The organism is Calothrix sp. UHCC 0171, from assembly GCF_034931845.1.
In the GTDB taxonomy this organism is placed as follows: domain Bacteria; phylum Cyanobacteriota; class Cyanobacteriia; order Cyanobacteriales; family Nostocaceae; genus Brunnivagina.
Genome location: NZ_JAYGHN010000008.1, coordinates 74,419 through 132,089 on the forward strand (window position 1 = coordinate 74,419; position 57,671 = coordinate 132,089).

Sequence of the window (57,671 nt, forward strand, 5' to 3'; positions counted from 1 at the left end):
GCTAAAACGGTTGAAGGTGAAGATGTGAAAATTGACGCTTCTCATGGTGTAAAGGTAAATGATGCCACAGTCACAACACCTGATGTTGCTGCTGATAACGGTGTCATCCACATCATTGATACAGTGTTGATGCCTGCATAATTTCCTGTATAGATGGCAAATCTGATATTGCTATTACTAAGTAGTTAAAACAAAATTACTTACACGAGCATTTAGTTAGTAAAAGTGCCATTGTTCCAATCAATATGTTTATGGGGTGACAACTACTTATAGTTGCTGCCCCATAATTTTCTAGATGTTCCAAAGGGATTACGAGTATTTCTAATATCATTATTTGATTTATTTCGCAATAAACATTGCAGTTTTGTCATAAAAATGTTAAGTTTGATCTATACAAGATCACAAAAACAAACAACAGAACTGGTAAAAACGGTTTAGTGATTGAATAATTCGGTAGGCTGAATAACTACGCCATCAAATCTTTGAAAGTACATGATGGATAAGCCTTGGTTTTGCTTTCTCAGTATCCAGAATAACGAGTGGAATTTTCGTTCTTGTTATTAGCAAACCTAGTCGTAATTGCTATTTTGACTAGTCTTTAGGAATTTGCACCTCACCATATAAATATAGCCTGAATACCTTTGTAGAATCTTAATTAATAAGGATAAAAACAATGACAACGAATGTTAGCTTAAATAATCCCTCTCTGCTCAGTCCTATTGTCTTCAGAGCCGATTTCAATCACTTTGAGAAAATCAACGCAACTCAAGCCTGGTCAATATTTTTCACTAGAGGTAGAGAAGATAAAGCACTGGGACGGAACCTGACAGTAGGTCGTTTTTTCAACCTCAGCTTAATGGCGATCGCGATTGCAAGTATCCTCTGGACTTTCATGTTCCAACCTTTCTAAACGCAGATGTTGATGTTGGAGGTGAATCAGTTTTACCTCCATAGTTAGTCTGGCTGCTCACAGAAATTAAAAATCAAAAATTTAGATTCAAGTCACATCAATTCAATTGGAGAATTATGATGTCAAAAGAGAGAAAAGGTAATAGAGAAGCGAAAAAAGCTAAAAAGCAATCTGATGGCACTAAAAAACAAAAGAAAGACCCTAACAGACATGATAGTCCTATAGTAGAGATAGTGAATAAACAACGAAAAACTGAATCATAAAAGTTTAGAGAATTGGATTTTTCTCGACTTAATATAAAATTCAGGATTCGGTTTCTCATCAAAAAGTTCAGATGATGCTCGCGATATTTAAATCCAAGAAACCGGATTTCTTTAGTCTGAAGATTTACTTTATAGATAACCTCTGAGAGGCAAAAGAATTTGTAAAGTGGTTCCCTGTTTGAATACACTTGTAATTCTAATTTGACCTCGATGAGATTGAATGATTTGTTGAGCAATAGCTAGTCCCAAACCAAATCCTCCGGTTTTGCGAGAGCGTTTTTTATCCACTCGATAAAATCTCTCAAAATATGTGGTAAATCAGCTTCAGGAATACCAATACCATTATCGACAACTTGAATTACAGCCCAATGTGACTGGGTAAATAATTGTAATTGAATTTGACCACCAGCAGGAGTATATTTACAAGCATTATTAAGTAAATTAATGACTGATTGAGTGAGTAAATTAGCATCACCAAGCACAGTGACACAATCATTTGGTAATTTTGTAACTAAATTAAGATGCTGTGCATCGGGCAGGGTAGCATAATCATTTGTTATTTGCACAAGTAAATCATTGAGAACAATTTCTTGCAATGATTCAATGGGTAATTGACCTTGAGAGCGTGCCAGAAATAGGAGATTATTTACTAAAATGCTCATTGATTTAGCAATCTCAAAAATTTTTTGAAAGCGCTGGCGTTGTAACTCTATATCAGTAGATTTAGACAAAAAGCCGTACTGAGAATTGCTAATAATTGCTGTTAGAGGCGATCGCAATTCATGAGAAGCATCAGCTGTAAATCTTTGCAGATGATCATAACTTTGGCGAATTGGTTGCATTGCCAGTCCTCCCAACCACCAACCAGTCAGGGCAATTACACCTAGGGTAATGGGCACTGAGATAGCCAAAACTAGCCGAAATTCAGCTAAGACGCTTTCAGTCGCAGTCATTGGCATTGCTACCTGCAAATAACCAATGAGTAAACTATTTTGGTAAACAGGTAAAGTTACCTGACGCATCCATATTTGACTACTGGTTTCAATAGTATCGAATCCACCTGATACTGAAAGGCGATCGCTAGGAATTGTACCAAAGAATTGTACTAATTGCTTTTGTTCATCATACCAACTGGCATACACTAGTTGACTATCTGGCAACGGTTGTACTAGGCTTCCTAACAATGGTACATGTTCTAAGTCTAGCTGTTGCTGACCATTATGTAACTCTGACTTGACATTTGCTGCCATGACACTAGTTTTTTTTAACAGTAATCGATCTAGTTCCTCCAGTTCGTCTATTACTTCCCAATAGTAAACTACCGCCGCAAATACAATTAAAATACTCCCCATTGTTAATGTGAACCAGCTGGCGAGATTGCGACGGCTACGATTAAACATAATATATAGTTAGTAGTTATTTAGGCGGACTTGATATTATCTCAATATTATTCATATACACTCTACAACTGTTAATTTAATTTTGTGAATTTAAGCGATAACCCATACCATAAACAGTTCTAATCCAGTCTCCGGCACCCAATATCTGTAAACGCTGTCGCAACTTACGCACTAATACTGTTAAGGCGTTGCTTTCTGGTTCCATACCACACTCCCACAAAACTTCTTCAATCTGGTTGCGAGTCAAAACCTGATTAGGATGACGCATTAGGTATTCTAATAATTGTGCTTCACGTGGGGATAATTCTACTTTTAGTTGATTTCGTTCTATGGTTAATTCAGCCAAATGCAATTGTAAATCCGCTATACGTAAGCTATCTCCTTGCCAAGTGGGGACTCTTCGTCCTAAAGCACGTACTCGTGCTAAGAGTTCGACTAAATCAGCAGGTTTAACTAAATAGTCATCTGCTCCTGCATCCAAGCCCATCACTTTATCAGCCGTGGTGTCTTTAGCAGTTAACATTAATACTGGTGAATTTTTACCGGAGAGACGATATTGGCGACACAAGTTTAACCCACTAATTGTTGGTAACATCCAGTCAACAATTAATAAATCGTAATCTTTTTGCGAAATCAGCCACTGGGCGATTTCCCCATCTTCCGCAGCATCTACAATATAGCCTGACTCAGACAAAATACCTTGCAGTGGTTCTAATTGTTCAAAATCGTCTTCTACTAGTAAAATTCGCATAACACTTTTTCGCATCCACCCTTACAATCAAATTATCATCTTTCCTTTAACATTAAATAATGTTTGCCTTCTCTATGTCTTCTATCTAATTTGAGATTTTTATTTTCTAATATTCAGCATCAGTAATCAAGCATATCTACCAATAGGTAGTTTTAAATAGAACTAAATTTGTGACTATAAAAAATAGTCAGTATTATCTAGGAAATGAAAGAAATAATAACTAATTTAGTTGACGCAAATAAACCAAATACTGTAACAGTATATTAAGTATCGCAACTATATCGTAACTATTGCGATCGCCACCAGAAGCTGGGAATGTCTAGCGACAATCCTGCATATAGCTATTCATTCTTAATTATGCCTGATTTTCGTCTACAATTTTTACTGCTATTTCTACCTTTACTACTTGTCGGAATTACTTTTTGGACTGGTAGTGATTTACTCACAAAGCATTTATTAAGTCTTTCCTATAGAACTTTAGATAGGTTGCAAGTTGATACCATTCCGCAGGTCTTGCTAACGCTAGATTTTACAGTCATTTCTGTGAAAATAGAACCGGAAAAAATGTTTACTCAAGTTGAGATTAAAACTACAAATTCCCTGCTGAAAAGATTAGAATTAGAAATTTCTAACTCCAAAATTCCCGAAGTTGCGATCGCACGAAAATTAGGAATATATCCTCAAATTAAAAAACTAGAGCTAAACCAAAAAATACAAGCAAAACTTGCCCTGAATTTGACAGCAATCAAAGCTGCAATTCATAAAAAGCCAGGATTTAGCTTTGTGGAGGTTAGAACTGCTAATAATGCTCTAAAAAAGCTGGAATTTGTATTGCCAGTTACTGAAGTGGAGATGATCGAAATTATGATTGCTCAATTATTTAATTTAGCTCCTGAAGATGTCAGAAAACTGATCAGTTATCAAGTTAAAAATCAATCACCGCTACCATCAAAACTCTAATAAAGTAGAGAAAGCCGGGAAAGTCTCAACTTTAAGTATATATACTTAAATATTGTCGAGTTATTCTCTTGTTTTGAACTTTAGTACAATTAAAATTATGTTCTAAAAGCTACTAACAATCCAGCCAATGACTACATAAACTTAAATATATTCTTCAATTCATCAATTATTTGTTACGCAAAGAAAATTTTCTTCAAGCTCAATAATTTTTATTTGACTGTTTTTGAAAAGTCTAATTGCTTGATACTTGATTGATATTGGCAATAATATATCGATCAAGTATTTTTTGTTGGCTAACTATTACTGGAAATACGAGAATCCAAGGCATCCATACAAGTCATTGTGACAAGGATTCACAAAGACAATATAAAGATTTTATGAACACCATGCTTAAGCCTTGGCAATTTCTCCGTATTTTTACTAACGTGGATTAGTTACATCTTCAAAAAGAAAAAAACTCTGGTGTAGATTTGAGACAGATGGTGATGAAACTAAGTTCTGTTTTCGGTGTTACATTATCTGCATGTACGATTACTGCTGTCGCAGCACTTGGTTTCTCAAATCAAGCTCAAGCATTAATCTTTTCAGGTAATTCTAGCGGAACATGGGGAGAACCAGACCCCGGTGCTTTTAATATTTATGCCACTTATAATGGTGTTGGGACAAATGATTTTAAATGGGGGTTATCGCTCCCCGACAATCCTAGGTTTGCGACTCCAGCTAATAGCCTCTTATTTGAGGGAACATCATTTGCATCTAACATCAACTCTTTATTTAAAATTGGAGATTTAAGTTACTACAACGGCACAGTGCCTTTGTATACTAATGTTGAGAAAGTCCCACTTAATTTGCGTCTATCCTTCAACAATCCTGTTGTCAAAACAGAGGTTTTTGAATTTGATTTTAAGTTGATCAATACACAAAATGACCCAAATATACCCATTACCGACATAGCTAATGCTGATTATGTTTTTCCCACACCAGCATTTGCCAAACGCAGTTTTAGTTATGACGGTAAAGAGTACACTCTAGAATTGACAGGTTTTAGTCAAGATGGGGGGTTGACAAGTGCCAAAGAGTTGCGTGCGATCGAAGGTGCAACAACCAAAGCCGGAATTTACGCGAAGATAAATCTTGTTCCCGCTACTGAAAAAGTACCAGAGCCAGGAGTTGTCGGTGGGCTATCTCTGTTAGGGCTTTATGTTGTGACTCGCAAAAAATTTCTCCAAAAGTAAGATTCAGGGTTCGGAATCCAAAATAGTTATACTGCGAGCAGTTAGCTAGTAGCCTTTAGCTATTAGCATTGAAGTCTAATCGGAAGGCACTATGGCGATTTAGTGAGTCCAGTTTCTAGCAGTTTTTGGTTTAAAGATGAAGTTGCTTTGGTGCGAAACATTTAGTTGATGGGTAATAAAATTTTGGGATTTTGGGTTGTGGTATTCAAATGAACATCAAAATCTTTGGCACTCGCCGAACAATTTCGGAAGAGAGTGCCATAGTTGTGTGCTAAGAGAAAACACCATATTTTTACTCAACTACAGACATTGGCGCTCCTTCTCCTGATGCTGGAGTGCTAGGCATTTCTAAACAATATCCTGCGCCGTATACAGTTTTGATGTAACGAGGATGGCGGGGGTCTGGTTCCAGTTTGGTACGTAAGTGGCGGATATGGACACGAATTGTTTCGATGTCATCATCGGGATCGTAACCCCAAACTTCGCGGAGAATTTCGCTAGGGGAGACAGTTTGACCATGACGTTGCAGCAGACAGTGCAACAATTCAAATTCCAAATGGGTTAATTTGACGGTTTCGCCAAACCATATCGCCTCAAAACGCTCAGGAACCAAGGTGAGGGGACCATAATTCAGGATTTCGCTGTGTTTGGCGGCTTGGGGGATGCGGTCTGTACGTCGCAGTAACGCCCGGACTCGCGCCAGCATTTCCTCAACTTCAAACGGTTTAGTCAGATAATCATCGGCACCAGCGTTGAAACCTTCGACTTTATCCTGAGTTTGACTTAATGCCGTGAGCATCAATACCGGGATTTCAGCCGTGCGATCGTCCCGACGCAAGCGTTGACAAACTGTAAATCCATCAACTCTGGGTAGCATCAAGTCGAGCATGATTAGGTCTGGTTGTAGCTGTAGTGCTAATGCCTGACCCTTGATGCCGTCTTCGGCTTGGCTGACATCATAGCCAGCCATTTCGAGATTGACAGCAACGAGTTCTGAAATAGCGGGGTCGTCGTCTATGACAAGAATCCTTGGCATTATGTATTGTTATGACTACTTTGTTAAAGAGAAACTAAGAATCTTTGAGTGGTGCAAAGATTGCTGTATTGATTATAAAAAAGTTTTTAAATCTAACATAAAGATTAAGATGAAATATTTGTGAATCCTGGTTATAAATAGACAAAATTTATATATATCATGCGTTTTCCTGCTTATATTCCGCCTGGGTGGTTACAAAATGGTTTCGCCATGACCCTACATGCTGGTTTTCAGACTAGCCACAATTGGGAGAATACAGTTTTTGCCCTCGAACCACCATATCAGCAACAAATATTTACAGGAGCTAGGAATACACCACTTTTTGGTTTATTGGCAATTCCTGAAAATGCTCGCGGTACAGTTGTCGCCACCTATGGAATTGCTGGCAATTTAGAAGATCAATGGTTACTACGAATTTGGGGACGTAAGGCATATGCAAGCGGTTATGCTGTGGTGCTATTTGATTGGCGTGCCCACGGAAAATCCCTGGAATTATCTCCGGCTTTGACTTCCGATGGTTTGTATGAGGGGGAAGATTTTCTCAGGATTGCCTCACAAGCTCAATCTTGGGGATGTCCAAGGAAGTTTTGGTTTGTTGGTTTATCCTTGGGAGGGCAAATGGCATTATGGGCGGGGAAAACAACAGCAGGGATTTTAGAGACACAGGATATTGGAGGAATAGCAGCTATTTGTCCAAGTTTGGATGCCAAGCGATCGCTCTCTTATCTTTTAGGACATCCGCAGGGTAGGTACATTGAAAAGGGTATTGCTAGGAGTTTAAAAAAATTGGCTGGGCAAATTCACGATGCCCATCCTGGTGCAATTGATCCCGCCGCAATCGATCGCATTGATAGTATTTGGGCATTCGATCACGAGTTAGTCATTGGAAATCTGGGTTTCCCCACAGTGGAAGCATATTATGATGCCACCAGCCCTTTATATTTTTTGCCCAGTCTGGAAATCCCCACTTTAATTATTTACGCCGAAAATGACCCATTTTTTGACCCTGCGATCGCACCAGATTTAGAGGCGGCTTGCGCGAAGAATCCCCAGATAAATTTATTGTTGACAAAATACGGGGGTCATGCTGTTTATGCAAATAGCCACAAAGGGCAGAAACAAGCCAATGATCCTGATATTTGGTGGGCTTGGAATCGGGTTTTGCAGTGGATGGAGGGGGATCAAGTTTTCTGAGTCAGATTCAGCCTATGATTATTAATAATTGTTGCGTTTTCTCCTTCTTCTTCTCCGCATGACACAAACTCTGCATTCCCCTGTCCAAGTCGTCAATACCAGCGATTTTATTTATCAACCACCAGCGCCAGCGATTAATGCCAAACGTATCTTAGTTAAGCCCAATTTGGGTTATCCTGTAGCTCCACCTGTCACCGTGAGTATGCAAGTTTTGGGTGAAGTGTTGCGGGGTTTGCGAAAAGCTAGTCCCAATGCAGAAATTTTGGTTGTGGAAGGGGTATGTTCCCATGTATCGCTGGCGGAAATTGCGACTCGTTTGGGTGTACATATATTGTTGGATGAGGGGATGCAACTGTTAGATGCGGATGAGTTACCTTTGCGGGAATACCCAAATCTTTCCCCTGCTCCCGTGCGGTTTAAGTCAATGGTTGCACCGGCGATTTTAACAGAGGTTGATTGTCGAATTACTGTAGGTGCGTTGAAGCGAACTTTTTTGAATGCGGCGTTAATCTCAGCTTCATTGAAAAACCTCTACGGATTATTCCCCCGTGCCCGCTACAAAGCCAGAAGTGCAAAATCTCGCGGGCAATTGCATCGTCCTTCTGTGCCACAAGTTTTACAGGATGTTTATTTCAGTATTGGACATTTGTTTGATGGTGCGGTGGTTGATGGTAATTTAAAATTTATTAGCGATGATTGGAAACCAGATAAGGGGAAGGCTGTAGAACTGGGTAAGGTTTTTTACGGTGATGATATTTTGGCTGTGGATAGAATGGCTTGTGAGGTGGGTAGTGAAGGGATACCAGAGTATTTAGATGCGATCGCTCAATTGAAGTTGCAACTACAAGCTTGATTGGTTTTGGTTTTAGAATAGATAGGTTGGATGTGGTTATTTATCTTCTTCCCGAACATTTGCACGTAATTTATACCCATGCGGAGAGTATTTACCCGGAAGAATGCTGCGGTATTTTATTGGGGGAAATATCTAGTAGTGGCAAAAAAACGGTGCAAATAATAACTACCGAAAATGCCTGGATTCCGGAAACCCCAGGGGATTTTGGCAAAGAAAGAAGATATGCGATCGCGCCTCAAGTTATGTTACAAATACAAAAACAAGCCCGTGACGAATCCCTAAATATCATTGGGATTTTCCACTCTCACCCTGATTATCCAGCAATTCCTTCCGAATGCGATCGCGCCCAAGCTTGGCAAGAATATTCCTATATCATCGTTTCTGTAGACAAAGGCAAAGTTATTGAGGTGAAAAGCTGGTGTCTAGATGAGAACCATCAATTTCAATCAGAAGAAATTGCGATCGTTGAAGATGAATAATATGCATTCAAATAATTTTATTTCTAACTAATTTAATTACAAAAATACCTACTAGAAACACAGTACAGGAGAATACTGATATTAATGTTTCGGGAATTTTGGGTGATATAAATACGATAAATTCTTGGTCTTTAATTAAAGCAGAAAAACTGGAGACACAAAAGGGCATGAGATATAACCTGAATGTTTGCCAATTATCCCTTGCGCCAGTTTTACCAGCAGAAACACTTAACAATAAACCTGTACCAATGACAGCACTAATACCAATTGCATTACCCCATATTTTTAAGGAAGGGTCAAAATAAAAATAAACAACTACAATGTACCAAATGAGATAACACCAGAGAATTGCTTTACCTAACTTGATTTCCTGAAAATATTTAAGCAAAAATTTCATACATGTAAAGTAATATTTCCATCTCACCTGATATTTGAATTCAAAAAAATCACAATTTTGAATATCAAAATCGTAATTTTCTGAGCTACATGTTGTCACAATTAATATCTTTATGATGCAGTCAACAAGAATCTTCGCCAAAGCACCCGCCAAAATCCACAACCCAATATTTATTTTTCATCTTCAGCCCACAAATAGACTGTGATTGAAAACAAATTCACTGTTCCCATATTAATAACTACTACCCCCACTCCCCTTGTGTCACCATTATTAGGTAGTATAGATAGTCCGCTCTTCCTCATCGAATTGCTATGACGCTGAATCCGAATCTGGATGAAGTCCAGTTAAGTCAGGACGATTACGAACGTTATTCTCGCCACTTAATTTTGCCGGAAGTTGGTGTAGAAGGTCAAAAACGTCTCAAAGCTGCTAGTGTTTTATGTATTGGTACTGGTGGACTCGGTTCGCCGTTGCTGTTATATTTGGCTGCGGCTGGTATCGGACGCATCGGTATTGTTGATTTTGATGTTGTCGATACTTCCAATTTGCAACGCCAAGTTATTCACGGTACTTCTTGGGTAGGTAAACCCAAAATTGAATCGGCAAAAAATCGTATTCTCGAAATTAACCCTTACTGTCAGGTTGATTTATACGAAACCCAGATTACATCGCAGAATGCGCTGGATATTATTCGTCCGTATGATGTTGTTATTGATGGGACAGATAACTTCCCGACGCGCTATCTGACAAATGATGCTTGTGTGTTGTTAAACAAGCCCAACATCTACGGTTCAATTTTCCGCTTTGAAGGACAAGCTACGGTATTTAACTACGAAGGTGGTCCCAACTATCGTGATTTATACCCAGAACCACCACCACCGGGAATGGTTCCTTCCTGTGCTGAAGGTGGTGTATTGGGGATTTTGCCGGGAATTATTGGGGTAATTCAAGCAACTGAAGCTGTCAAAATTGTTTTGGGTAAGGGTGAAACTCTAAGCGGACGTTTATTGCTGTATGATGCATTAAATATGAAGTTCCGGGAGTTGAAATTACGTCCTAATCCCGTACGTCCGGTAATCGAAAAATTAATCGATTATGAACAGTTCTGTGGCATTCCCCAAGCGAAAGCAGAGGAGGCAAAACAGCAGATGGATATTCCAGAAATGACTGTACAGGAATTGAAGCAGTTACTTGATGGCGGTGCGAAGGATTTTGTATTGCTCGATGTTCGTAACCCCCATGAGTATGAAATTGCGAAAATTCCTGGTTCGGTTCTGATTCCGCTACCTGATATTGAAGATGGTGATGGCATTAGTCAGGTGAAGGATATTGTCAATGGACACTGTTTAATTGTTCATTGTAAGTCGGGAATTCGTTCTGCAAAAGCTTTAAGTATTTTAAAGAATGCAGGCATCGAAGGCACAAATGTGAAAGGTGGTATCCTTGCTTGGAGTAAGGAAATTGATCCTTCTGTACCTTCTTATTAGGAATTAAAAGTTAATAATTATAGAGTTGGGTGGAAGAGAGTATTTTCCACCCTCTTTTGTTAAAAAGGCAGGACGTTGTGAGTGAATAATTAATATATAATATTCCTTGTCTGGCTTTTCAGAACATTCATCAAAATCTATTTTTTAGATATTGAATAGACTAAATTGGATGGATAATTAAATAGTTATTTATTAATTTTCATAGGATTAAATACTCAAAATTGGCAAAACAACGACTCGACATCCTACTAGTAGAAAAAAATCTCTGTACATCCCGTGCGTTAGCGCAGCGTCTCATTCAAGCGGGGGAAGTAACTGTTAATGGTAGGATTATTGATAAGGTTGGCACGGAAGTAGATGTAGATGGGGAAATTACCATCAAAGAGCGATCGCGTTTTGTTTCCCGTGGTGGTGAGAAGCTAGCTAAAGCTTTAGATACTTTTAATATTTCTGTCGCCGAACGAGTTTGTTTAGATGCTGGTATTTCTACAGGTGGATTTACCGATTGTTTGCTGCAAGCCGGAGCAAAATTAGTTTACGGTGTTGATGTTGGTTATGGACAAGTTGACTGGAAGTTACGCAATGATGCAAGAGTAATTTTACTTGAACGGACAAATATTAGACATCTGAAACCAGAAGTTTTATATAAAGAATTCCCTTTAGATTCCCTTAATTCCCAAGAAGTAGCTGACTTTATTGTTGTTGATGTTTCATTTATTTCTGTAACTAAAATATTGGCTGTTTTATGGGAATTATCTCAACCGCCACGCGAGATGGTTTTACTCGTGAAACCACAATTTGAAGTTGGTAAAAATCGTGTTGGCAAAAAAGGAGTTGTGCGCGATTCTCATGACCATGCAGATGCTATTTTTCAGATATTAGAAACTGCACAAAAAGTAGGATGGCGATATCAAGGTTTAACTTGGTCCCCAATTACTGGACCGGCGGGAAATGTAGAATACCTATTATGGTTAGCAATGGCAAGTCAGGAGATAGCCCCCAATTTAGTTGATATTCAGAAGTTGACACAGTCAGCTGTGAATGAATTGAAATAGTTCTTAATTAATAATTAAAAATTAGCCATTATTCATCAAATAAATAATGGCTAACAGTTCATCACCATTAGCCATTATTTATTAACTATTAATTATTAACTATTAAACATCATAAACACGACATTCTGCGGCTTCGGGATGCAAATAGCAGTAATGGTCGAGTGAAGTTTGGATTTTAGTTGCTTGTTTGCGGTGCGATCGCTCGGCTTGTAATTCTTCTACGATATCCCAAGCAACTGCACATTCTTGTGATTGATTGCCGTTAATTTCACAAGCGTTACGAGCTTCAATTACCGACTCTAGAATGACTTCATCAATCGTTTTTTTGCCTTCTTGGTAGGAGGTGACAGCAGCCTGGATTACATCTAAAGTTTGTGGCATGATGTTCTCACTTCATCTTGATTTAGGTGGAAATTGTCGTGCGATCGCTTTTGCCAGTTTCCAGTATTACCAAGGATTAAAGCTTAAGCGCGTATCGCATTGATATTTTTATGTTGACGTTTTTATTGTAAATAAAACGACAGATATAGCAGGTGGTAAGAACCGCCATTTCAACTAGTAAAAACTAGCGGAAAATACTCCATTGTCATTATGAATCTAAGTAAACAAAAATTTTGCAACTACTGTTACAATTACCAGCTTTTCAATCCTTCTTTATGTATGAAAAATTAATAATTGGCATATATTTTGGTTATAACTTGACAATTCGCAAGAAAAAGTAATTTATTGCTGAGTAAGTTTACTTATTTTCCCAATGAAAAAATATTATAGTAATCCGAATTGAACTTTTTAAAAAAAGTCAGCAAATTATATTGCTTCTCCAAAATATTGTGGCGCATCCATCGCCGCGTCTTTGTATCCTGTCATTTGTCGCATTCTTGGAGAAAATTGGAAAGCATTTGTGCAAAGGATGAACTATAGAGACATAGCACTGCTACGTCTCTGCAAAATATTGAAAATCACTTCTAAGTCTTCAATCACTACTTTGTCGAACTTGAGACTGAGATTGGGCAATTAAAGGTAAAGGTAATCCGGTAGCTGCGATTACTTCTTTTGGTGGAGCTTGCATCTCTGCTTTGTGCAAATATTTGCCATCACTAATTGGAGACACCACCTTCATTTTATGGGGGATACTGTAATAACGATGGCTTTGTTTCGTTTGCCACCGCTCCTGAATACTTTCATTCACAATTTTATTCCGCAGTTTAATAATTGCATCAATCACAGCCTCCGGTCTAGGAGGACATCCAGGAATGTAAACATCAACGGGAATTAATTTATCTACTCCTCTAACGGCACTAGGAGAATCAACACAGAACATCCCACCTGTGATTGTACAAGCTCCCATTGCCATCACATACTTTGGTTCTGCCATTTGTTCGTAGAGCCGCACCAAATTTGGCGCATATTTCATCGTGATTGTACCAGCAGTAATTAATAAGTCTGCCTGTCGCGGTGTCGCACGAGGAATCATCCCAAAACGTTCCATATCAAAACGCGAAGCATAGGCAGCCATAAACTCCATAAAACAGCAAGCTGTACCAAACATCATCGGGTACAGACTCGACATTTTTGCCCAGTTATAGAGATCATCAAGGGTGGTAAGAATAATATTTTCAGAGAGTTGTTGTGTGACTTCAGGATGTTGAGCAGGATTACTAATTGTGTCAGTCATGAGCGAATTTCCTCCAAAATTCATCATTTTTGGAATATTTGCCATAATTACGTCAGCTTAGAAAAGAATTTTCCTGAAAGCTTGGTAATTTAACATCTGAGCTTCTCAATTAGAATTTGAGAAAGGTGTTAAGTAATTAATATCTACAGATGGCAACAAACTTTTTTCGGATACTAGTAAAAGATCAAGGTTTGAAGGTGCTAACTTAACTAGCAGAACTCAGAATACAGAATAATGTCCTCTCCTCGTCAAATTGCCTTTTTTGCCCTGCGCGACGTTCACAAGGGTGCGTTTGTTGATGTTGCACTTGATCGAATATTACAAAAATTTGCCCAAAAATTGGATTTACCCGATCGCGATCGCCGTTTGGTGACAGAATTAGTTTACGGTTGTGTGCGTCGTCAGCGGACTCTGGATGCAATTATTGACGAAATTGGTAAAAAGAAAGCCAGTCAACAACCCAACGATTTACGTACCATTCTCCATTTAGGTTTGTATCAACTACGTTACCAAGAACGTATTCCTGCTTCGGCGGCGGTAAATACTACGGTTGAACTTGCCAAAGAATTTGGTTTTGCCAAACTGGCAGGTGTGGTAAACGGGCTGTTGCGGCAATATATCAGGCTGAGTGAGGGTATGGGCGAAGATAAGGCAGGGACAGAAAAAATATCTCAAATCTCTAAGTCTTTATTTTTCTCCATCTCTCAATCCCCCAATCCCTCTCAGAAACATTTGGGAATTATCCACAGTTTCCCAGATTGGATAATTGAGGTATATGTCAAACAGTTTGGTTGGGAGGAAACTGAGAAATTATGCGAATGGATGAACCAAACCCCAACGATTGATTTACGGGTAAATCCGCTTCAGGCGACAATTGAGGAAGTTGAACAGGCTTTTACATCTGCGGGTGTTGAATTTGAAAAAGTTCCGTATTTACCACAGGCTTTACGCTTAGTTGGTAGCAGTGGTGCAATTAAAAGTTTACCTGGATTTCATCAGGGATGGTGGACTGTCCAAGATTGTAGCGCTCAACTAGTTAGTTACCTCCTAGCTCCACAGCCAGGAGAAGTAATTATTGATGCATGTGCAGCCCCAGGAGGAAAAACAACCCATATCGCCGAATTGATGCAAGATCAAGGTAAGATTTGGGCTTGTGATCAAACTGCTTCTCGACTTCGTAAAGTTACTGAAAATGCTCAACGCTTACAATTAAAGTCGATTCAACTTTGTCCAGGTGATAGTCGTAATTTAAGCCAGTTTACAAATATAGCTGACAGGGTTTTGCTGGATGCACCTTGTTCGGGTTTAGGAACTCTACATCGTCATCCAGATGCTAGATGGCGGCAAACTCCAGAAAAGGTTCGAGAACTAGCCGTATTACAACAGCAATTATTATCTTCCACATCCCAGTTGGTGAAACCAGGGGGAATATTGGTGTATGCGACTTGTACATTACATCCAGAAGAGAATGAAAATATTATCGAGTCGTTTTTAGCCACAAACCCAGATTGGAAAATTGAGCCGCCCAATTTAGATGCTGCAATTGCCAAATATTTTACCAATGTAAACGATTGTGTCAACAATGTTCCAGGACGGGGTTGGTTGAAAGTTTTACCGCACCGCCACAACCTCGATGGATTTTTTATGGTGCGCTTAAGAAAAAATAACGGTTCTCAATGAACACTCTTAGGGTTGGTAAGATTCCATCTAGGGATAGCTCACTACTAGGAGCCTGGATATGATTACCGATTCGAGTGTGAAAAGCCTGGTGAAAATACTGATTGGTGCAGCATGGATTGATGGTGTAATGCAAGCTGAAGAACGCCAGTATTTACGTCACATTGCTGAAGAAAAAGGAATTGCCAATGACCCAGAGATTAAACCTTGGCTGTACGAATTAGTACAAGTTAAGCCAGACGAATTTTATCAATGGGTACATGAATATTTAGGCGATCGCCCCAGCAATGAAGAATGCGAAAATCTCATTCAAACTATCAGTGGCTTAATTTACAGTGATGGCGAGGTTGCAACTGAAGAAGCCAAACTTTTGAATAAATTAATGAAAATCCACGAAGATTCCAATCAACCGATTGCGAATACTGTTCTCAAGCAGGTTCAAAAACTCTATCGGCGATGGGTTGAAGTGCAGAATTAAGCATTGAAATTCAACATATATTTGGGTGCTGAGTAATCTACACTCAGCACTTTCCGCTTAACACTGCCTACTCAGAATTAATTACAAACCAGGGGTTTGTTCTTTTTCGATATCAGGCACAATGTTAGGACGCTCTTTATCTTCCCAACCCACGGGACGCTTCGAGTTATACCAAGCAATTGAACCAATTGTCACAGCTGCGATAAAACCAAGTACCAAAGACCCAACCGAAGCATAGGGGAAATGAGGCTCTTGAGTTACTGCTGCTTGCATAAAGAGGTACATAAGTAAATTTTCCTAGTTTTAATCACGTTACTTATGACCGTACAAAAATAATCTGGAGGTTACATCTGTCAGCAGAGAGAAGGATAGGGAGGAATTATTGGGAGATGGGGAGATGGGGAGATGGGGAGATGGGGAGATGGGGAGATGGGGAGAAAGATAAAGATGGAGATGGAGAGAAATATTTTCTCTTGTCCCCTTGTCCTTTTTCCCCTTTTCACCGCGTCCCCGCGTCCCTATGTCACCGTGTCCTCTTTTCCCCGCGTCACCGCGTCCCCACATCCCCGTGTCATCCTTCAGAACCACCCGATGGACGCAACCGATCGCGCCATGAGGGCGAGGGTGTAGAACCGGCAGAGGGACGGGAACGAGATGAACCGGAGTTATTATTGGATGGTTCAGAATCACGACGACGCGATCGCGTTTGCGAACCTGAACCAGATGAATCGGATTCTACTTGGCGACGGCGTTGGCGACGGGTAGAGGAATCGCCCGAACTGGAGTTGTCATTGCGGTAACGTCTCCGAGAACTGCGTCCTGATGTATTATCTGTTTGCTGTTCGCTTTGGTAATAACGTCTGCGCCGTCTTGATGAGCCTTGCTCACTGCTGTTATTCTCAACAGATGAATTTCCTTGGCTACGCCGTCTCCGTCTGGGAGTATCTTCGCTAAAGCTGTCTTCATTATTATTTCTGTCGGGGATGGCGCGGTTAATTACTCGTCTTCCTTTGATTGGTTGGGCTTTAATGCTAGCTTTACGACCTTCGAGTTTGGGACGAGCGGGAAATTTCTCAATCGGCATTCCTTTGACAGCCACTTTCATAAACTCTTGCCATGTTTCGGCTGCGTTGCTGCTGGCTCCGTAGGTAGGTTGGTTGTTATCGTTACCAAGCCAGACTCCAGTCACTACTTGAGGGATAAAGCCAACAAACCATAAATCTCTTGCTTCATCGGTAGTTCCAGTCTTTCCGGCAACTTGCCGATTACTTAGTTGTGCTGGTTGACCTGTGCCCGATGCAACTACGTTTCGTAGCATCCAGGTCATAATGGCAGCGCTATCAGAGTCTAAAGCACGTTCGGGAGTAAAGTTCGCTTTCCAAATTTCCTCTCCACTACGGCTAAGAACGCGGGTGATACCGTGGACTTCGTTATGTATACCCTGAGTGGCAAAAGTACCATAGGCACTGGTTAATTCTAGTAAGTTGATTTCTCCCGAACCCAGTGCCAAGGAATATACCGGTTTTAGTTCAGATTTAATCCCCATTTTATGGGCGAGGTTAATTACGGGATCAAACCCAACTCGCATCAAAATGCGTACCGCCACAATATTGACGGATTTTGTCAGGGCTGTCGCCATATCTAAATCCCCTCGATAGCCCTTGTCGAAGTTCTTTGGTTCGTAGCCATCAATAATCAGGGGAGAATCCTTGAAGTTCTCGTAGGGACTCATCCCAGTGGCGATGGCGGTAGCATAAACAAAACTTTTGAAGGTGGAACCGGGTTGGCGTTGGGCTTGGGTGACGCGATTGAATTGGTATTTGCCAAATTCTTTACCACCCACCATTGCTTTAATGTGACCAGTTTTGGGGTCAATTGCCACTAATGCCCCTTGTTTAAAGTTATTCCAGCGTCCCTGATTGCGTAGGGTTTTGGCGACTGCATTTTCGGCTGCGGTTTGCCAAGCGGGATTAAGGGTGGTTTCAATGGTTAAGCCCCCAGCTTCGATAACTTCGGGTTTAACGTACTTGGGCAGTTCTTTTTGGACAAAGCTAGTAAAATAGGGCGCTTGGACTTCAGTACGTTTGGGGGGACTGGATTTGACGGTGAGGGGTTCGTCGGCGGCGGCTTGTTTTTCGGTGGCGGTGATGATGCCGTCTTCGAGCATTCTTTGCAATACGAGATTGCGGCGTTGTTTCGCTGCTTCGGGATTTCTGTCGGGTGCGTAAAGGCTAGGCGCGGGGGCGAGTCCGGCGATTGTTGCCATTTCTGCCAATGTTAATTCTTTGACAGACTTGCTGAAATATACCCAGGATGCATCGCCAACACCGTAAGCACCGGAGCCTAAGTAAACTAGATTTAGATAGCGTTCGAGAATTTTATCTTTGCTTAATTCTCGCTCCATTTTTTGCGCCAGTCGTGCTTCTCTGATTTTGCGTAAAATACTTTTTTCTTGCTTGAGGAAAAGAATTCGCGCTAACTGTTGGGTGATGGTACTACCACCCTCGACTACATTCTGCGATCGCAAGTTATTGACAACAGCACGGACAATCCCTTGAGCATCCACCCCATCATGTTGATTAAATCTTCGGTCTTCAGAGGCAATAAAAGCTTTTTTCAGGGTTTCGGGAATTTCATCCAATGATAATTGTTCGCGGGTGGCTGGTCCGGTTTGCTGCAAAATTGTCCCATCCCCAGCTTTAATTGTTAGTGTTTGTTCGCGCACCACACTGTTCAAGTCGGCTGTATTGGGCAAATTCTTATCGATGTTGGAGATACCATAGCCAATTGCTAAAGCACTCCCACCCAAGCCCAAACCCGCCAACAGCGCAAAACGAAGATACCAAGGATTACGACTACCAGGAAGCCGATTAATTAGTGTTGACGATACCTGACTGACTTGGTTCAACAAATGCTTCTTGTCACCTTCTTTCTGCTGAGATGGGGACTCTTCCTCGATAGTCACCTCTTCATTTACCGATTCTTGCTCCTGTTGAACATCTTGATGAGTATCGCCAGTTGGCGATTCCGAGTCATTTGTCGGCGTTGTATCCAAGTTTGCGGTTTTATCCCTGAACCAAGAGGTAAAATTTAGCACGTCACTTCCCCAATCCCAAGCAGTTGCTAACTAGTCACTAAATATAACAATTCCAACGAAGGCACCATATCAACTGTGGTAGTATAACATCCTATTCCATTGATGTTTAGAGATATTTACTCTTTGTCAAATTAGTCAAAATCTCTGAATGTTCAAGTGTATTTATACTGAAACTAAAAGATGTAAATAGTACATTAACTTCATTGTTTCTGGAAATACAGTCCGGGAGAAAAATTAAACATAAAATCAACGCTGTCAAGGTTGAGTATGAATAACTGGTTGAATAATAGTGTAAATCTCTCCGGGGGAACAGTGCAAAGTGCCATTGCCTTGGGAAGTAATCTGGGTGATTCCCCGGCAATTTTGGCAGCAGCAATTGACACGATCGCCAAAACATCAGGGATCAAGTTGCTTGCCCAATCACGTTGGTATCGCACCAAAGCTGTGGGACCACCCCAACCCGATTATTTAAATGGTTGTGCCCGATTGCAGGTGGAAATGATACCAGAATTATTGTTAGAGATATTGTTAAGTATTGAAAATAAATTTGGGCGTACCCGTAACGAACGTTGGGGAGCGAGGACTCTAGATTTAGACTTGTTATTATATGATGACCTAATTTTGAATACGGAAAAATTACAAATTCCCCATCCCAGAATGAGCGATCGCGCATTTGTGTTAGTCCCATTAGCGGAGATTGCTCCAGATTGGGTTGAACCAGTTTGTCAAAGAACGATTAAAGAACTGGTTAAGGATGTAGACTGTTCTGATATCAGCCTGTTTCCAGGCAACTAATTTTACCAACATCAATACAGATAAATGCGTTAGAAAATCCAACTTCAACGCACGTTTGTATATTTACGTACCATCAAATCCGACTATGCCATTAGGTAGAGAATTACCGCAACTGTTGAAAGAACGCCTATTTTATAAGGGTCGTAAGTTTAATTTTGAAGTCAATCGCCTGCGGTTGCCGAACAAATCAGAGGGAGAGTGGGAGTGCATTCGTCACCCAGGTGGAGCTTTAGCTGTACCAGTGACATCGGAGGGTAAACTGATACTTGTGCGTCAGTATCGCTTTGCAGTTGGGACTAGGGTTTTAGAGTTCCCCGCCGGTACGGTAGAAGTGAATGAAGACCCTTTAGAGACTGTCAAACGAGAAATTCAAGAGGAAACAGGATATAGTGCCAAAAAATGGCAGAAACTCGGTGAATTCTTTCTTGCTCCCGGTTATTCCGATGAGATTATCTATGCTTTTATTGCTCAAGACTTAGAAAAACTGGAAAAACCACCTGCACAAGATGACGACGAAGATATTGAAGTCCTTCTTTGGAGTCCCGAACAGTTAGAAAAAGCCATTTTAGAAGGAGAATTTGTCGATTCCAAGTCGATTTCCAGCTTTTTCTTGGTGCGATCGCTTTTGGGTTAAAAGTAGTATGTGTGTGGGGATGCGGGAAAAGGAGGACGCGGAGATATGGGGACGCGGTGACGCGGGGAACGTCAATAAGAAAGAGGTTTCTTTTATTAGTCTCCCACTCTCCCACTCTCCCACTCCCCCACTCTCTACAGTCCCAAATGTCGTCGTAATACTTGCCGCATGACATCAACAGGTACAGTGTCCCGCGCCAGCCAAATTTTTAATGCTGCTGCACCTTGTTGTACCAGCATTTCCAGTCCGTCGATGGTTGTTGCTCCTACTTTTTGGGCTTGTTGCAAAAATTTGGTTGGGTTGGGTGTATAAATCAAATCGTAGACGATGGGGGAATTGGGGTTTAAATTCTCTATTTCTTCCTGACTCAAGGGTGATGCTTGAGTATGTGGATACATGCCGATAGGGGTTGTATTTACCAATAAATCGGCATTGGGGAGCAATTTTGGGAGCAACTCCCAGTGATGAACTTGTAGGTTATTTGCTAAAGGTGAATTAGCCCAACTGTCACGAAAAGCCGCTAATTTCTGCAAATTTCTACCAACTACATGAATTTCCGCACAACCGAGTTGAGAGCAACCAGCAACAACTGCCCGTGCAGCTCCACCATTCCCTAAAATGACTGCTGTAGTCTGACTCCAATCGCGATTATATGTCGATCGCAAGGGGGCAATAAATCCCTCGACATCGGTGTTTGTGCCAACCCATCGGTTATCTTGACGAAATACTGTATTCACTGCTCCCACAGCTTCAGCCAAACTGGATATTTCCGACATCAAGGGCATGATTGCTTGTTTGTGGGGAATTGTCACACTAAATCCAGTTATACCTATTGCCGCAAATCCCCGGATGGCATCCTCTAAATTTTGCGGTGCGATTGGTAAGGGAAGATATACATAATCAACTCCTATTTGAGCAATTGCCGCATTATGCATTAATGGTGACAGTGAATGCTCTACCGGATGTCCAATGACACCTAATAACTTGGTTGTGCCTGTGATCATTTTACCCTGGTTAATTATTTCAAAATCAACAACTAACCAATAATGTAATTTGACTAACAATTGAACTCAATCTCTTAGATACATATTTGACAGACACAGCGCGATCGCATCTGCTTGAATTGATAAAATATATAGCAATTCTACCGTTTCCAGGTCTTCATCTATCCCGGCGCGACTCTCCACATCATAGCTGCTGCCTACGGAATCATAGGGGATATTAGGCAGTAACCTTCCCAGCCATCAGCTATTCTAATCAGCGAAACCAGAACTCACAATATTTCATGCTTCGGTTCCCTAAATTGATTATTGTGATGTTTAAATGATGTTTCTATATCTGTCAGATTTTAGACTAGTTGCTAACAATAAATGCAGCAACAACACTAATGTTACAATTGTTTGCTAACAGACTCTAAATCTCCAATTGGTAGGAACAACATCGCCTTGGTTTAGAATATACTTATTCCCAACTAATCTTCTAACTTTACTCAGTGTAAATCCTGGAATTAATCAAATCTTTTGGAGCTTATTGCTTCGGGATCGCACTTTCAGCAGTCTCACTCTGTTTAAGAAAACATTAAGTTCAGGCAAACATATGGTGGTTGTGATGTTAGATCGTGTTTGTAGTTTGCGGCGATTTATACATCTAATATCTAGAAAGTCTCACCTGTGTCTGCTCTTGAACGTTGCAGTATATACTGGATTTGACAACCCTGCGTAAATTATTAACAATTAACAAAATCTTGAATTAGCAAGGCTTTTATGCTTGAAGCAGAACTTTCTAGCATTCTCCACTGGGGATGAATGCTATATTATTTTCTGAGCGTAATCTTACAAGTATCTCAAACAAATGCGTCAAAAATTTTACTCCCAAACCCTGGTAAGTCACTATCAACAGCAAAAATGTCAGGGGTTATTGATTTTTTTCACATTTCTTTAGATAATTTGAAGATACTTAGCGCCAAAATGGAAATAGTTCCGTATAGCAAACTACAAAATCTCAAGCAGCAAATTTATATTGCCGTGTTAATTCAAGTCCAAATTTTGGGAACACTATTTACGTGTAATTCGTGAGTAAATACCATGAGTGTGAATACGGTGCCTTCTATCAACTACTACTCTCTAGGCGTGATTCAAGACGAGGCACGCCGACTTGTACAGAAGGGGGTTGTAAGCAGACAACAGCCCATATATACTCTGTGCCAGTACATTCCTGCGAGAGAATGGGTTTGTGTTGAGTGTGAACTAGAAAAATGTGACTTTTTGTTGCGCGATCGCATTGCTGACCTAATTGGTCGTGAAGAATGGGAAAATGACTGATTTCTCTTCAATCCAGATTTTGGATTTGGGGAAGTTAGAAGCCTATAGATTTAAGCAGCAACAGGTTTTGTGAACAGCAAGAGAACTCTCAATAAAACAATCAGCATACCCAATCCAAAATCTTTAGCATCTACCTAAAATTTATTAATTAGTGAAGCCAAAAGCATTAGGGTCTAAAATTGTCAAGATTTATGACTCAAAGATTCAAGTTTAGCAATTGCGTCTTTTTGTATCTTTGAAGCTCACCGATGTTTAATTTTTGCATTGCCTGATTGAGGACAAATTATTTCCAACTCGTCTCCCATAACGGTTGGAAGTCGCCTTTGACTAGTGATGCGGGTTCAGGTTTCGCTAACTGTAGTTTCCAGTTAATTTTCAATATTGCTCGGTATTCTACAACAACTGTGTTTAATTCTTGAGGCTTATTTTTTAATATTGCGATTTTTCATCTGCCATTTGCGATACGCATTGTTTCAGAACTGCGGCATCTAGCCATTTGCAAATAGAGCCAATCCTTGAGGGATCGCAATTGAAAACAAATATCTCATAATTCCAGTACAGATTGCTGTAACGTAATAACTATTTCATTTCATTTCATTTGCTTGAGTAATTTTAAGACTTTGGGGAGCAGCTATAATCGGCAACTGCTCCTTTTTTAGTGCTGATTTATCTGGGTTCTTAAGGGTGTAAAGAGTCATAAATTCCTAAAACTGTTCTAAATACTGATTTACATCTTCGATAAGACGAGTTAATTCGGCTTCTGTTGTTAACTTAATTGTGGCATCACGAATTGTCAGCAGAACTTTGGCTGCAAATGGTGTTGCCCAGATATTGGGATTACAAAAAACCTCTAAAAAGACTTCTCCTGTATACCTGTATTCTGTGGGGCGTTGAGGTGTAGGTTTGCTACCAGCGCCTGTTTTTGCGGCGGATACTGCTTTGAGGTTACTAATTAATTGCTCAAGGGCGGCTTTGAGTTCCCGTGCAGCGTCGGGGGAAAAGCTAAAGGAAACTGAACCTTCGATGAGATTTAATTTTAGATGCGTTGAAGACATTCGTTTGCGCGCCGATTCTTGAACATTACTCATCTTACCGAATCATGGAACGCTAAAAGTTAATTTATTTATACTTGATTGTATTTATTCATACTCCTAAAAAGCTCCTATTCCTAATTTTCTGTCTAGATTTACGTTTTGTCACATAATGTCATGTTTGGCTAATCACTGACAATTAAGATTTCTCCGCGTTCCCATGTCAGTCTTAGTGATAAGTATTTAACCGGACAGGATATGACTGTATTTTTCTCCCCAATTTAGCCAATAGATTTTTTTGACATCTTCAGAGATAAATCTCCAGGTAGATTTATCATCAAATTTCTCTGCAAATTAATGCAAAATAAAGTCATTTATTTATCAGCCAAAAAGTAACTAATAACTGAATATTTACCATTTATTAATTAAAAAGAATTGCAATAAATATCAGTAAAATTTTTACTTAAAGATATCTATAATCCTTAATACATAAGGGTTTAAAATATTTACCTGGTCTTAAAAGCTATACAGTATAAGTAAAGGGATGGAAATAAAAAATACTGTATGGTTTACGATAATAGAGCGACTGTCAGAAAGGTTCTCATCATTACGCTATTACTGAATATATTTGTGATGGTGTTAAAAGTGATTGTGGGAAATATGACTGGTTCCCTCAGCTTACTTGCGGATGCGTTACACAGCGTTACCGATAGTGCCAATAATATTTTGGGATTAATTACCAGTCGCTTCTCCTCTCCCATACCTGATAGAGAACATCCCTATGGACATCAAAAATTTGAAGCTGTCGGTGCTTTGGGAATTGCAGCTTTTTTGGGGATAGCTTGTTTTGAAATTATTCAGGGTGCGATTGACAGGATAGTTCATGGTGGTAAACCTGTAAGGATTTCTGCTCCTGAGTTATGGATATTATTAATTGTTCTAGGTGTAAATATTTTTGTTGCTTTTTATGAACGTCGCGTTGGGAAACGGGTGGGAAGTCCGATTTTGATTGCAGATGCAACGCACACTATGAGTGATATTTGGGTGACAATCACGGTAATTGGTGGTTTGATTGGGGTTTGGTTGGGGTATCAGTGGTTAGATGTGGTGTTAGCTTTTCCCGTGGCTTTGTTGGTATTTTGGAGTGGGTGGACGGTATTAAAGGACAATTTACCTTGGCTGGTTGATGAAATTGCGATTGCACCAGAAACAATTCACACGATCGCACTTGCGGTTCCTGGTGTGGTAAACTGCCACGATATTGCTTCCCGTGGTGTGGTAGGAAGACAAATTTTTATTGAGATGCATTTAATTGTTGATGCTGCTGATGTGGAAACTGCCCACCGTATTACTGAAGAAGTCGAAAAACGTTTGGAAAAACGATTTCATCCTGCCAGAATTTTGATTCACGTTGAGCCGCCTAGCTATCAATCTACCCAAATCAGTTTTTAATTGATTTATTTTATCAACTTAATTTAGCCAAGTTGAGATTGTGGATTGAAGCCAGTAATAATATTGGTTGGCTTTAAAATCTACAATAAAAATAAATCAGGAGAATTGAAATTGTGACATTTAATCAAGCTAATATTCATTATATAGACCAAGGATTTCAAGTCGATTTAAGTAATTGCGATCGCGAACCAATTCAATTTCCTGGAACTCTGCAACCTCATGGAGTTATGTTAGTTTTACAGGAATCTAATTTGCAGATTATCCAAGTTAGTGATAATACATTTTCTTTTTTGAATTTACATCCTCAAGAATTGCTCAATCAAGATTTAAGTAAGTTATTGGAACCAGAACAAATAATTTTGTTAAATGATTGTTTGCAACAGGAGGACTTACAAGCTATTAATCCAATTGAAATTCATATAAAAACATTAGATAAAAACCTATTTTTTGATGGAATTATTCATCGTTCTGAAGGGGTAATAATTTTAGAATTAGAATTCGCACAGGAAAAGAAAAATAATTTTTTTAATTTTTATCATTTGGTTAAATCTGCCCTATCTAAATTACAAAATGCCAGTAATTTGACTGAATTGAGTCAGATTTTAGTTGGAGAAGTGCGGAGAATAAGTAATTTTGATCGGGTGATGATCTATCGATTTGATGAGAATTGGAACGGTAAAGTCATCGCTGAAGACAAAGTCGAGAATATGACTTCATATCTAAATTTACATTATCCCGCTTCCGATATTCCTCAACAAGCACGACAGCTTTATTGTCGTAATTGGTTACGTTTAATTCCTGATGTAAATTATCAGCCGACAGCAATTATCCCCACAAATAATCCCCTCACAAACCAGCCACTAGATTTGAGTGATTCTGTGTTACGGAGTGTCTCTCCTTTGCACATCAAATACATGCAAAATATGGGTTTGCAGGCATCAATGTCGATTTCAATCATTAAAAATCAACAACTGTGGGGATTGATATCTTGTCATCATCAAACACCGAAATATGTACAGTATGAAATTCGTCATGCTTGTGAATTTTTAGGGCGAATTGCTTCATTGGAAATGGTAGCTAAGGAAGATAATGAAGATTTTGATTATAAAATTTTGCTGAAGTCTGTTCACAGCAAGTTAGTTGAATATATGTCGCTTGAAGGTGATTTCATTCATGGTTTAATTTCCTATCAGCCGAATATCTTGGATTTAGTCAATGCCCAGGGTGCAGCGATATGCTTTGAGGATAAATATTATTTTGTGGGTGACGTACCCCCAGCCGCAGAAATCCAAAATTTATGGGAATTAGTTAATCAGAATTGTCAGGAAGATATTTTTGCAACCGATTGTTTATTTAATTATTATCCTCCAGCAGAAAATTTTAAAGATATTGCTAGCGGTGTGCTTGCCCTATCTATAGCTAAAAGTCAGAAAAATTATGTATTATGGTTTCGTCCAGAAGTCATCCAAACGCTGAATTGGGGCGGAAATCCTCATAAACCTGTTGAAGTTTCTGGAAATGGAGAATTGCGTTTATCACCGCGTAAGTCGTTTGATTTATGGAAAGAAACTGTACGGAGAAAATCCCTACCGTGGAAACCCTGTGAGATAAATTCCGCTTTAGAATTACGCAGTACAATTTTGGGAGTGATTTTGCGAAAAGCAGATGAATTAGCAAAATTGAATTTTGAGTTAGAACGCAGCAACAAAGAATTAGATGCATTTGCTTATATTGCTTCCCATGATTTAAAAGAACCGTTGCGAGGAATTCATAATTATTCCAGCTTTCTGATTGAGGACTATGGGGAAATCTTGAATAATGCTGGTAAATCTAAGCTGCAAACATTAATGCGTTTAACGCAGCGAATGGAGGACTTAATCGAGTCGTTGCTGCATTTTTCGCGGCTGGGAAGAGTCGATTTATCGATGCAAGAAACAAATTTAAACGATGTTGTCTGCCAAATTTTAGACTTGTTGAGAGCGCGAATTGAAGAAACAAAAGTAGAGATTCGTATACCTAAAATATTACCAACAATATCTTGCGATCGCATTCAAATTGGTGAGGTTTTTAGTAACCTGATTACTAATGCAATTAAATATAATGATAGCCCAGAAAAGTGGATTGAAATTAGTTATCTGGAAGAATCACATCCATTAATATTTTATGTCCGCGACAACGGGATTGGTATTCGTGAAAAACACTTTGAAGGGATTTTTCGCATTTTTAAACGTTTGCACGCACCCAGTAAATATGGAGGGGGTACTGGTGCTGGACTGACAATTGCTAAGAAAATTGTTGAACGCCACGGCGGCAATATTTGGTTAGAATCAATTTACGGTCAAGGAAGTACGTTTTACTTTACATTACAACCAGATCGTTAATTAGCTCAAATCCTTTTAAATAGTTATTTTTGAGCTTGACGCTGAGAAAAATTAGTGGTAACTGATTATCCAGACTTAATATTACTGAGTAGGAAACATCGAGAAATAGTGACTCTCAACATTGCTAACTACATATCCTATCCCCTATCCCTATGATTGGTAATGCAACTCAACCCATATTAGTAGTTGAAGATAGCGATGAAGATTTTGAAGCTTTTATCCGCATTTTGTGCCGTCAAGAGGTAGTTAACCCGATATTTCGATGTACTGATGGAGATGAAGCACTGGACTTTCTTTACCATCGGGGCAATTATGATAATGCCCAAACTGCTCCTCGTCCCTCAATCATTTTACTAGATTTGAATTTACCAGGAACCGATGGACGGGAAGTTCTTGAACAAATCAAACAAGATAATGATCTGAAAAATATTCCGATTGTCATATTTACAACCTCCTCAAATCCCAGAGATATTGATATATGTTATAGCTATTGCATCACAAGTTATATACTGAAACCAATTGATATGAGTCGTTTGATGCAAACAATTGAAAACTTTGTCAAATATTGGTTGGATATTGTGATTTTACCCAACAGTGTTTCCGTTAGCCATGACTCAACAGCTAACAGTTCTAATTATTGATGATTCTCTGGAAGACCGGGAAGTTTATCGTCGCTATTTACAGCAGGACGTTAACTACCAGTATACCATTTTAGAAGCAGAAACGGGTGCAGGCGGTTTGCAACTACTGCATTACTGTCAACCCGATGGAATTTTGCTGGATTTTTTGCTGCCAGATATTGATGGGTTGGAATTTATGGCGGAACTGAAACAACTGGTAGGGGAAAATTTACCAGCCGTAATTATGCTCACAGGGCAAGGCGATGAGTCCATTGCTGTAGATGCAATGAAAAATGGTGTGCAAGACTATTTAGTTAAGGGGAAAATCACACCAGAAATAATCCTCTCCAGCCTCCATTCAGCAATTGAAAATGTCCGTTTGCGCCATGAATTGCGTCGCAGTGAGGAACGTTTTCGGACTTCCATTGAAAACCTGCTCGATTGCTTTGGTATTTACTCTGCTGTCAGGGATACAGACGGAAAAATAGTTGATTTCCGCATCGATTATGTGAATCCTGCCGCTTGCAAATCCACTATGATGAGTCCGGAGGAGCAAGTTGGCAAATTAGCCTTTGAGATTTTCCCCTCACAACGAGAAATGGGATTATTTGCAGAATATTGCCAGGTTGTGGAAACTGGAGAAGCTTTAGAAAAAGAAGCGATCGCCTACAAGTTCCATCGTGGTAATCATATCATTACTCGCCTGATTGATGCTCGCATCTCGAAACTGGGGGATGGTTTTGTTGTCTCTTGGCGCGATGTCACCGCGAAAAAACAGGCTGAGGAACAATTACGCCAGAGTCACAACCGCTTTCGACTGGCTACGGAGGCGGTTAATTGCCTAATTTATGAATGGAACTTTGAAAATAATCGCGTTGAGCGTACCGAAGCATTAAAAGATATTGTTGGTTATACCCTAGATGAAGCAGAACCAACCCAAGAATGGTGGTGGCAACTAATTCATCCTGATGACAGAAAATATATACAAAATATGCGTGCGGAACTTGAGGATATCATTTCCTGCCCCGACCATTTTAGCCACGAATATCGAGTCCGTCATAAAGATGGCAGTTATCGCCATATTTTGGATAGGGGACTGGCAATTAGGAATGAACAAGGAAAAATCATCCGTTTGGTTGGGAGTACAACAGACATCACAGCCGAAAAAACCGCACTCGCAGAACAAAGACGCGCAGAAGAAGCTTTGCGACAAAGCGAAGAACGTTACCGTTATTTATCGGAAGCTGTCCCACAGTTGGTTTGGATTTGCAATCCCAACGGTGAATGTGAGTATTTTAACCAACGCTGGCAGGAATTTACTGGGCAATCTATGGAAGAAGCACTTGGTTGGGGCTGGATACAAGTGCTACATCCCGAAGATTCTGAACGCACCATCCAGACTTGGAAGGAAGCTTTAAGCACAGGTAAATTATACGAAGCAGAAATGCGTTACCGTTGTTGTAAAGATGACAGCTACCACTGGTTTTTGGCACGCGCCTTACCAATGGTTGACAAAGAAGGAAAAATTTGGAAATGGTTCGGAACAAGTACAAATATTCACGAAATCAAGCAACTGGAAGCCGAACGCAACCTTTTTTTAGAGTCAGAAAAACTTGCCCGCGCGGAAGCTGAAACTGCCAATCGTGCCAAAGATGACTTTGTCGCCATGGTATCACATGATTTGCGATCGCCCCTAAATGCGATTATTGGCTGGTCTACACTCCTGAGAACTCGCCAGCTTGACGAAGTTGCCATGAACCGCGCCCTGGAAATCATCGAACGTAATGCTAAATCCCAAGCCAAAATCCTCGAAGATTTACTAGATATCTCCCGCATCCTCCGAGGCACATTACACCTCGATTTATCTCTAGTTAATCTTTATACTATTGTTGCCACCGCAGTTGAAACTGCTTACCCTAGCGCCAGCACGAAAAATATCCGCTTGATTAGCCAACTTGATGACTCTCTGCCGCTCATTTCTGGTGATCCCAATCGCTTACAACAAGTATTAGGTAATTTACTTTCTAATGCTATTAAATTTACTCCAGAAGAGGGCAGTATTGAAGTCTATTTATCTATGAAAATCATGCAAGATGATAGTTTTTGCCAAAAATATGCTATAGTCACCGTCAAAGATTCCGGAATTGGCATCACACCAGAATTTTTACCGCAAATATTTGAGCGTTACCAACAAGCAGATAACAATAACCGTCATCAAGGCTTAGGATTAGGACTCGCGATCGCGCATCATATTACAGAATTACATGGTGGTAGTATTTTTGTAAATAGTCCCGGCGAAGGGTTAGGAAGCACTTTTACAATTCAATTACCGTTAGAGAAGTAGTAGTAGTCTGTCAGGGTTGAAATGAGGGACTGTAGTGTGAGCGTCTCGCTCACGTGGGCTTTTCGTCTCCGGATTTTTCCGTGAAGAATATCTCCCCAGAAACTCCTCTCCGCACTACCAAAAATCCCTCAAAACAAAATTGACAGACTAGTAGTAGTTCACCAGCTATTCTTAATTTTTCTCCGCGTCAGTTTTATCGTAGATGCTCCAATCGCACAAAAATAATGAAGTTTCCCACAATACATCTACCATCAAGAGGTTATTTTCTGGTACTTTCTGCATTTGTAGCCCTGATGTTGTTGGTTATGAATGCTTGCACCCCCACACCTACTGGTGAAAATTCCTTAGCAGTCTCAATTTCTTCACCCCAACCCACTTTAGTAGAAGCAAAAGCACCACCAACAGTTCGCAAAGGCAAATCAACAGCATTAAAAAATTCCTTTAGCTGGCGGAATGTGAATATTCAGGGAATGGGTTATGTAACGGGCTTAGTAATTGCTCCGCAAACTCCCTATGATGTTTATGTGCGTACTGATATTGGGGGAATTTATCGGTATGATACTCCTTCGGGAGGTAAATATCACCATTCCTGGCTACCTCTTATGGATATGTTTAATACTAACTTTTCCAAAGGAGGAGTCGGAGTCGAAAGTATTGCTGTAGATGAATCTCAGCCCAACCGCATTTATGCTGCTGTCACTTGCCATCAGGAAATTTTTACCGATAAAGACGGCAAGCAAAAATATAAATATTCCGGTGAAATCATGGTTTCCCATAACCGGGGACAATCTTGGCAAGCAACCGGCTTAGGTAAACATCATGTATATATCGGTGCCAACCAATTATACCGCGCCGATACAGGTGAAAGATTAGCAGTTGATCCCAATAATTCCCAAATTATTTACTTTGCCTCACGTCGTCACGGTTTATGGCGAAAAAATGGGAATAGTGATTGGGCACAAATCACAGGTGGTTTACCCCCAGTCACCAGTTTACCAGAATACAAAAAATCCAACGGCAAAGATAACGAAGATATCCCCGGCTTTACATTCATCACATTCGACAAACGCACAGGAAACTCAAATAAATCAACACAAAATATCTACGTTGGGGTTCATGGTAGCGGTGTCTGGCAAAGCCAAGATGCCGGAAAAACTTGGCAAAATATCCAAGGTGCAGACAATCCCCTGCGGAGTGCGATCGCTAATGATGGTACATTGTATGTAGCATTTGGAACCTGGGGACGGGATGGCAAAAATACCACAGGTAGCCTGCGTAGATATCAAAATGGTGCATGGACGGAAATTACTCCCGATGGCAAAGGACGAGTATATTCATCTGTCACGGTACAGTTGAACCAAGCCAATACAGTCATGGCTGTATCCGATAAGTTTGTTTACCGTTCTACCAACGGTGGTAAAACTTGGCAGAAACAAACAATGGCAATGGGTGCATTTGACGCGAATCATCCCCAAGATACCGTCAATACTTCCGCACCAGGCTACTACCAAGCATACGCTTCTACAGGCGCAGCCACAATTAAAATAAACCCCAGCAATCCAAAACAAGTTTGGTGGACAAATGGTTGGGGAGTTGCTCGTACCGATGATGTGACAGCGAAAACTCCCGTTTATAAATGGATGATGAATAATTTGGAGGAGTTGGACTCAAATATGGTAAGAGTTCCGCCCAAACCCAAAGCCCAGGGAGGTGCTGATTTAATCAGTGCGGTGCAGGATAAAATCGGCTTTCGCCACATCAACCGCAACCAAGTGCCGACAGCTAGTATTAGCCCCAAAAATATACCCATCAATCCTGCTTTCAAATGGGCAAATCCCGACTGGAAGTTTTACCCCCAACCCTTTCCCCATATAGCTGGAGCCACTGGAATTGACTATTCCTACAGTCATCCCGATCGCATGGCATTTGTGGGTTTTCACCAGTGGCAAGGGTTTTGGGGAATACATGGGATATCGAACGACAATGGTAAAAATTGGCAAGCTTTTGCCAGTGTTCCCACTGAGGAACTGTGGAAAAAGGATAAATCGGGGAAAGAGAAGGTATCGGCAATTGCTGGACAAATTGCCATATCTCCAACTAATCCCCAAAATATGGTGTGGTCGCCAACATGGGGGACTTGGACACATTACACTACTAATGGTGGTAAAACTTGGCAACTATCCCGTAATCTTGACCATAAACCCAAACCAGAACCTTTTGATGAGAAGAATAACGACCACCTACATTACAATGCTTTACCAAAGTCCTGGGGAAATAGCATCAACCCGTGGGTGAGTTCCTATATTTTGGCAGCAGATAGAAAAGACTCCCAAGGCAAGACTTTTTATTATTTTGATGGTAGTGCTTTTTATTACAGTCTTGATGGTGGTGTCAATTGGCGCAAAAGCAAAGCGGAGAAATTTCCCAGTTGGGTACTTCGTCCGGCTATAGTGCCCAATCCCGCGCAGCAAGGTGATGTGTGGATGAGTTTTGCCCGTAACCCTGAAGATGTGAATGGAAATCCTCTATATCATTCGACTGATGGTGGTAAGACGTTTAAGATTGTGGCATCTGTGAAAAGCTGCGAATTTGTAGCATTCGGCAAGGGAAAAGCGGCGAACATTCCGTATATTTACATATTTGGTAAAGTTGGCAATGCGACAAAGGAAAGTATCTATAAATCCGAGGACATGGGTAAAAATTGGTTCCCCATTAGCGACCCCAATATCTTACAATTTCCGGGAATTACGTATATGGAAGGAGATATGCGTACCTCGAATTTGTTGTATGTGGCATTGACGGGAAGAGGAATTATGGTGGGGGAAAGGGAGTGAAATCTAAAGCCCAGTCATTACTCACTTTTTAAGATGCCAAACACCGAAGTAAAGGCATGGAGAAAAGTGCTACCCCCCACAGGACCAATTTCGCCGCCGCAGAAAAATCCACTCAGGGGAATATTATGAAAATAGCGGTGGAATAGTTGTGAGTCAAAATTAGGTTTTCCGTACAGTCCTTCACCCCTTCCCATACATGAGAACATTAATGCACCGATTGGTGAACTGGTTTGGGGATTTTGGTTTTGATAGCGTTGCAGGAGATATTCCAAGTCTTCTTTTGAAGTTTGTGCATCGCGAATGTGGAATTGTAAGCGCTGTCCTGGACGTACTTTATCACCAATTGCGATCGCACCTGCGGATGGATCGACTCCCAAGATGCTGCGAATCAAAAAATCACCTGGTTGTAATTCCTGTTTAAATTCATCCATGGCAACGCCAACAAACAACCAATTCTGAGCTAATATTCGTTCTTCATCGCTGAGATTGGCAATCAAATCGCGTAAAACGATGAGGGGATTTTGTTCATTTAGTTCAAGAATAATATTGCGATCGCCTTTAGTCACTTGAAACGGTTGACCAATTGGTCTACAACCTTGCGCCACAATCGTATCTAAAGTAATTTTGCCACTTAACGCCAGTCCCAGCACACCATCACGATAAATGCGATTCTCCAAAGTTGAATCTCCGCGAACATTGCAGAACAAAGCAATTCGACTACCAAAACCACCCCCAGTTGCCTGTCCTCCCACTGTTTTCGAGCCAGGATAAGCAAAGTCAATGCCCTGTAATAAATCGTTAACGCCTGCGGAGAAAGAACCAGAAAAGAGAATGAATTGTGGCGTGGGATTGGGTGAAACTCCAATAAAATTCACCCAAGCATTGGGAGAACCATCTAAATCTGGTAAATCATCACCTTCAACATAAAAAGGTTGCACCTTAATCTCTGGCAAATAGGCTAAAGTTAAACTCAAAGCTGGCTCAGATTCCAACTCTTGAGTATCGCCATATAAAGTCGTACCAATTATACCACCTCCACAACAACCAACTAAAACCGGTAGTGATAACTTTTCAGTCAATAAGGGTAACACCCGCGAATACTCACTAGTAAAAGCAGACGAAATAAATACCAGTCCCAAATCAGCAGGTTTTGTCAATAACGAAGTCGCGCGATCGACCACTTCAGTAATAGCTGCTTCCAATGAAGGACGGGTTGATAGGGCGTTTGCCCACTGCATTTGATCTGCCATATTTTTGTCAGTTCGTTAGCTTGTGAGGATACTAGGGTTTTGTGGTGCCAGAGATTTTATATTCAGAATCGTTCTATTCCTAGAAAGATAGAGCCTCTATCTCTATCATTACTACACTTGAAGCTATTTTATATTGCAATTCTGATGGTGAATATAACTAATAGAAATATTAAAAAAACTGAGGTATATTTACCTTCGATGCGTAAATTACTATATTTGTCGTGGAGTGTAGTGTAGCAAGCATATTCAGCAACAACTCCCCAGATATATTCGTGAGACCGAACTCAAAGGCAATTTTCCTATTTTTTATATACTGGTACAATCAAGAATTATTTAGGCAATGATCATGAGTGATATTCAAGACAAAATCCAAACCGAACTCGAACAAGCCCGTGCAGTTTGTGATGTGACAGGTGCAAACTCTGCTGAATGTGCTGCTGCTTGGGATGCCGTTGAAGAACTTCAAGCGGAAGCTTCTCACCAGCGCCAACAAAAACAAAAAAACTCTCTTGAACAATATTGCGATGACAACCCAGAGGCTGTCGAGTGCAGAGTTTACGAAGATTAGAATATTTAGCGCCTTGTCTTAGCGTTAGTTATTCTGCCATTCGGCATTCAGGCAAGCAACTAAGATTAATCTTAGAGTTGCTTGTCTTTTTATATCTTGGTTATATGTTTGGGTTTACTGGTTCGCCGTTAACGATTTACCACGTCAGTCTAGAGATGCTGACTGCCCTATATCAAAAACATCAAAAATTTTAGGGGATATCTGACTAAAAAACTTGCAAGTCTTGATGATGAAGTTAAATTGTTATGGTGTTAATACTTAAATTGAGTAAATTTTTGAGTAATTATGAAAGATGTTTGGTTTCGCTGGCTAGTCTGGCTTGATTTTCGACTGGCAATATTGTTTACCCTAATCATACCTTTAGGTTTGTTTATATGGGCATTTGGGCAAAAAAATCAAACGATGCAGCACTTGTTGGCAATTTACTGGCGAGTGGCAAGTTTGTTCGCTATCACTCTCTACTTAGCGATCGCACAATACCAACTTAGCTTTATTTCGGGATTGATGGCAAGGATTCTGATTCCCCTCTCATTATGGTTTTGGGTAGACTTAAACGATGAAATTGAATATCAACCCAATAGCTTCATGAAGCTAGTTTTTACCTCTTGGCGATGGGCTACTACATTGTATTGTGCATTAGGGGCGATCGCATCAATTCCATTTGTCGGTTGTGCTTTCTCCTCAAACACCCTCAAATCAAATTATTGTCAAGTTTGGTTTGAAGCGCCTCTAGTTTTCAAGGAAATTTTCCACAAAAATACCACAGCAAATTTCCTGGGAATCTTGGGAATTTTAGGTTTAATTCTTTACATTATATTCTTCGGTTACTTTGTCATCTTTAAACTCGGCAAACAAGGACGTACAGCAATAGAACAGTAGAATTATTAGCGAATAGACGCGGAGGGAGACAGGAAGATGCGGAGAAATAATGATGTATCAACAGATATCTCCTGATTCAGCAACGTTCTCGTTCTTCTCTTCGCTCCTTACTTTCTCTTCTGCTGCCACTCAATACTCAACACTCCCAAGTTTTTATGATTGGTAAACGGCTTGAACAGTACACAATCAAACATCCTCAACAGGTTTTACTCGTCACAGTCGAAATTAACGGCGAGGAAGATCAAATTGCCATATTTAAAGGCTTTTCTAGTTCTTTAGTACGCCCAACCAACTTTGACCCCGATGTTCCAGTTTTACCTGATGATGCTAAAATCCTCAGTATTGATATAGTCGCAAGTCCCTATAATCCAGACGCACCTCGTTATCTGGAACAGAGTTTATCTTGGGATGTCATGCAAGTCCGATTATCTAATTTAGGCATGTAACCAACTTAACTTGCCAAGCCTAAGAAGATTATCTATAGGTATTAAAATACACATATTCATTTTTATTTTTCAGGGAAAACTTGTACTCCACCCATAATTTATCCCATTCAAAATATCATTCAAAATATCTTGATGGAGGCGATCGCCTGTTAAACTGAATTTCCGATGAATTTCCAGTTAAATACAATACATGCATTCCAATAATTAAACTTGCCTTAATAGTTTCTAATTCATTCACAAGTTTGATATACAAGAGTTTGAGAATCATAGAGGCAGAATAAAATTATCAGTAATTTCACATTTAAGAAGTTTTTATATTAACTAAAAAAATCCCATAGCATATCAAGATATTGTAAAAAGTCTAACTAGTTGTTCGCCAAACGCAAATTTATGTTAACTTATTATGAATAATCATAAATAATTCCAATAAATATCTATTTCAGTAACCACTCTTGGCTACTTTTTTTTATCTAATACCATCTATACTTTCCCGAATATTCCATTTTTTGGTGAGGCAAACCTAGACAAATGTAGTTAATCTGCATTTGTGAGGAGTTGATCATACGTTAAATGCCCATACGTATGAAAGATGGTATTAATATGAAGCATAGGGCAACGTTGACCGCGTTACATTTACACACACTCCCCCCGTCATGAATACAGTGGTGACTCTACCAACAGAAGAAGCATCTCAGATTTCTCAGTCTGTAAGGCTTGTTAATCGTCAAATAATTGTTATCCTTGATTTCGGCTCGCAGTATTCAGAATTAATCGCTCGTCGCATTCGCGAGACTCATGTATATTCAGAAGTCCTTTCTTATCGCACCACAGCCGAACAACTTCGTCAACTAAATCCCAAAGGAATTATTCTTTCGGGTGGTCCAAGTTCAGTTTACGATGACAATGCACCGAAATGCGATCCAGAAATTTGGGAATTGGGAATACCCATAATGGGTGTATGCTACGGGATGCAGCTAATGGTGCAGCAACTAGGTGGAGAAGTATCCCGTGCAACCCGTGGAGAATATGGGAAAGCGTCACTGTATATCGATGATCCAACAGATTTACTCACCAACGTTGAAGATGGCACAACAATGTGGATGAGCCATGGGGACTCAGTGCAAAAAATGCCTTCAGGATTTGAGTTGTTAGCACATACAGAGAATACACCTTGTGCCGCGATCGCTAGTCATGAGCAAAAATTATATGGTGTACAGTTCCATCCGGAAGTCGTACATTCTCTGGGTGGATTGGCATTAATACGTAATTTTGTCTATCACATTTGTGACTGCGAACCAACCTGGACAACGGAAGCCTTCGTGGAAGAATCAATTCGGGAAATACGCGCCCGCGTTGGTAACAAGCGGGTTTTATTAGCCCTATCTGGGGGAGTTGATTCTTCGACATTAGCATTTTTGTTACACAAAGCCATTGGTGACCAACTCACCTGCATGTTCATCGATCAAGGCTTTATGCGGAAGTTGGAACCAGAACGCTTAATGAAGTTGTTCAAAGAAGAGTTTCATATTCCAGTAGAGTATGTAAATGCGCGCGATCGCTTTTTAAATGCCCTGGCGGGTGTTAGCGACCCTGAAGAAAAACGCCGCATTATTGGGCACGAATTTATTCGGGTATTTGAGGAAGAGTCAAAACGGTTAGGACCTTTTGATTATTTAGCACAGGGTACTCTATACCCCGACGTAATTGAGTCTGCTGACACGAACGTCGATCCCAAAACGGGCGAGCGGGTAGCGGTGAAAATTAAAAGTCACCACAACGTTGGCGGATTACCCAAAGACCTCAGATTTACACTGATAGAACCCCTGCGAAAACTATTCAAAGACGAAGTTCGCAAAGTTGGACGTAATATCGGGCTACCAGAAGAAATTGTTAACCGCCATCCGTTCCCTGGTCCCGGTTTAGCGATTCGTATCTTGGGGAAAGTCACCGCCGAAAAGTTAAATATTTTACGCGACGCTGATTTAATTGTCCGGCAAGAAATTAACCAAAATGGCTTGTACCATGATTACTGGCAGGCTTTTGCGGTCTTGCTACCAATTAAAAGTGTGGGTGTCATGGGCGACCAGCGAACCTATGCCTATCCCATTGTATTGCGAATTGTCACCAGTGAAGATGGCATGACAGCAGATTGGGCTAGGGTTCCCTATGATGTATTGGAAGTGATTTCCAATCGCATAGTCAACGAGGTTAAGGGAGTCAACCGTGTAGTGTTAGATATTACCTCAAAACCACCTGGAACTATTGAGTGGGAATAGGTTAGAGGGCAAGGGGAAAAGGAACAGGTGATATCATGTCCGGTTGAATACTTATCGTTAAGAGTGACACGGAGACTGAGAGACGCGGAGAATTTTAATTGTAAGTGATTATCCGAACATGATATTGCCAGTTAATCTATAGTTCTACCAATCCCCTGAGCCAAGCAAACTTAGTTCAACTCAAAAACAGGGAAAAATCAACTTCGCCAAACGCGGATATTTTTATGACCGTAAATCTGCTGTGGTTGACATTAACGCATAGAATAATATAGCTACAACTCAGGGATAACAAAATTTGGCGTTGTGCGATCGCAACTTCTGTTTTTAGAGGATTTTCTTCTCCGTTGTTGAGTAACGACACCGAAGTATCTGTTTTTGATTGCAGACATCCTTGATTGACAAAATCCTGTAATTAGGCAACGCCATTTAGGAATCATCTAAAAATAAGTAGTGCAAGCGTCTCGCTTGCTATTTCCCACAGGTAGACAAGATGCCCCGGAGTTTTCCGTGAAGAACATCTCCCCGGAAACACCTCTCCACACTACTTGTTCAATTTATTTTTACACGAATACTTAGAGTTGAAGATTTCGTGCAAATTAAGGAGACTTAACGTTTTATGAATCGTCGTGATTTTATTACTTTATTTGGGATTGGGGGAATAGCCTCTTCTTTACCACTGGCGATCGCAGCTTGCAGTCCCGAAAAATCTACAACCACCGTATCTCAAGACTGGCAAAATATTGGTACAGTAGCCGAATTGGATAAAACTGGTCAGTTACTCAATGAAAACTCACCTGTTGGTAAAGTTTTGGTTGTAGGTACATCAAAAGCCAACAATATAGTTGCAGTCAATCCTACCTGTACTCATAAAGGTTGTAAGGTTGATTGGAAGGCAACAGAAAATAAATTTTTGTGCCCCTGTCATCAATCGGCATTTGCAGGAGATGGCAAAGTTTTAGAAGGTCCAGCAACGAAACCTTTGGCAACTTACGCTGTGAAAATTGAGGGAGATGCTGTTTTCGCGAAGCCAGCTTAACTAGTTTTTGCTCAATTACCAGTAATTAATAATCAGAAGTTGGGAAATTATATGATCGCACTAGAAAAATTTAGGAGCGGACTTTCATACTAGTATTTAAGTAAGGAACTGATGAAACTAAATCCCAGTTCTATGTGCGATCGCCATGTTGAACAAGCATCAAATCACTTTACTACGCATACCGGGATTGAAAAGTTTGCTCTCTTACCAGCGAGCATGGTTGCGTGGAGATATACTGGCGGGTGTAACCGTAGCAGCTTACTTAATTCCCCAGTGCATGGCTTATGGGGAGTTGGCAGGGGTACAACCTGTAGTCGGGTTGTGGGCAATTCTCCCACCAATGATTATCTACACCCTATTGGGGTCATCGCCGCAACTCTCCGTAGGACCAGAATCGACAACGGCGGTAATGACAGCAGCTGCGATCGCTCCTTTAGTTGCAGCTAATGGTGGCAATTATGCCAGTCTCGCTTCTTTGCTGGCTTTATTGGTTGGCATTCTCTGCATTATTGGTTACATTGCCAAACTGGGTTTCCTCGCCGACTTACTTTCCAAACCAATTCTGGTTGGTTATATGGCAGGGGTTGCCGTAATTATGATTACGGGGCAACTGGGTAAAATTGGCGGCATTAGTCTGGAGGCAAATACTGTTTTTGGGGAAGTGGGTGAATTCTTCGGGAAGTTGGGGCAAATTCATCAGCCAACCCTAATTTTAGGAATCATCGTCTTAGCCTTCTTATTTATCGTTCAACGTCGCTTTCCCAATGCCCCTGCTCCTTTACTAGCAGTGTTACTAGCAACAGCTAGTGTGGCGTTATTCCATCTGGAGCGACAGGGAGTAGCGGTAGTTGGAGAAATTCCGGCTGGCTTACCGCATTTGACTGTACCCCAATTATCCACTCCAGAAATATCAACACTCGTCGCCTCAGCCATTGGCATTGCAATTGTTGGCTATTCCGATAATGTCTTAACAGCCAGAGCATTTGCTACCCGCAATCACTACAAAATTGACGCTAACCAAGAACTGTTGGCGCTAGGAACCTCAAACCTGGGAAACGGATTGATGCAGGGATTTCCAGTTAGTAGTAGCGGCAGCCGTACTGCGATCGCAGATTCATTAGGAAGCAAGAGTCAGGTGTTTTCTCTGGTTGCCCTAGTTGTAGTTATCTTGGTATTGTTATTTTTACGTCCTTTGCTGGCACAATTTCCCAAAGCCGCTTTGGGGGCAATAGTCATCTATGCAGCAACTAAACTGATTGAGATACCTGAATTTCTCCGATTGGCACGATTTCGACGCAGCGAGTTATTCGTGGCTCTGATGACAACGGTGGGAGTTTTATTCACAGATATTTTAGTTGGTGTTGGCATTGCAGTGGGTTTATCTGTCATTGATTTATTTGCCAGAGTCGCACGACCCCACGATGCAGTTTTAGGAGAAGTGCCCGGTTTACCAGGGTTACACGACATTGAAGACTGGGAAGGAGGCAAAACTTTCCCCGGATTGGTAATTTATCGGTATGATGCCCCCCTTTGCTTTGCCAATGTGGAGAACTTCAAACGTCGGGCATTGGAAGCAATTGAGTCAGAAACAACACCCGTAGAGTGGTTTGTACTCAATACAGAAGCAATTGCCGAAGTCGATATTACCGCGATCGACACATTAACAGAATTTCATAGCGAATTAACCGCCAGAGGCATCACCTTTGCCATGACACGTGTCAAACAAGACCTCTACAAACAACTCAAGCGATCGCATCTTTTAGAAAAAATTGGTTCTGAACACATTTATCTTACCTTGCATACTGCGATCGCTGCATTTCAAGCCCGCGAACAACATTTCCACTAAGTTGACACAGTTACACCAATTTGCATCCTTCATATCATGCTTGCCTAATCACTTGCAATTAAAATTTCTCCGCGTCCCCGCGTCTCTAATTCTCCGTGTCAGTCTTAATCAAAAGTATTCAACCGGACATAATTATGATTAGCTGGACTTGTATATTGTGAGCGACAGATGAAATGATATTGCATACATTATGATGAATGCACACAAAATAAAAGAGACGTTACGTGTAACATCTCTACTTTGAAATTACAATTTAATGACGATCGCAATTCTGACTAATATCTAAAAATTATCAAAAGATGCGATCGCACTCTTCATTTTCTCAACCACCTCAGCCACCGCAATACTTCCTAATTCCCCCGACGCACGGGTACGAATGCTCAAGGTGTTGGTTTCCACTTCCTTGGCACCAACTATAGCCATGACGGGTATTTTTTCTTTTTCCGCATTGCGAATGAGTTTACCAAGTCTGTCGCCGCTAGTATCGACTTCGGCACGGATACCTACAGCTTGCATTTTCGCCACCACATCCTTGGCATAATCTAAAAATTGGTCGCTAACTGGTAGTAATTTTGCCTGTACTGGTGCTAACCACAAGGGAAAATCACCCGCATACTCTTCAATCAAAATCCCAATCAGTCTTTCTAGGGAGCCAAAGGGGGCGCGGTGTATCATAATCGGACGCTGACGAGTTCCATCTTCCGCGACATATTCTAAATCAAAGCGTTCTGGCAAGTTATAGTCAACCTGTACGGTTCCTAATTGCCATTCCCGTTCCAAAGCATCTTTGACGATAAAATCAAGCTTAGGACCGTAAAATGCGGCTTCGCCAATTCCCTCAAAATGATCCATTCCCAAGGTTTCGACGGCACGACGAATTGCATTTTCAGCTTTATTCCATGCTTCATCGTCACCCAAGTATTTGTCGCTATTGGGGTCACGGAAACTTAATCTGGCTTTAAAATTGCTGTCAAGCTTCAAACTCTTGATTACCGACAAGATTAAATCAACTACCTTCAAAAACTCATCATCGAGTTGTTCTGGTGTCACAAATAAATGTGCATCATCTTGGGTAAAACCCCGCACCCTTGTTAAACCGCCCAATTCTCCCGACTGTTCGTAACGATATACTGTCCCAAATTCGGCATAACGTAACGGTAATTCTCGGTAGGAACGGAGTTCGCTTTTATATATTTGGATGTGGAAGGGACAATTCATCGCTTTGAGGACAAAGCCCTGTTCCTGTTCTTTCGCTTCCTCACTCTCCGCCATCATCGGGAAGAGGTCTTCTTTATATTTCTGCCAATGTCCCGATGTTTTAAATAAATCTACCCGACCCAGGTGAGGGGTGACAACTGGTAAATAACCGCGTTTAATTTGTTCCTGTTGAAGAAAATCTTGGAGAATGCTCCGCAATAAAGTACCTTTGGGTGTCCACAACGGTAAACCGGGACCAACTAAATCGGAAAATATAAATAATCCCAGTTCCTTACCTAGTTTACGATGGTCACGACGTTGAGCTTCTTCTTTGCGTCGCTGATATTCTGCTAACTGTTCGGGGGATTCCCATGCAGTTCCATAGATACGTTGCAACTGTGCCTTATTTTCATCCCCACGCCAATATGCACCCGCAAGACTTTCTAGTGCGATCGCTTTTGGGTTCAAATCTCCAGTATTTTCAACGTGGGGACCTGCACATAAATCCCACCATTGGTCGCCCAAATGGTAAATTGTAATGGGTTCTGTTTTAATATCCCCTAAAATTTCTAGTTTGTAGGGTTCCTTAATCGCCTGAATTCTTTTTTCAGCTTCTTCGCGACTGACTTCTTCGCGGATGACTGGCAATTTGCGATTAATAATCTTCACCATCTCCTTATAGATGGCTTTCAAATCCTTATCGGTAAACGGTTCAGGGCTATCAAAGTCGTAATAAAAACCATTTTCAATCCAAGGACCAATTGTAACTTGCGCCTTGGGAAACAGCTTTTGTACAGCCATCGCCATGACATGGGATGTGGTGTGGCGGATTTTCTTTAAATTTTCCGATTCGCTGGTACGCGGTAAATACATTTTTTCGACTTTTTCAACAATTTCGGCTTGTTCTGACTGTTGGGGAGGTGAATTTGGCGACATCGGCTGTTTAACCTTAGACGAAGCTATAAAATATTGGGAAAGAATTTAAAAGTCAGGGATGAGAATACGTCTTGTACAGATGCTAGTACACAATGGTGGAAATAAAGCAACCATATTAAATGGCTGAAAAATCTATAAAAATCTTTTTTCTGTTGCCTTCTTACTTTTTACTTGTTGTACTAGTTAGAGTTGAGAGTATTCTCATCCGTGAATTCTTACTTATATTAATTTATCTGTTCCCATAGCGCGGATAATTCCTTCAATAATAGCAATGCCGCAGCTTGTTATCGACACTGACGAGTAGTTCCCCACAGTAATTTTCACGGATAGTCAGGTGACTGAGGGACTTGGGAAATAAAAAATACCAGTTCTCAAAAATAGGACGGGATGACGCGGAGATGGGGAGATAGAGGGACGCACAGAAAAACTAATAATAACTGACTTACCCGACTCGATATGATGTGTTGTCACGATTGTAGAGAAATCTTTTAGAGAAAAAGTACAAGAAACTTAATTGCCATCCTCAATATCCCCCAATCTCGAAGATTTTATTTTGGTGGCGAAAAATTAAAGATTTTGTCAAATTAGCCTATCTTCACCCACAAACAGGAGATAAATAAAGATAGGTACATCTATCTTTGATATTTTCCAAATTTTACCTATGACCTATTGCCTACGAATTGCCGATATGGCAGAAAGCGAACGCCCACGGGAGCGTTTGTTGTCAAATGGTCCCAAAGTATTATCTACAGCAGAATTGATTGCGATTTTGTTAGGCACAGGTCAAGGTGCGGGAAAACTATCTGCGGTAGGCTTAGGGCAATATATTTTACGGGAATTAGGGAAAAACGATCGCGATCCTTTGGCGGTATTGCGGGATGTAACTCCGGCGGAATTAATGCATATTCAGGGAATTGGACCAGCTAAAGCCACAAGTATTTTAGCAGCAGTTGAGTTGGGAAAAAGAACTTTTCAAGCAAATCCGAGCGATCGCACTCCTATTGATAGTCCTGCTGCTGCCGCCGCCGTTCTCAGTCAAGATTTAATGTGGCAGTTACAGGAAAGGTTCGCAATTATACTTTTGGATGTCAAAAATAAAATGCTGGCTCGGCAAATCATTACCATTGGCACAGCGACGGAAACCCTCGCCCCACCCAGGGAAATTTTCCGGGAAGCCCTCAGACAAGGGGCAACCAGGTTAATTGTGGCGCATAACCATCCTTCTGGCAATGTCGAGCCTAGTCGTGAAGATATTGAATTAACTCGGCAGTTATTGGGAGGAGCGCAATTTTTAGGGATTCCTCTCCTTGATCACATTATTCTAGGTAATGGAAACTACCAAAGCTTGCGTGAAATTACGAATTTATGGGATGAATATCCACAGGGAGACTGAGACAAAAAGCTCAATTTTGTCAATTATTTTAATAACTTGTAGCTGCGAATATCTGGTGCGGATGCCACCAATCCATCCAGTTGTGAAGCTGCATCCAAAAAATGGGGTGTGTTTAAGTGTAGATTCCATGCGGCTTCTGATTCCCATGCTTCTACAAATGTGAAATCAGTTGCATCAGATTGATTTTGCAAAAGTTCGTATTGAATACATCCATCTTCTTGTCGAGTGGCTTCCACAAGATTTAACGCTAATGCTTTAAATTCTTCAATTTTGTTTGGTAAGGTAATCACGCGAGCGACAACACGAATATTCATATGAGAATAGGGAAAAAGAACAAGGGTAATTATTTGTTGTAACTATAAACTCAGTATTCAACAGCAATTAAATTCCTGCTTTTCTGGCAGCGACAAGATAGCGAAAAATATATTCTGCGACTTCGATGTAGTGAAATGCTGTTTTGGGTGAGTTTGCCCAAACTGTGATGCCATGATTACGGATGAGTAATGCGGGAACTTGGGTTGATTGATGTTGAGATTTCTGACTGTGGAAATAATTTCTAATATCTTCTGCTATTTGGGGAACATGAGCATGATTTGTAAATAAAGGCATCATGCAATTAGGATTTTCTTCCCAAATTCCCAATCCTTTGAGCATTTCTAAAGGTGGTAAAGGTAATTCATCGCCGGCAACAAAATTTGAGACTAAATTTGCTTCAACTGAGTGAACATGATAGCAAGCATTAGCTTCGGGGAAAAGTTCGTAAATTACTTGGTGAATTGATGTTTCGGCTGATGGTTTAGCGGATAGTTGTAATTCGGGCGTAACTGCAAACACTGCTCCATCTGGATATATACGCACAAAATCTTCTAATTTTAGTTCTCCTTTTGACTTACCACTGGCGGTAATCCAGAAACTACCATCATTTAACTTCGCGGAAAGATTACCTGCTGTTCCTAGCATCCAACCCTGTTTATAGAAGTGGCTAGCAGCTTGGCAGAGTTCTAATCGGGGGTCATAATCTATACTAAGATTTGTAAGTAATTGTTGCTGGCTCATTTTTCGATAGTTTTGGAGTTGGGGGTGTTCAGGGTTTTAGATTTTTATTTTTAAATTAGATTTTTAAATTTTGGATTTGAGAGCATGTAGCACATCAAAAAAATCATTCCAAGCAATATAGGACTTGTTGCGATCGCTTAGATATTGAGCTAATCTGTCTCTAGCGAAAACTAGTGGCGTGGAAAGCGCCATATTTAAATCCGTGACGGAATCACCAATAGCAATTTTCACATCTGCGGGGTACATTTCCATCACTTTGACTTTATCTACTAATTCTGTCTCTCCTTCGTAGGGTGATATGACTTGAAAATGGGAGATGCTTGTGTCTATGTCGATTGCATGAATCGCTTTGACTCTTTGTACTAAATCCCCCATCACTGCTTCTACCATTTCCCGCAACCCGCCAGAAGCGACTACAAAGGGTATATCTTGGGAATCGAGAAAATCCAGTAACTCTGGCAATCCTTCTCGCATTGGTTGATTGCGAGTAAATTCAATAATTTCTGGCAACCGCGAAGATGGAATTGATTCTAATATGCGGCGCACACCTTCCCGTAAAGTAATTTTGAGGGCATACATTTGTGGGATTAACTCTGCTGCCAATTCTGGTGCAAACTCTTTCAAAACAGCTACAAATGTTTCTTGGGCAGTAATTGTGCCATCAAAATCACAGAAAACAATTCTTCGCATCCCCCTTATCTCCCTAGTAGTCTACCAAAGCAATTTTGCGAGAATTCTCCGCGTCAATCTCAAAACATCAATTGTAGCTTGGGAAACCACTAGTTTCCCTATTCCTGTCTAGCTGGCAACCACAGCTTGACGTTGAACACGAATTTCCGTCCCTGTATATTCGGGAACCCAACCATCAGTACCAATAAAGTAGCGTACAGCTTTGATGCGTTTTCCAGGTGTGAGATAAAACCAGTGTTCCGTACCTGCGGGAACGTTAATATATTCTTGAGGTTGAACTGTGAGTTCGACTTGACTACCATCTGGACGCACAAATCCGAAAGTTCCTTCACCAGCGACTATGTAACGCACTTCATCATCTGCGTGGGTATGGACTTTCTCGAATTTTGCCAGCATCATATCGAGGTTGGGAATTTCTGGATGCAAGACGATTAAATCGCGGGAAGTATAGCCAGCAGATTGTTTTAGTTGTTCAAAATAATTATCTAACCCTTGTAATACTGTTTCTTTTTCAGCATCATTGAGGCTATCTTGGGCAAGTAACTCCTGTAACTCTAGATTATCACCTATAGACCAGTAGTTGAGGGTGATATGAAGTGGCGCAAGTTCCTGTACAATTTCTTCTAACTTGGTGTAGGTGCTGCCGTTTTCCATTTTGAGAATTGCCATAATTTACCTCCTTGGTTATTGTTTGTTTGGTTAAGCAATTGTTAAGTATTCGTGTAAAAATAAATTGAACAAGTAGTGTGGGCAGCGTATCTCCTTCGGAGACGCTCCGCGAACGACTGAGACGTTCGGCGAGCGCTACTTCGGCAAAGCTCCCTTCGACAAGCTCAGGGCATCGCAGTACAAGTCAGTCGAGCCGCGCTCACGCTAAAGTCTTGCACACCTTTGGGAAATAGCAAGCGAGACGCTTGCACTACCCATTTTTACATGATTCCTAAGTGGAGTGATTTTTGTTGAATCACTTGCTTATTCTATCGTTTGTACACACTTGATAGGGAATATCATTTTAACGCACCCTCGAAAAGCCGTGAATTATTTATAGATACTTGCAAAGCTGTAGTTTACACATAAATTGCCGTGTGTCTGTATCATCATCTGTTGCTTTCTTTGAGGGAATTGCTATTAATTTTTCACAGACCCCGTTGGGGTTAAATGCTAATCTCGTTGAAATATTACCGATAAATTATTTGCAGGCATTTGCACAGTTTTGAGTAAGTTTAATTTTTGTGCTGTTGCTGCGGCGATGACATCATCTAAGTTGCGTACTCCCCATTCTGGATTTTGGGATTTTAATGATGCATCAAATGCCTCATTAGTGGGTGCGGTGTGCTTACCATCCAACTTGTAAGGACCATACATATATAGAATACCGCCACTAGGTAAAATTCTTCCTGCCCCTGCCATGAGTCCCAAACAAGCAGCCCAGGGGGAAATGTGAATCATATTAATGTTAGCGATCGCACAAATTGAAAGTTTTGGCAAGTCCATTGATTCGACATTCCACACAGGTAAACTCGCATCAAGCTCAATCGGTGGATAAAGATTGTCGGATGCTACTTCCTGCGACCATGCAGTAATACTATCACGGGCGATCGGGCTGGGGTCTGAAGGTAGCCACTTGCGAGGTTTTAATCGTGGCGCAAAGTATGTTGCATGTTCTCCAGTTCCACTGGCGATTTCTAAAATTGTGCCGCTTGCAGGTAGTATTTGCAAAAGCACTTCTAATATGTGTTCCCGGTTGCGTTGGGTGGCTGGTGCAAATTGTTTATTAGTCATTTGTTAATTTGATTTGGAAATTACTAACTATCGAAATCTGGAACTATCTTACTATTCTTGTCTCTTTACATTAGTCTTATGTCGGCTGAGTGATTCTTCATATTGTTCTGTAATCACAAGCCTCTCAATATAAACTGATTGCAAAGTATCAACTAGCAGCTTTGATAAATAAAGTTTGTTTGATATTTCTCACTGATTACTTTGTACTTCCTATACAAATCAATCAAAATTATAGACCAGAGTATCAGTAGATTTGCTCTTTTTATTGATAAATAGAGTCAAGCTAATTGATTTTTTATTTTGGGAAAGCAAAATTTAAAAAGCAGTAATTTTTCTGGTGTTAAAAACAAGTGACACAACGCACAATGAGGTTACTGAAGACGACACAAACGAGAAGGATTTAAAAAATGTTATTAACAAAAAAAGCTTTGTCTCTTGCTCTTGTATCAACTGCTGCAACTGCGATCGCATCTGTAAGTTACGCTGGTTCTGCACAGGCTCTGAGTATGACCTATAATTCGGGTGCTTATCGTGATGCAAGTATTACAAATGAAGGTGCTTTCTCTACAGAAGTAAATAAAACAGGTTACGAAACCTTCGATTTCAATAATGGTGCAGTACCTGGAAACGACAAAGTCAAGTATTCATTTTCCAAGGGTAGCTATTCAACAACTGCATATTCTGGTCAAACAGGTATATATTCTGACAAGTGGGCACCTGCTGGTGTTAACGCTGAGGTTAATAATTCCAAATATTTAGCTGTTTTCCAGGGTAACAATACAATCATTGAAGCTTTAGGTGGTAAAGTTTTCAACTACTTTGGTTTTGATGCAGGTGCTTTAAGTGGTGGTAATACAATTGAGTTCTTTAAAGGAGGTAGTGCAGTCAAAAAGCTGACTTATGAGATGATGAATTCTTTGGCAACTGTTTCGGCAACGCAACATGGTGGGCAGAAAAATGCTTTCTTTGAGATATTCTCAACCAGTGAATTAGATAACTTTGATAAAATCGTCCTTTCTCAAGTTGGCGGTGGTGGTTTTGAAACTGATAACCACACATTCCGTATTGGTAAAGGTGCTTATAGCGCCAGCGTTCCTGAACCCGGTGTAGTCTTCGGTTTAGCTACTGTTAGTGGTATGTTTATCCGTAGTCGCAAAAAGCAAAAGACTGCATAATTTTGCGGGATAGGCAGAAATTACTTTTCGTCAAACCTGATTTCTAATTTATTTAGCCTAATCTGTTTGACTTTGAAGATAGTTAAATCTACTTTAATTACTTGCCACATATATACATCAAAACATCAAAAATATGGGGTTGGACAAAAATCCAACCCTTTTTAATTTGTGTTTTGGGTCTTGATAGTGGTAGTAACAAAACATCTCCATAGTCACAAAAGTTTCCCAGGAAAGCGATCGCCAAAATGGATTTATTGTTTTAGACTGCAATCTCTTGACAAAAGTGCAATTATCTAAATCTACCCTAGATTACAATGCAGCATAATCGAAACTATAACTGTTGTAATTGATTACTTACCGATACGAATTCCACTGAGAGAACCAAGCACTCCGAACACCTTAAGCACCCACAAAACGACGGCGATGACAACTGCAATGTTCAGGATTTGCTTGATTTTCCTATCCATGGGAATGTAGTTGTTCACGAGCCACAACAGAACCCCAACCACGATGAGAACTATCACAAATTGGACTAGATCCATGACGAACCTCCTTGCCTACGATCTAAAATGATTTTCAGGGCTTCTAAACCCATCTCCTCGATACAGTTGCCACTAATGTCAGTCACCTAGACAGGGCTAGTTCAAATATCAACGACTGCATTAATTTCATACTAAATCAATTACCCCAAAAAGAATTCCAATGTAACGATATGGAGATGATGTAGATAATAATTATGAACATTTAACTAAGTAGCTATTTGGGGTTTTTCTGTACCAAATTTCCACAGCAAGATGACACCCAAACCAAACAAATTGACTAGGAAAACTACTAACCCCCCGAAAAATGGAATTAGTGCCAAAACTGTCAGGATTGCCAAACCCACCAAGAACTGCTGCTGTAACGACTGTTGGCGTAGCCTCTCGGAACGAGAATCATCATTACTGACTAGGCGTTGACCAACAAAAAGTGCTACACCTAACGACCCTACCAGAGAAGTAACGATCGCAGTCAGGGTTAATAACGGAATCAGGGGGATACCAATGAGCGTAATCGCCAGAAACACACTGACAAAGACAAAGGAGATGATTGCCCCCATTCCCCATAGAGCAGTTAAACTGGGGTGCTGATGCAATTTTGTCGCCAAATTTTGCAGGAACTGTGGGTTGGTATGCAAAATAATCAGTCCGAGAATAGCTGCGACTACGGCAGCACTAATTCTAAAAATGGCACTGAAGAAATAATGAGCAAAGAAGCTACTTCTGCCCTGATTGGAACCATACATCATGCCATGTCGATCGCTGAATGTTGCTTTCTCACCACCAATAATTGCACCCGGTTCCTGTAGGATTTTGCCGCCAAAGGAATAAGCATCAGCTTCTACCCGCGCTCCTTGTTTCAGGATGACATCCCCGCCAAAAGCGATCGCAGTATCCAAAACTCTAGCATTAGGGGATACGGTGACACTCCCACCAAAAGCCAGGGCATTTTCGACAACTTGATTCTCTGGTACGGTTACGCTTCCACCAAAACGAATGAGGTTGGTATTGTTGATATTGATATCAGTCTGCGCCAGGGCATTGCCTGCAAATATTAAGCAAATTGTAGCTATAAAAGCCAGAATTAATTGTTGCCATTTCATAGATTTTATCCTCGTGAATGACAGAAATATCAACTATCTCTCACGATATTGAAAAAATATGAGGAGACTGTGAGGAAGGCATGATATCATGTCCGGCTGAATCTTATTATTACGAGTGACACGAAGATTTGGAGACGCGGGGACGCGGAGAAATTTTAATTGTAAGAAGTGATTAGGCAAACATAATACTCAGTCCTGATTAATTTTTCTTTCCGTCTCCCCATCTCCGCGTCGGTTTTATCATCAATTATTCCGGCAAACCTTTAGGTCTTCCCCCAATATTAGGGCACTACTTAGCTACTGATTGCGTCAAAGAATCTACCTTAGTTAAATCTGCGTCAATTTATTTGATGCTTAATTCGATGCTGACTCGGCATTGAGTGAACCACAATCAACTGGCAGCTTTAGGCAGCATAAATACCTGTAAACTAATATGGCGAGTAAATTCCATCACAAAAACATGCGATGGCGTGCGTGGGTAACTAACACATCATTCAAGCCGATGAGACTACGCACTGCTTTTCGATTTTGGCGACTTTCATTCAAGTCCTCTTTCGCAATACTATCTTTAATATCTTTCATTCTGGTGATGATACTGGGTAACTTTGCCCCTGTTGTGGCACAGGAGTTCCCAGAAACACAACCCTATCCAGGTGTACCCGAATTTCCGGCTCCCCAGCCATATCCCCAAGCCCCACAATTTCCCCAACCACAACCAGTCCCCATCCCCCTACCTCAACCAATACCTTTAGAACCGGAGTTTCCATCCTCTACGGTTCAGCCAGTACCACAACCCATTCCCCAACGTCCCCGACAAGAGATTCGCGGGGTGTGGATGACTAATAATGACTTGAATGTGTTGCGCGATCGCTCTAAACTGAGCGAAGCCATGAGCCAGCTACGAAGGCTCCACTTTAATACAGTTTACCCTGTCATCTACAATTCGGGTTACGTTATGTATCCCAGTGCGGTGGCACAAGGACGAAACATCCAGCCTTTTATATATAGAGGCACAGAAGGACAAGATATTATTGCGGATGTGATTAACCAGTCCCATCGTCAAGGGTTGCTAGCAATTCCCTGGTTTGAATTTGGTTTCATGGCTCCGGAAACCTCTGAGCTAGCTTTAAATCACCCCAACTGGCTCACGCAAAAACGCGACGGAACGAAAACATCAATTAGTGCTGCGGGTGAGGTTGCATGGCTCAATCCGTTCCACCCAGAAGTACAAAAGTTTATCAGTGACTTAGTCTTAGAAGTCGTCACTAAATACGATGCTGATGGTATCCAATTTGACGACCATATGAGCTTGCCCCAGGATTTTGGCTTCGATCGCTATACCCTGGCATTGTACACTCAAGAAACTGGCAGACCAGCCCCAACAAATCCCCAAGACCAAGCTTGGATACGTTGGCGTGCTGATAAAATTACAGCATTCATGGTGCAGTTAAACCAAGCTGTAAAAGCCAGAAAACCAAATGCGATTTTCTCTGTTTCCCCCAATTACTACGATTTCGCCTATAAATTTCAACTCCAAGATTGGTTGAACTGGGTACGTTTAGGAATTGTCGATGAGTTAGTTATGCAGGTATATCGTGACGACTTGCAAGCATTTAGTGCTAAACTTACCCGTCCCGAAATTTTAGAAACACAGCAATCAATACCTACAGGCATAGGTATTATGGCTGGATTACGAACTCGGCGAGTTCCAATTCAACAAGTGCAATCGCAGGTTCGAGCCGCACAACAACGTGGTTTGGGTGTCGCATTCTTCTACTATGAAAGTTTGTGGGATACTGGTCCTGAGGCTCCCAGCGATCGACAAACAGGATTCCAAGCAATTTTCCCGAATCCCGCACTTCGGGCTAGAGCAGAATTTTAGCTTGACTCAAATCTCAATTTCTCGATTGAGTATTGGATTTTCTACCTAATCTGGCTAGAATCAGATGTAGCAAATTTAAATCATAGAAGCACAAAATTCAGACAAAATTAGCCCTACCTCTTCTTAATCGGTAAGGATAATCAAAGCTTTCCTGTTATCAAAGAGATTTGGCAAGGGGTTTGATATTTAACTGTGCTGACCTACTTTCCCTAAATCTACTCTGCTTCCCCGGAAATATTGTGACGTTTTTTGTTGGAGATGTCCCATTTTTAATTTTTCTGACGTAGAATAGTATATCTGTTCTAGTAAAATCTCAGATTCTATACTCCCAGCAAATCAATAACTAATATATTTACAGGTGAGAAAGAGGCAAAAATGGCTGTAAACACCGCAGATGGAAATGGTAAAAAAGAGGCAAAAATGGCTGCAAATACCGCAGATAATAATAATGCTGCCAAGCAAAAAGCCCTTGGTGTCGTACTCAACCAAATTGAGAAGACTTTTGGGAAAGGTACGATTATGCGCTTGGGTGATGCCAGCAGGATGAGGGTAGAAACCATTTCCAGTGGTGCCCTAACTCTGGACTTGGCGTTGGGAGGTGGCTTGCCTAAAGGACGTGTGATTGAGATTTATGGACCAGAGAGTTCTGGTAAAACAACAGTAGCCTTACATGCGGTTGCGGAAGTACAAAAGGAAGGTGGCATTGCAGCTTATGTGGATGCGGAACACGCATTAGACCCTGTATATGCGGGTTGTTTGGGTGTTGATATCGAGAATTTACTGGTTTCTCAACCAGATACTGGGGAAGCAGCCTTAGAAATTGTTGACCAATTGGTACGTTCTGCGGCAGTTGATATTGTCGTGATTGATTCAGTAGCAGCATTAGTCCCCCGTGCGGAAATCGAAGGGGAAATGGGCGATGCACACGTTGGTTTGCAGGCGCGGTTAATGAGCCAAGCTCTACGTAAAATTACTGGTAATATTGGTAAATCTGGATGTACTGTGATTTTTATTAACCAGTTGCGTCAGAAAATCGGTGTCACCTACGGGAATCCAGAAACAACTACTGGTGGTAATGCTTTGAAGTATTATGCGTCGGTTCGTTTAGATATTCGTCGCATTCAAACCTTGAAGAAAGGTACTGAGGAGTTTGGTAACAGAGTTAAAGTCAAAGTTGCCAAAAACAAAGTTGCACCGCCTTTTAGAATCGCCGAATTTGACATTATTTTTGGTAAAGGTATTTCGACTATTGGCTGTTTAGTGGATTTGGCAGAAGAAACAGGTATTTTGAGCCGTAAAGGTGCTTGGTATAGCTACAACGGTGAGAATATCTCTCAAGGGCGTGATAATGCGATTAAATACATGGAAGAAAAGCCTGATTTGATTGAACAAATCAAGAAACTCGTCCGTGAAAAACTGGAAATGGGTGCAGTTGTCTCCGCTAATTCGGTACGCAAGACAGCCGAAGATGAGGAAGAAGAGGAAGACGAAGATTTGGAAGAGTAAAGAACTGTTGAGTAGGGGAGTGGAAAAGGTAAAAAATTATCTTTAGTTTTTATCTTTTAGTTTCCTTTCCCCTTTTCCTCTTCTTTCTCGACAGTACCATTTACCATTCACTAGTAATGATGCTTTTGTTGCTGTGCTGAGAGCGGAGAAGAATTATCAAACTAATAATTTTCTTGGTTCTAGTTGACTGGAACAGTCCACCAAGCTAGTGCATATGCTTGCTTAGGTTCGTTGACTTGTTGCTTGTATTGGACACGGATTTTATATGCACCAGCTACGGGAACGGGACAAAAAACATGTTCGACGCTATCAACTTCACTAATCGAAGCACAATTAGCAACGGTAGAACCATTTTCTTGAACTAAGTATAAATCAAGATTATTTAAACCGCGATCGCGAAAATTTTCCCCTTCTTCATACATCTGATTATTATTTTTATCTTCGAGTTCGACTAATCTATCCCAAGTTAATGTCACCGCCACAAAGCTATTTGCTTTTAATGGTTTTGCTAATACATAATCAACAAATGCATTAGCGGCAACGGTGTTATAGTCCCAACCTAAAGCCGCTACAGGTTGATTGGGTTGCCATTGCCCAGCGCTAAATTGTTGTAAAGCCCGCGACGCATTCAAATGTCCCGCACCCATTTGGGCATGAAGGGGAATTTTCGGGTTTTGATAGGCATCAGATGCTAACCAGTCTAAATTTTGCTTGTCAATAATTGTCCGTGTCATGCCTAACCGCAAACCGTCACCCTTATCTTTCAACTTATCAGTCGAGTTCAACAAAACAGCCTTCATGACTTCATGGCGACGAGAAGCATGACTCCAGTTATTTTTTTTGTTTTTTAATTCTCGATCACCAAATTCTTGTAACAAAGCAACCGTTCCAGTTAAATGTGGTGCTGCAAAACTAGTACCCGTAACTTTATTTACCTTACCATCAGGATTCAACATTCTGATATTACTACCAGGAGAGAGAATATTCACTGAACGACGCGCACCGAGGTTAATTTCTTTACCTGCCAATCGGGCTGCGGCACCTTCATTGGCAGCAGCTAAGTTAGAAACATCAACTTTGTTAAAAACTTGTTCACGACGGGAAGAAAACGCCACATTCATCGCATTGTAATTATCAGTGGGAATAGGAATACCACCCTTACCTTGATTACCTGCGATCGCATATAAAACATCATGTACCCGACTTGACCAATCAACACACATTGTTAACAAGGCATTCCCATCTAACACCGCATCCGGTCGGGGATCACGGTTCAAAGGTTCGCCAAAGCTAAAATTTATCGCCCGCACATCTCCACCGTTTTGCGTGGCAATATGCTGCGCGGTTAAACATTCTTCTGGTTGTCCTTGACTTTTAGTCGCACCTACCGCCGCAGAATACAAACGTGCATTCGGTGCCACTCCGGGGAATGCTTTATCTTTACTCACCATCACACCCGCAACATTATGTGCATGTGGATCAACACCACTATTTGACTTTGCCGGAGTATTTCGCAAGAAGACTGCCACCAAAGACAATGCATGGTTATTAGAAACAGCTTTATCAACCCCAAATTTCCCTGGTCTGCCAATTTCTACCTGACCAATTGCAATTTTTCGTCCAGTCAAGTTGTAAGGAGGTTTGTGCAACTTCAGAGCATCAATACCCAAACTATCAATTGAACTGCTAAAAGTTAAAGCCAGCACCGGAGTAGTCAAACAAGCAGCACTCAAGCCAAAAATAATCCAAGTTTGTTTTTTTGTCATTTTGTCAATAGGTTATTGGTAGTTATTAATCATTAGTTTTAGGTATTAAGAATTTAGAATAACTCTTTCCCCTTTTCCCTTTCCCCTTTCCCATGTAGGATGGAATTAGGATGAGATTTTCTCATAGTTTTGTTACAATGCATACAGAATTAAACCGCGTCTAGACCCACCAGCCATGACCTACACTCAATCAAAGAAACCCATTGTCATTTCTCCATCAATTTTATCGGCTAACTTTAGCCGTTTAGGAGAAGAAGTTCGTGCCGTTGACGAAGCTGGTGCTGACTGGATTCACGTCGATGTAATGGACGGTCGCTTTGTTCCTAATATAACCATTGGTCCTTTGGTAGTAGATGCAATTCGTCCAGTGACGAAAAAGCCACTAGATGTCCACTTAATGATTGTGGAACCAGAAAAATACGTTGCAGATTTTGCCAAGGCTGGTGCTGATATTATCTCAGTCCATTGTGAGCATAATGCTTCACCCCACTTACACCGCACACTTGGGTTAATTAAAGAGCTTGGGAAACAAGCAGGTGTTGTACTCAATCCTTCCACACCTTTGACTTTGATTGAGCATGTTCTCGACCTTTGTGATTTAGTTTTGATTATGAGCGTTAACCCTGGTTTTGGGGGACAAAGCTTTATTCCCACGATGGTGCCAAAAATTCAAAAGTTGCGTCAAATGTGTGATGAACGGGGTTTAGACCCTTGGATTGAGGTTGATGGTGGTTTAAAGGCAAATAATACTTGGCAAGTATTAGAAGCTGGCGCAAATGCGATTGTAGCGGGTTCTGCGGTTTATAATGCACCCGACTATGCTGAAGCAATTAATGCAATTCGTAATAGTAAGCGTCCTGCGCCTGAGTTGGCTAAAGTTTAATGACATAGTTTCAGAATCAGGCTAATGAGTGAGTCGCGACTATACAATCATGCGATCGCATTCATTAGTCTTTCTAATTTTGATTCCAACCAGTAGAATTTTT

Annotated in this window: 52 protein-coding genes and 1 pseudogene (1 of these 53 running past the window's edge); 31 read left to right on the forward strand and 22 right to left on the reverse strand. The window is 40.8% G+C overall.

Annotated elements, in window-relative coordinates; genetic code table 11:
- From VB733_RS08680 to VB733_RS08690, 3 genes are all read left to right on the forward strand, one after another.
- Nucleotides 1-141, forward strand: partial view of a fasciclin domain-containing protein gene (locus VB733_RS08680; protein ID WP_096612527.1) — the end only. 261 nt of this gene lie to the left of the window's left edge; only the last 141 of its 402 coding nucleotides appear in the window; its start codon lies beyond the left edge, outside the window; it ends in the stop codon at nt 139-141.
- 532 nt (nt 142-673) lie between these two features.
- Nucleotides 674-910, forward strand: a complete 237-nt coding sequence (locus tag VB733_RS08685; RefSeq protein WP_323339683.1) for a hypothetical protein — start codon at nt 674-676, stop codon at nt 908-910.
- 116 nt (nt 911-1,026) lie between these two features.
- Nucleotides 1,027-1,173 (forward strand): hypothetical protein, encoded by a 147-nt coding sequence (locus VB733_RS08690; protein WP_323339684.1) that lies wholly within the window; start codon nt 1,027-1,029, stop codon nt 1,171-1,173.
- A 129-nt stretch (nt 1,174-1,302) separates the two neighbouring features.
- Here the strand turns inward: VB733_RS08690 and VB733_RS08695 are convergent.
- Both VB733_RS08695 and rppA read right to left on the reverse strand, forming a co-directional pair.
- Nucleotides 1,303-2,423: pseudogene (locus tag VB733_RS08695) on the reverse strand (sensor histidine kinase).
- 226 nt (nt 2,424-2,649) lie between these two features.
- On the reverse strand, nt 2,650-3,324 hold the full coding sequence (gene rppA / locus VB733_RS08700; RefSeq protein ID WP_323339685.1) for a two-component system response regulator RppA: 675 nt from the start codon (nt 3,322-3,324) through the stop codon (nt 2,650-2,652).
- Between the two features lie 315 nt (nt 3,325-3,639).
- Here rppA and VB733_RS08705 point away from each other — a divergent pair, with 315 nt between their 5' ends.
- Both VB733_RS08705 and VB733_RS08710 read left to right on the forward strand, forming a co-directional pair.
- Complete coding sequence (locus VB733_RS08705) at nt 3,640-4,284, forward strand: hypothetical protein (RefSeq protein WP_323339686.1); 645 nt, start codon at nt 3,640-3,642, stop codon at nt 4,282-4,284.
- Nucleotides 4,285-4,769: 485 nt separating this feature from the next.
- Nucleotides 4,770-5,519, forward strand: a complete 750-nt coding sequence (locus VB733_RS08710) for a choice-of-anchor K domain-containing protein (protein ID WP_323339687.1) — start codon at nt 4,770-4,772, stop codon at nt 5,517-5,519.
- 292 nt (nt 5,520-5,811) lie between these two features.
- Here VB733_RS08710 and VB733_RS08715 read toward each other — a convergent pair whose 3' ends face one another.
- Nucleotides 5,812-6,555: a response regulator transcription factor gene (locus tag VB733_RS08715; protein WP_096612521.1), complete on the reverse strand. Its 744-nt coding sequence runs from the start codon at nt 6,553-6,555 to the stop codon at nt 5,812-5,814.
- A gap of 159 nt (nt 6,556-6,714) precedes the next feature.
- On the opposite strand from VB733_RS08715, the gene VB733_RS08720 reads away from it, so the two are divergent.
- Genes VB733_RS08720 through VB733_RS08730 form a run of 3 tightly spaced genes read left to right on the forward strand, consistent with a single transcriptional unit; the run spans nt 6,715 to nt 9,081 of the window.
- Complete coding sequence (locus VB733_RS08720) at nt 6,715-7,749, forward strand: YheT family hydrolase (protein ID WP_323339688.1); 1,035 nt, start codon at nt 6,715-6,717, stop codon at nt 7,747-7,749.
- A gap of 58 nt (nt 7,750-7,807) precedes the next feature.
- Nucleotides 7,808-8,602, forward strand: a complete 795-nt coding sequence (locus VB733_RS08725) for a DUF362 domain-containing protein (protein WP_323339689.1) — start codon at nt 7,808-7,810, stop codon at nt 8,600-8,602.
- 32 nt (nt 8,603-8,634) lie between these two features.
- Complete coding sequence (locus VB733_RS08730) at nt 8,635-9,081, forward strand: Mov34/MPN/PAD-1 family protein (RefSeq protein WP_416336303.1); 447 nt, start codon at nt 8,635-8,637, stop codon at nt 9,079-9,081.
- Between the two features lie 7 nt (nt 9,082-9,088).
- Here the strand turns inward: VB733_RS08730 and VB733_RS08735 are convergent, their stop codons facing one another.
- Nucleotides 9,089-9,478: a hypothetical protein gene (locus VB733_RS08735; RefSeq protein WP_323339690.1), complete on the reverse strand. Its 390-nt coding sequence runs from the start codon at nt 9,476-9,478 to the stop codon at nt 9,089-9,091.
- Nucleotides 9,479-9,789: 311 nt separating this feature from the next.
- On the opposite strand from VB733_RS08735, the gene moeB reads away from it, so the two are divergent.
- Together moeB and VB733_RS08745 are read left to right on the forward strand one after the other, a co-directional pair.
- A complete protein-coding gene (moeB, locus tag VB733_RS08740; RefSeq protein WP_323339691.1) occupies nt 9,790-10,965 on the forward strand; it encodes a molybdopterin-synthase adenylyltransferase MoeB in 1,176 nt (391 codons plus the stop codon).
- Between the two features lie 221 nt (nt 10,966-11,186).
- Complete coding sequence (locus tag VB733_RS08745) at nt 11,187-12,020, forward strand: TlyA family RNA methyltransferase (RefSeq protein ID WP_323339692.1); 834 nt, start codon at nt 11,187-11,189, stop codon at nt 12,018-12,020.
- A gap of 102 nt (nt 12,021-12,122) precedes the next feature.
- On the opposite strand, the gene VB733_RS08750 is transcribed toward VB733_RS08745, so the two are convergent.
- Nucleotides 12,123-12,401 carry a Calvin cycle protein CP12 gene (locus tag VB733_RS08750; RefSeq protein WP_323339693.1) on the reverse strand — a complete coding sequence of 93 codons (279 nt, stop codon included), beginning with the start codon at nt 12,399-12,401 and terminating at the stop codon, nt 12,123-12,125.
- A 592-nt stretch (nt 12,402-12,993) separates the two neighbouring features.
- Nucleotides 12,994-13,695, reverse strand: a complete 702-nt coding sequence (nuoB, locus tag VB733_RS08755) for an NADH-quinone oxidoreductase subunit NuoB (protein ID WP_323339694.1) — start codon at nt 13,693-13,695, stop codon at nt 12,994-12,996.
- 234 nt (nt 13,696-13,929) lie between these two features.
- Between nuoB and VB733_RS08760 the strand changes: the two genes are divergently transcribed.
- Entirely contained in the window at nt 13,930-15,375 is a 1,446-nt protein-coding gene (locus tag VB733_RS08760) for a 16S rRNA (cytosine(967)-C(5))-methyltransferase (RefSeq protein WP_323339695.1), read from the forward strand.
- Nucleotides 15,376-15,433: 58 nt separating this feature from the next.
- The gene (locus VB733_RS08765) at nt 15,434-15,850 is read left to right on the forward strand and encodes a TerB family tellurite resistance protein (RefSeq protein ID WP_323339696.1); all 417 of its coding nucleotides are present in this window, start codon (nt 15,434-15,436) and stop codon (nt 15,848-15,850) included.
- Nucleotides 15,851-15,931: 81 nt separating this feature from the next.
- Here VB733_RS08765 and psb35 read toward each other — a convergent pair whose 3' ends face one another.
- The 3 genes from psb35 to VB733_RS08780 are packed head-to-tail and all read right to left on the reverse strand — an operon-like array spanning nt 15,932 to nt 18,947.
- A complete protein-coding gene (psb35, locus tag VB733_RS08770; protein ID WP_323339697.1) occupies nt 15,932-16,135 on the reverse strand; it encodes a photosystem II assembly protein Psb35 in 204 nt (67 codons plus the stop codon).
- A gap of 27 nt (nt 16,136-16,162) precedes the next feature.
- A complete protein-coding gene (locus tag VB733_RS08775) occupies nt 16,163-16,438 on the reverse strand; it encodes a hypothetical protein (protein ID WP_323339698.1) in 276 nt (91 codons plus the stop codon).
- Nucleotides 16,422-18,947, reverse strand: a complete 2,526-nt coding sequence (locus VB733_RS08780) for a penicillin-binding protein 1A (RefSeq protein WP_323339699.1) — start codon at nt 18,945-18,947, stop codon at nt 16,422-16,424. Before VB733_RS08780 ends, VB733_RS08775 begins: the two co-directional genes overlap by 17 nt.
- A gap of 267 nt (nt 18,948-19,214) precedes the next feature.
- On the opposite strand from VB733_RS08780, the gene folK reads away from it, so the two are divergent.
- Both folK and VB733_RS08790 read left to right on the forward strand, forming a co-directional pair.
- Nucleotides 19,215-19,742, forward strand: a complete 528-nt coding sequence (folK, locus tag VB733_RS08785; protein WP_323339700.1) for a 2-amino-4-hydroxy-6-hydroxymethyldihydropteridine diphosphokinase — start codon at nt 19,215-19,217, stop codon at nt 19,740-19,742.
- A gap of 85 nt (nt 19,743-19,827) precedes the next feature.
- Nucleotides 19,828-20,376 carry an NUDIX hydrolase gene (locus VB733_RS08790; RefSeq protein WP_323339701.1) on the forward strand — a complete coding sequence of 183 codons (549 nt, stop codon included), beginning with the start codon at nt 19,828-19,830 and terminating at the stop codon, nt 20,374-20,376.
- Nucleotides 20,377-20,510: 134 nt separating this feature from the next.
- Here the strand turns inward: VB733_RS08790 and VB733_RS08795 are convergent, their stop codons facing one another.
- Nucleotides 20,511-21,380 (reverse strand): shikimate dehydrogenase, encoded by an 870-nt coding sequence (locus VB733_RS08795; protein ID WP_323339702.1) that lies wholly within the window; start codon nt 21,378-21,380, stop codon nt 20,511-20,513.
- Nucleotides 21,381-22,460: 1,080 nt separating this feature from the next.
- On the opposite strand from VB733_RS08795, the gene VB733_RS08800 reads away from it, so the two are divergent.
- Nucleotides 22,461-22,697 (forward strand): DUF4327 family protein, encoded by a 237-nt coding sequence (locus VB733_RS08800; protein ID WP_323339703.1) that lies wholly within the window; start codon nt 22,461-22,463, stop codon nt 22,695-22,697.
- Between the two features lie 704 nt (nt 22,698-23,401).
- On the opposite strand, the gene VB733_RS08805 is transcribed toward VB733_RS08800, so the two are convergent.
- Nucleotides 23,402-23,752 (reverse strand): hypothetical protein, encoded by a 351-nt coding sequence (locus VB733_RS08805; protein WP_096613517.1) that lies wholly within the window; start codon nt 23,750-23,752, stop codon nt 23,402-23,404.
- Between the two features lie 540 nt (nt 23,753-24,292).
- On the opposite strand from VB733_RS08805, the gene VB733_RS08810 reads away from it, so the two are divergent.
- From VB733_RS08810 to VB733_RS08830, 5 genes are all read left to right on the forward strand, one after another.
- On the forward strand, nt 24,293-25,180 hold the full coding sequence (locus tag VB733_RS08810; RefSeq protein WP_323339704.1) for a cation diffusion facilitator family transporter: 888 nt from the start codon (nt 24,293-24,295) through the stop codon (nt 25,178-25,180).
- Nucleotides 25,181-25,293: 113 nt separating this feature from the next.
- Nucleotides 25,294-27,561: an ATP-binding protein gene (locus VB733_RS08815; RefSeq protein WP_323339705.1), complete on the forward strand. Its 2,268-nt coding sequence runs from the start codon at nt 25,294-25,296 to the stop codon at nt 27,559-27,561.
- A gap of 152 nt (nt 27,562-27,713) precedes the next feature.
- Nucleotides 27,714-28,202, forward strand: a complete 489-nt coding sequence (locus tag VB733_RS08820; RefSeq protein ID WP_323339706.1) for a response regulator — start codon at nt 27,714-27,716, stop codon at nt 28,200-28,202.
- Nucleotides 28,171-30,525: a PAS domain-containing protein gene (locus VB733_RS08825; RefSeq protein WP_323339707.1), complete on the forward strand. Its 2,355-nt coding sequence runs from the start codon at nt 28,171-28,173 to the stop codon at nt 30,523-30,525. The genes VB733_RS08820 and VB733_RS08825 overlap by 32 nt, the downstream gene beginning before the upstream one ends.
- A gap of 224 nt (nt 30,526-30,749) precedes the next feature.
- Entirely contained in the window at nt 30,750-33,359 is a 2,610-nt protein-coding gene (locus VB733_RS08830; RefSeq protein WP_323339708.1) for an exo-alpha-sialidase, read from the forward strand.
- Nucleotides 33,360-33,376: 17 nt separating this feature from the next.
- On the opposite strand, the gene VB733_RS08835 is transcribed toward VB733_RS08830, so the two are convergent.
- Nucleotides 33,377-34,609, reverse strand: a complete 1,233-nt coding sequence (locus VB733_RS08835; RefSeq protein ID WP_323339709.1) for an FIST signal transduction protein — start codon at nt 34,607-34,609, stop codon at nt 33,377-33,379.
- Between the two features lie 346 nt (nt 34,610-34,955).
- On the opposite strand from VB733_RS08835, the gene VB733_RS08840 reads away from it, so the two are divergent.
- From VB733_RS08840 to VB733_RS08865, 6 genes are all read left to right on the forward strand, one after another.
- Entirely contained in the window at nt 34,956-35,177 is a 222-nt protein-coding gene (locus VB733_RS08840) for a Calvin cycle protein CP12 (RefSeq protein ID WP_323339710.1), read from the forward strand.
- A 282-nt stretch (nt 35,178-35,459) separates the two neighbouring features.
- A complete protein-coding gene (locus VB733_RS08845) occupies nt 35,460-36,056 on the forward strand; it encodes a DUF3177 family protein (protein WP_323339769.1) in 597 nt (198 codons plus the stop codon).
- 155 nt (nt 36,057-36,211) lie between these two features.
- Nucleotides 36,212-36,502 carry a hypothetical protein gene (locus VB733_RS08850; protein WP_323339711.1) on the forward strand — a complete coding sequence of 97 codons (291 nt, stop codon included), beginning with the start codon at nt 36,212-36,214 and terminating at the stop codon, nt 36,500-36,502.
- 653 nt (nt 36,503-37,155) lie between these two features.
- Nucleotides 37,156-38,778: a glutamine-hydrolyzing GMP synthase gene (guaA, locus tag VB733_RS08855; protein WP_323339712.1), complete on the forward strand. Its 1,623-nt coding sequence runs from the start codon at nt 37,156-37,158 to the stop codon at nt 38,776-38,778.
- 616 nt (nt 38,779-39,394) lie between these two features.
- Nucleotides 39,395-39,814: a ubiquinol-cytochrome c reductase iron-sulfur subunit gene (locus tag VB733_RS08860; protein WP_323339713.1), complete on the forward strand. Its 420-nt coding sequence runs from the start codon at nt 39,395-39,397 to the stop codon at nt 39,812-39,814.
- 145 nt (nt 39,815-39,959) lie between these two features.
- Nucleotides 39,960-41,660 (forward strand): solute carrier family 26 protein, encoded by a 1,701-nt coding sequence (locus tag VB733_RS08865; RefSeq protein WP_323339714.1) that lies wholly within the window; start codon nt 39,960-39,962, stop codon nt 41,658-41,660.
- A 282-nt stretch (nt 41,661-41,942) separates the two neighbouring features.
- Here VB733_RS08865 and thrS read toward each other — a convergent pair whose 3' ends face one another.
- Nucleotides 41,943-43,793 carry a threonine--tRNA ligase gene (gene thrS / locus VB733_RS08870; protein WP_323339715.1) on the reverse strand — a complete coding sequence of 617 codons (1,851 nt, stop codon included), beginning with the start codon at nt 43,791-43,793 and terminating at the stop codon, nt 41,943-41,945.
- A 661-nt stretch (nt 43,794-44,454) separates the two neighbouring features.
- Here thrS and radC point away from each other — a divergent pair.
- Complete coding sequence (gene radC, locus VB733_RS08875; RefSeq protein ID WP_323339716.1) at nt 44,455-45,186, forward strand: RadC family protein; 732 nt, start codon at nt 44,455-44,457, stop codon at nt 45,184-45,186.
- Between the two features lie 23 nt (nt 45,187-45,209).
- Here radC and VB733_RS08880 read toward each other — a convergent pair whose 3' ends face one another.
- The 5 genes from VB733_RS08880 to VB733_RS08900 all read right to left on the reverse strand — a co-directional run bounded on the left by VB733_RS08880 (nt 45,210) and on the right by VB733_RS08900 (nt 48,714).
- A complete protein-coding gene (locus VB733_RS08880; RefSeq protein ID WP_323339717.1) occupies nt 45,210-45,500 on the reverse strand; it encodes a putative quinol monooxygenase in 291 nt (96 codons plus the stop codon).
- A 67-nt stretch (nt 45,501-45,567) separates the two neighbouring features.
- Nucleotides 45,568-46,242: a methylthioribulose 1-phosphate dehydratase gene (mtnB, locus tag VB733_RS08885; RefSeq protein ID WP_323339718.1), complete on the reverse strand. Its 675-nt coding sequence runs from the start codon at nt 46,240-46,242 to the stop codon at nt 45,568-45,570.
- A gap of 63 nt (nt 46,243-46,305) precedes the next feature.
- On the reverse strand, nt 46,306-46,932 hold the full coding sequence (locus VB733_RS08890) for an HAD-IB family phosphatase (RefSeq protein WP_323339719.1): 627 nt from the start codon (nt 46,930-46,932) through the stop codon (nt 46,306-46,308).
- Between the two features lie 108 nt (nt 46,933-47,040).
- Entirely contained in the window at nt 47,041-47,601 is a 561-nt protein-coding gene (locus VB733_RS08895) for a 1,2-dihydroxy-3-keto-5-methylthiopentene dioxygenase (RefSeq protein WP_323339720.1), read from the reverse strand.
- Nucleotides 47,602-48,093: 492 nt separating this feature from the next.
- Complete coding sequence (locus VB733_RS08900; RefSeq protein WP_323339721.1) at nt 48,094-48,714, reverse strand: DUF938 domain-containing protein; 621 nt, start codon at nt 48,712-48,714, stop codon at nt 48,094-48,096.
- 407 nt (nt 48,715-49,121) lie between these two features.
- Between VB733_RS08900 and VB733_RS08905 the strand changes: the two genes are divergently transcribed.
- On the forward strand, nt 49,122-49,889 hold the full coding sequence (locus VB733_RS08905; RefSeq protein ID WP_323339722.1) for a PEP-CTERM sorting domain-containing protein: 768 nt from the start codon (nt 49,122-49,124) through the stop codon (nt 49,887-49,889).
- A 350-nt stretch (nt 49,890-50,239) separates the two neighbouring features.
- On the opposite strand, the gene VB733_RS08910 is transcribed toward VB733_RS08905, so the two are convergent.
- The 3 genes from VB733_RS08910 to VB733_RS08920 form a co-directional block, all read right to left on the reverse strand.
- A complete protein-coding gene (locus VB733_RS08910) occupies nt 50,240-50,431 on the reverse strand; it encodes a Thivi_2564 family membrane protein (RefSeq protein WP_096611602.1) in 192 nt (63 codons plus the stop codon).
- A gap of 206 nt (nt 50,432-50,637) precedes the next feature.
- Nucleotides 50,638-51,531 carry a hypothetical protein gene (locus VB733_RS08915; protein ID WP_323339723.1) on the reverse strand — a complete coding sequence of 298 codons (894 nt, stop codon included), beginning with the start codon at nt 51,529-51,531 and terminating at the stop codon, nt 50,638-50,640.
- A gap of 450 nt (nt 51,532-51,981) precedes the next feature.
- Nucleotides 51,982-52,113 (reverse strand): hypothetical protein, encoded by a 132-nt coding sequence (locus VB733_RS08920; RefSeq protein WP_323339724.1) that lies wholly within the window; start codon nt 52,111-52,113, stop codon nt 51,982-51,984.
- 4 nt (nt 52,114-52,117) lie between these two features.
- Between VB733_RS08920 and VB733_RS08925 the strand changes: the two genes are divergently transcribed.
- Nucleotides 52,118-53,413, forward strand: coding sequence for a glycoside hydrolase family 10 protein (locus VB733_RS08925; RefSeq protein ID WP_323339725.1), 1,296 nt, complete (start codon nt 52,118-52,120; stop codon nt 53,411-53,413).
- A gap of 420 nt (nt 53,414-53,833) precedes the next feature.
- Nucleotides 53,834-54,919: a recombinase RecA gene (gene recA, locus VB733_RS08930; RefSeq protein ID WP_323339770.1), complete on the forward strand. Its 1,086-nt coding sequence runs from the start codon at nt 53,834-53,836 to the stop codon at nt 54,917-54,919.
- Between the two features lie 179 nt (nt 54,920-55,098).
- Here the strand turns inward: recA and VB733_RS08935 are convergent, their stop codons facing one another.
- Complete coding sequence (locus VB733_RS08935; protein WP_323339726.1) at nt 55,099-56,685, reverse strand: S8 family serine peptidase; 1,587 nt, start codon at nt 56,683-56,685, stop codon at nt 55,099-55,101.
- A 175-nt stretch (nt 56,686-56,860) separates the two neighbouring features.
- On the opposite strand from VB733_RS08935, the gene rpe reads away from it, so the two are divergent.
- Complete coding sequence (gene rpe, locus VB733_RS08940; protein WP_096611578.1) at nt 56,861-57,568, forward strand: ribulose-phosphate 3-epimerase; 708 nt, start codon at nt 56,861-56,863, stop codon at nt 57,566-57,568.
- Nucleotides 57,569-57,671 lie beyond the last annotated feature (103 nt).

Coding starts and splice junctions, on each gene's coding strand:
- folK (WP_323339700.1), top strand. CDS start 19,215: ATGAATAACTGGTTGAATAATAGTGTAAATCTCTCCGGGGGAACAGTG.
- VB733_RS08810 (WP_323339704.1), top strand. CDS start 24,293: ATGGTTTACGATAATAGAGCGACTGTCAGAAAGGTTCTCATCATTACG.
- VB733_RS08830 (WP_323339708.1), top strand. CDS start 30,750: ATGAAGTTTCCCACAATACATCTACCATCAAGAGGTTATTTTCTGGTA.
- VB733_RS08890 (WP_323339719.1), bottom strand. CDS start 46,932: ATGCGAAGAATTGTTTTCTGTGATTTTGATGGCACAATTACTGCCCAA.
- VB733_RS08850 (WP_323339711.1), top strand. CDS start 36,212: ATGATTGGTAAACGGCTTGAACAGTACACAATCAAACATCCTCAACAG.
- guaA (WP_323339712.1), top strand. CDS start 37,156: ATGAATACAGTGGTGACTCTACCAACAGAAGAAGCATCTCAGATTTCT.
- VB733_RS08915 (WP_323339723.1), bottom strand. CDS start 51,531: ATGAAATGGCAACAATTAATTCTGGCTTTTATAGCTACAATTTGCTTA.
- VB733_RS08935 (WP_323339726.1), bottom strand. CDS start 56,685: ATGACAAAAAAACAAACTTGGATTATTTTTGGCTTGAGTGCTGCTTGT.
- VB733_RS08725 (WP_323339689.1), top strand. CDS start 7,808: ATGACACAAACTCTGCATTCCCCTGTCCAAGTCGTCAATACCAGCGAT.
- thrS (WP_323339715.1), bottom strand. CDS start 43,793: ATGTCGCCAAATTCACCTCCCCAACAGTCAGAACAAGCCGAAATTGTT.
- mtnB (WP_323339718.1), bottom strand. CDS start 46,242: ATGAGCCAGCAACAATTACTTACAAATCTTAGTATAGATTATGACCCC.
- VB733_RS08860 (WP_323339713.1), top strand. CDS start 39,395: ATGAATCGTCGTGATTTTATTACTTTATTTGGGATTGGGGGAATAGCC.
- VB733_RS08900 (WP_323339721.1), bottom strand. CDS start 48,714: ATGACTAATAAACAATTTGCACCAGCCACCCAACGCAACCGGGAACAC.
- VB733_RS08835 (WP_323339709.1), bottom strand. CDS start 34,609: ATGGCAGATCAAATGCAGTGGGCAAACGCCCTATCAACCCGTCCTTCA.
- VB733_RS08800 (WP_323339703.1), top strand. CDS start 22,461: ATGAGTGTGAATACGGTGCCTTCTATCAACTACTACTCTCTAGGCGTG.
- rppA (WP_323339685.1), bottom strand. CDS start 3,324: ATGCGAATTTTACTAGTAGAAGACGATTTTGAACAATTAGAACCACTG.
- VB733_RS08920 (WP_323339724.1), bottom strand. CDS start 52,113: ATGAAAGATATTAAAGATAGTATTGCGAAAGAGGACTTGAATGAAAGT.
- VB733_RS08895 (WP_323339720.1), bottom strand. CDS start 47,601: ATGGCAATTCTCAAAATGGAAAACGGCAGCACCTACACCAAGTTAGAA.
- VB733_RS08910 (WP_096611602.1), bottom strand. CDS start 50,431: ATGGATCTAGTCCAATTTGTGATAGTTCTCATCGTGGTTGGGGTTCTG.
- VB733_RS08820 (WP_323339706.1), top strand. CDS start 27,714: ATGATTGGTAATGCAACTCAACCCATATTAGTAGTTGAAGATAGCGAT.
- radC (WP_323339716.1), top strand. CDS start 44,455: ATGACCTATTGCCTACGAATTGCCGATATGGCAGAAAGCGAACGCCCA.
- VB733_RS08905 (WP_323339722.1), top strand. CDS start 49,122: ATGTTATTAACAAAAAAAGCTTTGTCTCTTGCTCTTGTATCAACTGCT.
- VB733_RS08685 (WP_323339683.1), top strand. CDS start 674: ATGACAACGAATGTTAGCTTAAATAATCCCTCTCTGCTCAGTCCTATT.
- VB733_RS08750 (WP_323339693.1), bottom strand. CDS start 12,401: ATGCCACAAACTTTAGATGTAATCCAGGCTGCTGTCACCTCCTACCAA.
- recA (WP_323339770.1), top strand. CDS start 53,834: ATGGCTGCAAATACCGCAGATAATAATAATGCTGCCAAGCAAAAAGCC.
- VB733_RS08795 (WP_323339702.1), bottom strand. CDS start 21,380: ATGATCACAGGCACAACCAAGTTATTAGGTGTCATTGGACATCCGGTA.
- VB733_RS08720 (WP_323339688.1), top strand. CDS start 6,715: ATGCGTTTTCCTGCTTATATTCCGCCTGGGTGGTTACAAAATGGTTTC.
- VB733_RS08790 (WP_323339701.1), top strand. CDS start 19,828: ATGCCATTAGGTAGAGAATTACCGCAACTGTTGAAAGAACGCCTATTT.
- nuoB (WP_323339694.1), bottom strand. CDS start 13,695: ATGACTGACACAATTAGTAATCCTGCTCAACATCCTGAAGTCACACAA.
- VB733_RS08805 (WP_096613517.1), bottom strand. CDS start 23,752: ATGTCTTCAACGCATCTAAAATTAAATCTCATCGAAGGTTCAGTTTCC.
- VB733_RS08710 (WP_323339687.1), top strand. CDS start 4,770: ATGAAACTAAGTTCTGTTTTCGGTGTTACATTATCTGCATGTACGATT.
- VB733_RS08760 (WP_323339695.1), top strand. CDS start 13,930: ATGTCCTCTCCTCGTCAAATTGCCTTTTTTGCCCTGCGCGACGTTCAC.
- VB733_RS08765 (WP_323339696.1), top strand. CDS start 15,434: ATGATTACCGATTCGAGTGTGAAAAGCCTGGTGAAAATACTGATTGGT.
- rpe (WP_096611578.1), top strand. CDS start 56,861: ATGACCTACACTCAATCAAAGAAACCCATTGTCATTTCTCCATCAATT.
- VB733_RS08690 (WP_323339684.1), top strand. CDS start 1,027: ATGATGTCAAAAGAGAGAAAAGGTAATAGAGAAGCGAAAAAAGCTAAA.
- VB733_RS08880 (WP_323339717.1), bottom strand. CDS start 45,500: ATGAATATTCGTGTTGTCGCTCGCGTGATTACCTTACCAAACAAAATT.
- psb35 (WP_323339697.1), bottom strand. CDS start 16,135: ATGTACCTCTTTATGCAAGCAGCAGTAACTCAAGAGCCTCATTTCCCC.
- VB733_RS08735 (WP_323339690.1), bottom strand. CDS start 9,478: ATGAAATTTTTGCTTAAATATTTTCAGGAAATCAAGTTAGGTAAAGCA.
- VB733_RS08825 (WP_323339707.1), top strand. CDS start 28,171: ATGACTCAACAGCTAACAGTTCTAATTATTGATGATTCTCTGGAAGAC.
- VB733_RS08715 (WP_096612521.1), bottom strand. CDS start 6,555: ATGCCAAGGATTCTTGTCATAGACGACGACCCCGCTATTTCAGAACTC.
- VB733_RS08705 (WP_323339686.1), top strand. CDS start 3,640: ATGTCTAGCGACAATCCTGCATATAGCTATTCATTCTTAATTATGCCT.
- VB733_RS08865 (WP_323339714.1), top strand. CDS start 39,960: ATGTTGAACAAGCATCAAATCACTTTACTACGCATACCGGGATTGAAA.
- moeB (WP_323339691.1), top strand. CDS start 9,790: ATGACGCTGAATCCGAATCTGGATGAAGTCCAGTTAAGTCAGGACGAT.
- VB733_RS08840 (WP_323339710.1), top strand. CDS start 34,956: ATGAGTGATATTCAAGACAAAATCCAAACCGAACTCGAACAAGCCCGT.